The following is a 57,671-nucleotide window of genomic DNA, read 5'->3' as shown; positions in this document are numbered from 1 at the left end:
GGTATCAAACAGCAGGGAAACTTCAGCCGGATCCGTGAGCTCCATCAGCCGGTCGATTTCCGCAGCCGTCTGCACACCAGTGCCCATATGGTGATGATAGACGATTGCCATCCCTTTTTCGGCGGCCAGGCGGCCCAGCTTGCCCAAGCCTTCGGCCAGCAGCGCCCACTCGCCCTCTGTAAAGACAGGCTTGGCATCAAACAGCGGCGTATCCATCTGCCCCTGAATGCTCCGGCCCTGTTCGGAGACGACAATGACCTTGGCTCCCATGGCATGCAGAAAATCGCGGTGCGCCACAAAGGCTTCGGCCGTCTCCTCGTACGGCCGCACCGTCAGATGCGCGCTGAACCAGGCGCTGGCAATCTGCAGGCCGCGCAGCCCGAGCGCCCGGTGCAGCACCTCTGGAGAACGCGGATACTTGTTGCCGACCTCGCTGCCCTGAAACCCGGCCAGTGCCATCTCGCTGATGCACTGCTCGAAGGTGTTGTTCCCGCCCAGCTCAGGCATATCATCATTGGTCCAGGCAATGGGTGCAATCGCCAGCCGGACCGCCTCTTCTTTGAACATCAATGTTCTTCCCCTTCCATTTATGACAGGTATGTCCGGCTCGGCCGGCCGTTGCAGCCCGTTGCAGTTCCGGCAGCCTCAGTAGCTGCGCGCTTTATCGAGACCGATCAATCGCTGACTATATGCCGCCTGCACGCTCTCCTTGCCGGATACTTCCGCCACACCGACATGCCACCAGGCACCGTAGCCGTGGGTCATCGTCTTCGGCAGCACCTTGATGTCGATCAGCGTGGATTTCTCACTCTTCTTCGCCGCCTCCAGCGCGCTGCGCAGCTGCTCGGCTGTCGCCGCCCGGAAGGTCTCCACCCCATAACCGGCTGCGCTCGCTGCATAGTCGATCAGCATCAGCTCGCCGCTCAGCTGGCCGTCTGCTCCCCGGCGGCGGAATTCCGTCGCCATGCTGTCCAGGCCCTGCTCCATCTGCAGATTGTTGATGCAGCCGAAGCCTGCATTATCCAGCAGAAGGACGTTGATCTTCTTGTTCTCCTGCAGGCTGGTCACCAGCTCGGAATGCATCATCTGATAGCTCCCGTCTCCGACAAGGGCGTATACCTCGCGCTCCGGCTCAGCCAGCTTGATGCCGAGTGCACCGGCGATTTCATAACCCATGCAGGAAAAGCCGTATTCCATATGGTAAGTATCCGGCACGGAAGATTCCCACATCCGCTGCATATCTCCCGGCAGACTGCCTGCCGCTCCAATAGCAATGGCATCCTGCGGAATAAGCTCATTGATAATGGCAAGCACCTGCGTCTGTGTAAGCGAGGTGTTCAGCACCCCGGCATACTCAGGCAGCTTGTCGTCAAGGTGACCGGCAATTTCAGGCACAAACGGTGCCGGTTCATCTCCCTGCACAGCTTCAGCCGCACCGGAAGCACCGGGCCCTCCGGCTACACCCGCAGCCGCATCGCCTGCCAGGTATTCAACACTCGCCAGCCGCGCTCTTTCCGCAGCCCAGGCCTGCTTCGCTTCCGTGATCTCATCCGTATAGGCGGAACGATAGCCGCGTTCCTCCAGCGCATCGGATAACGCTTTCAGCCCTTCGGCAGCATCGCACACCACCGCCAGCGCATCCAGCTTGGCCGCATGGTAAGGCGACGCGTTAAGGGTCACAAACTGCACGCCGGGATGGGCGAACAGGCTCTTTGAGCCTGTGGTGAAATCGGTGAACCGGGTGCCGGCGCCGATAACCAGATCGGCTTCCGCAGCCAGCGTATTGGCGCAGCCGTTGCCGGTAACGCCCAGGCCGCCCAGGTTATAGGCGAAGTCGCTGGCGACAGCGCTTTTGCCGGCTTGCGTTTCGCCGAACGGAATGGCGAATTTCTCCGCGAAATCGCGAAGCGCAGCTCCGGCATCGCTGTAGCGCACACCGCCGCCGCACACCAATAGCGGACGCTGCTTACCGGCAATCAGCTCGGCTGCCGCCGCAATCTCCTCCGGATGCGGCAGTCGGCGGGCAATCTTATGAACGCGTCTGCGGAAGAAGTCAGCCGGATAATCCCAGGCCTCACCCTGAATATCCTGCGGCAGCGCGATCGTCACCGCCCCGGTGTCAGCCTGATCGGTGAGCACCCGCATCGCGTTCAGCAAGGCCGACATCAGCTGCTCCGGCCGGTAGATCCGGTCCCAGTACTTGCTTACTGCCTTGAAGGCATCGTTGACTGTAATCGACAGATTATACGTATGCTCCATCTGCTGCAGCACCGGATCGGGCTGGCGGGTAGCGAAGGTATCTCCCGGCAGCAGCAGGACGGGAATCTGATTCGCCGTCGCTGTCGCGGCAGCCGTCAGCATATTGGCCGACCCCGGACCAACGGAGGCCGTACAGGCCATAATCCGCCGCCGCCGGCTCTGTTTGGCAAAGGCAGTCGCCGCATGCACCATCCCCTGCTCATTACGGCCCTGATACACCTTCAATTCACCCGGGTTCTCCTGAAGCGCCTGCCCAAGACCAAGCACGTTGCCGTGGCCGAAAACAGTAAACACACCCTCTACAAAGCGCTCCGGCCCGTCGCCGAAATCGACATACTGCTCATTCAGAAACTTCACCAGCGCCTGCGCCGTTGTTAATCTGATCCGTTCCACTTGAGTTCCACCCTCCTGTATCGTTACTGCCAGCGGGCAGTGACAACCTTTTTACGCGTATAGAATTCAACTCCGTCAGTGCCGTTTGCATGCAGATCGCCGTAGAAGGAATCCTTCCAGCCGGAGAACGGGAAGAAGGCCATCGGAGCCGGTACGCCTACATTGACACCCAGCATGCCTGACTCGATATGTTCACGGAAATAGCGGACTTTTCCACCGTCATTTGTAAAGATACAAGCCCCGTTTGCAAAACGCGAAGCGTTGGCCAGCTCGACTGCATCCTCCACACCCTTGACCCGGACAACCGAGAGGACAGGCGCGAAGATTTCTTCCTGCCAGATCTTCATCTCCTTAGTCACTCCGTCAAATACCGTAGGTCCGACAAAATAGCCCTGACCCGCAGCCGCAGCATCCTCCCGTCCGTCCCTGAGCAGCTTCGCGCCTTCGGCAACGCCCTGCTCGATGTAAGCAACCGTTTTGTCCTTATGCCCCTGACGGATAACCGGTCCCAGGAAGGTGTCTTCCTCCAGCCCATTGCCGATCGTCATCTTTCCACATTCGCGCAGCAGGATGGAGATCAGCTCGTCAGCTACATCTTCTTGTACAGTGACTACGGAACAGGCCATGCAGCGCTCTCCGGCAGAGCCGAAGGCAGCGTTGATAATCTGTGTAGCGGAAGCCTCAAGGTCGGCATCTGCCAGTACGATGGAGTGGTTTTTGGCCCCGGCCAGCGCCTGAACCCGTTTCAGGTGCTCCGTACCTTTTTTATAGACATATTCAGCAACAGGCTGTGATCCGACAAAAGAAATCGCCTTAACGCCAGGGTGCTCCAGCAGGCCGTTAACGACATCATGCGCACCGTTGACCACATTAAGCACACCTTTAGGCAGCCCGGCTTGCTCCATCAGCTCCACTAGACGTGCAGCCAGCAGCGGTGTACGCTCGGACGGCTTCAGCACAAAGGTATTGCCGCAGGCAATCGCCAGCGGGAACATCCAGCAGGGAACCATCATCGGAAAATTAAACGGAGTGATTCCGCCGATGACTCCGATCGGATAGCGGTACATTCCCGATTCAATCCCGGTCGCAATATCCGGCAGCTGCCGGCCCATCATCAGCGTCGGAGCGCCGGCTGCAAATTCGACACACTCGATGCCGCGCTGTACCTCGCCGTAGGCTTCTTTATAGCTTTTTCCGTTCTCAAGCGTAATGGTTCTCGCAAGGTCCTCCCAATTTTCAACCAGCAGCTGCTGATATTTAAAAAGAATCCGGGCCCGCCGCGGCACCGGGGTCTTCGACCAGCCGGCAAAAGCCTCCTCGGCCGCAGCCACAGCCCGGTCAACATCCTCTCTGCCGGACAGCGGAACTCTGGCCAGCTCTTCGCCTGAGGCCGGATTGAACACCGGTTCTGTCTGCTCGCTTTTTGCCTCAACCCACTCTCCGCCAATATAGTTTTTCAGCACTTCTACGTTTTGCTGTGCCATTACTGTCCACTCCTTCATCTCTGTTGATGTTTGATACTAATCAAATACTATATAAAAACCGCTGCATATCTCCTTTTAAGGCTGACTAAGCACCGGAGACCACTTCTTCATTGGACTGCAGGAAGGCTTCCAGCTCTTCCAGGGTCGGCATGGCATCCGAACAGCTGTGCCGCGAGATTACAATCGAAGCCGATGCGCTGCCGCGCCGCATAGCTTCACTGACACTGTCGCCCTGCATCAGACTGTGGATGAAGGCCGAGGCGTAGGAGTCGCCTGCACCGAAGGTCTTCAGCACCTTGGCCGGGAAAATCCCGCTCCGGTGATTCAATCCGTCTGCCGTATAGGCAATCGAGCCGCTTCCGCCGTGCTTGATTACAACCAGCTTCGCCTGCTGCGAGAACCAGCGGGCTGCCGTCGCTTCGTCATCCGCATCTGTCACATTGTACAGATTCTCCATCATGTTGAATTCCTCGCGGGTGCCGATGATGCAGTCACATTTCTCAGCGGCCAGGTTATAGTAGACAGCCGTTTCAGCGGCAGATTTCCAGGTATAAGGGCGGTAATCGAGATCAAAAAATACAGTCACATCATGTCTGCGGGCAAATTCCAGCGCCAGAAACACCGCTTCGCGGGAAGGGCTCTGTGCCAGTGCGGTGCCGGAGATCAATAGCGCTTTGGACTGGCGAATGTAATCCTCCGAAATTTCGTCTGTATTCAGCAGCAGGTCAGCCACGTTATCGCGGTACATCAGAATGCTGCATTCCTGCGGACTTTTAATTTCTGTAAAAGCAAGACCCGTCACAGCACCGGTATGATCAACGCACACCTGGCTGTCATCAATGCCGTCCTTCTGCAGATAGCTCCGGATAAACCGGCCCATCTGATCATCGGCCAGCTTACCGATGAAGCCGGTGCGCATGCCCAGCCGCGCCGTTCCGATTATGATATTGGCCGGAGAGCCGCCGACATACTTGGTGAATGTCATGGTCTCCTCCATAGGTCTTCCGGTTTCATTGGCATTGAGGTCAATACAGAGCCGGCCGACGGCGACTAAATCGAGCGGACGGGCGGGATCGAACTGCAGATCGTTCATAGTGATGCCTCCTTGAAAAAGCTTGAGAAGAAATGAATGATAATTGCCGGGATACAACGGGAGCAGGGTGAGCGGAACAGAATGTTATGGGTTCATTAGGAACGTTGGTGTTCTTAAAATACCGGTCTGACAGGGAGGGAAAGGGTAAGCGCTTAACCTAATTTTATAAATAGTATAGGCGAGAATATCCGGTTTGGCAATCCTAAATTTGAAAGCGATCTCAAATTTTCTGTTACCTCACGCAAAAGACATGGATCAATAACGTTTTCGCATTAAAAAAAGACCCGTCTCCACCGTCTTGGGGGACCGGGTCCTGAAGTTTTTGGTCTTGGATCATTTGCTCTCGAAAAACGGAGCTGGCTGCAGCAATCTAGCGCAGATCTCTAGCGCAGGTCTCCGAGCAATCCACTGGCACTGGGCTCTGGAAGGTTGTTCCGCCAACCGTACCTGACAAATCCGGCTTTACTCCGGTGCCGGCCCGGTTGAATGGCGGATGACCAGCTCCGGCATCAGCATGATTTTGCGTCTGGGGCTGTCCGGATTATCTATGGATTCGTTCAGCAGAATCATCGCCTGCTCGGTCATCTCACGCAGCGGCTGGGCGATGCTGGTCAGCGTAGGGTGGCAGATTTCTGCCAGCACCGTATTATCGAAGCCCACAACAGACAAGTCGCGGGGAATGGACAGGCCTGCGCTGCGCGCTTCCTTCAGGACACCGATCGCCAGCAGGTCGTTACAGGCGAATATAGCTGTCGGCCGCTGCTCCTCTGCCTGCCCAAGCATAGCCGCAGCTGCCCGACGTCCATTTTCCAGGGTAGCTGACGTATGCGTAATATTGGCCGGATTGTCAAACGGGACACCCGCATCCTTCAGGGCATCAAGAAAACCTTCGGCCCGCAGCTTGCTCCCCGGCAGATTGTCGGAGATGATGCCCAGCTTCCGGTGGCCCAGGGACAAGAGGTACTCCGTCGCCTGATACCCGCCCTTGTAATCATCCACGGTAACGCTGCTGCTCTCCAGACTGCGGATTTCCGCCGAGAAAAGCACCAGCGGTACCCGGTCTGCCAGCAGGCGGCGGATCATATCCGTTTTGCCCGTGTGGGAGGCGATGATCAGGCCGTCCACTCTTTTGCGCAGCAGCAGCGAGGTGTATCTGGCCGCTTTTTCATCATCACGGTCTGTACTGCAGACAATCAGGTCACTGCCCTGCTGCTGGGCATAATCTTCGATCCCACGCGCCGTCTCTGCAAAAAAGGGGTTAGCAATATCGGGAATCATCAGCCCGATCGTCCCCGTCCGGCGGCTCGTCAACGCAGAAGCTACCAGACTCGGCTGGTAATTAAGCTCCTCCATGACCTGATTTACCTTATCCCGTGTCTTGTCGCTGATCCTGCCGTTATTATTGAGCACCTTGGACACCGTAGCAATAGAGACTCCGGCTTCCCGCGCCACATCATAAATTGTAGGTTTCATTGTTTTGAAAACCGCCTTTACGTTCTTGCCGTCTTATACCTCGATTATAGGGAACTCGTCCTGAAGTGTCTATTCGCTGGTATTGTCGTTTCACCCGCTGCTGCTGCGGCACCGGCCCGCCGGCCGCTTCGATGCCACTCAGCAATGCTTCGCCTTGCCAGCATCATCAGATGCAAAAAGGGAGCCTCCGCCTTGCGGAAGCCCCTTGAAACCAACTCTATACTGTGGGCCTATTCCTCCTGGCCTCCGGGAGTATGCCCGGCCGGTCTGAACAGCCATTCGTGATCGGGGTCGTTATGGAATACCCAGGTACGGACCGGTCCTGCCATCACATTGAGATAATAGGAATCATAGCCCGGCGGTGCTGATACCGGATGGTAGCCTTCCGGAACAAGCACCACGCTGCGGTCCGGCACGGCCATCGTCTCATCGAGGCTGCGGTCGTCGTTGTACACCCGCTGCACCACGAAGCCGTGCGCCGGGTTTACCCGGTGGTAATACGTCTCCTCCAGGTAAGACTCTGCCGGCAGGTTATCCTGGTCGTGCTTATGCGGCGGATAGCTGGACCAGTTGCCGCCGTCCGTGCGCACCTCCACCACCAGCAGGCTCTCAGCCTCACTGCTCTCCGGCAGGATATTGACTACGCGGCGCGACATGCTGCCGTAACCGCGGGCTTCAGCTGCCATATCGGACGGCGCAATCAGCCGGGGCGGATATTTACCGGAACCCGGGGCGAGACAGACAGCGAGCTCTAATTCCGTCAGGGCCGTCACCTCATAGCGTCCTCCTGCAGGAACATAGACCGCATACGGCGGCAGATCTTCAAAGACCGACATGCGTTCTCCTATACCCGTAAACAGCTGGTCGTCCGCCTTCACATCCGCCTTGCCCGAGAGCAGTACCAGGCAGATCTCATTGTCTCCGGTATCGCGGCTCAGTGTATCGCCCTTCTGCAGCTGGTACACTTCAAACCCGACATACTGCCAGCCGGCGCTCTCCTTGCTGACTGCTGCAACAAGCCCGTCCTTGCCGGGCGCGCCAGCCTTGATCAAATAATCAGACATTCTCACAGCTCCCTCCGTGTTCAAGATAAGCCTCTGCTTACATGGCTTCTATCTCCGGGCGTTCCTCGCCGGCACAGACCTTCAGCTTAACCGGAAGCCCGGTCCGGTGCGATTCCAGAGCCGCCTCAGCAATGAGCTGGGCCTGCTGTCCGTCATAACCGCTGCAGACAGCCGGTTCCTGCAAAATGATAGACTGGGCGAATGCGGCAACCTCATCGGTGAACGCCTGGTTGTAACGCTCCAGGAAAAAGTGCAACGGCTGATCACGGGTAACCGCCGTGGCTGTAGACACCTCGACTGTGGTCTGGCGGCAGTTATCGGCCACTGCCGCTCCCTGTGAGCCGAATACCTCAACCCGCTGGTCATAGCCGTAGACGGCCTGCCGGCTGTTATCAATCACACAGATAGCGCCGCTGGTGAAGGTCAGCGTAATGACTGCTGTATCCACATCGCTGCAGCGTCCGAACATCGGGTCAATCAGATTGGCACCCCTGGTATAGACCTCTGCCACTTCCTCGCCCATCAGATAACGGGCCATATCAAAATCGTGAATGGTCATATCCATAAACATTCCGCCGGAGGAGAGAACATAGGCTTCGCCGGGCGGCTGCGGATCACGCGAGGTAATCTTCACAATATGCGGTCTGCCCAGCTCACCCGCCTGTACCAGCTGCTTGAGCTTGCGGAAATTAGGGTCCATGCGGCGGTTGAAGCCAACCTGGAGCAGCACGCCGGCTTCTTTGGCAATCTGCAGGGCCCGGCTTGTTTCGGCCGAGGACATGCTGATCGGCTTCTCGCAGAAAATATGCTTTCCGGCCCGCGCCGCCCGCTCAATCCACGAGGCATGAGTGTCTGTCGGTGTGCAGATGAACACGGCGTCGATCTCCGGATCATTCAGAATGGCTTCCCCATCCGTAAAAACAGCTCCGAGCCCCCGGCTCTCCGCCCAGGCAACCAGTTCCTCGGTCATATAAGCCTCTGAAATAGATTTCAATTTATAAGACGGCATCACACGCAGATTATCGGCATGCAGACGTCCGATTCTTCCGGCGCCGATAATGCCTACTGTTACTTGATTGACCATACTCGCTTATCCTCCCTCAAGGTAAGCGCTTAACCTTTCCGAGATCAGTATACTTCAAGCCGCCGCAAGCTACAAGTATTTTTTGATTTTGATTCTTATCCGGCCTTTGCATTTGCTCTAACGGATCGCGGTACTGATTTCACTCTAAAGATCCGTTCCACCGGGCTAACGTAAGGCTATTATTTCCCCAAAAGAACCCCCCCCCAGCTAACGGACCGTAGCGCCGTTATTCATCAAAAAAGGCATCCTAATCCTGGCTAACGGACCACAGCGCCCTTATTCCTTTACCGGCAGCCGCAAACAGGAATAAAATCCGATAATAACGCCTCTGGAGTCCGTTAGATTATGGATAGGGTCCCTTTTGCCGAAATAAGGGCTCCTCGGTCGTTACCAGCCGACGCATCTTAAAATTCCAGTCAAGGCGAGTTGATACGGCAACAGAAGGTTTGCCTGTCATTACTGGCCATCCTTTCTTAAGAACGCACAGTAAAGACCCATAGCCGCCGAGCTTCCCCGGCGGCTGACGTCTGCTTTAAATCCTCTTGCATTACCTCCTACTACCGCCACGCTAAATCCGCGGACGATAACAGAAGCCTGTCTGGTCACGGCCGCACGTTAGCAATAATGCAGCGCTTCCCCGAGCGCAACCAGCGTCATCGCCTGGCCATAAGCCATCGGGGCAATAATAATCCCCTTGTAATCGTCCCTGGTTTTGCCGATCGGCGTACCGCCGGATACACCAAGCACCGTTCCTTCAGCGTCGATCCGGTCCAGCACCGCCTGAATCGCCTTCAGTGCCGGCTGCGCATACTCCCCGGGCAGCAGCCCTCTGCGCACGCCATGCAGAATACCTGCAGCGATGGCTGCCGAGCCGGAAGTCTCGGTGTAGCTGTCTGGATCATCCAGCAGCGTATGCCATAGCCCGTCTGCGCTCTGGCAGTCCAGCAGCGCTTCGGCCTGTGCCTGCAGCACCTGCTGTAGATACGTGAACACGCCGTCCTCCAGATACGGGCGCATCAGCTCCAGATATTCCGGCAGCCCCAGGCTGAACCAGCCGTTGCCGCGGCACCAGAAGGCTTCGCTGAAATTATGGCGGCCGGTGAAATGCCAGCCGTGATAGAACAGCCCGGTCTTTTTGTCATACAGATATTTGATATGCAGCAGCAGCTGATGCAGCGAAGTCTGCCGCCACTCAGGCTTATCGTACTTCACACCCATCTTGGCCGTGAACAGAATGGCCATGAACAGCGTATCGATCCAGATTTCATTCTGATTGAGTGTAACCTCACTCTTGTCGGCTCCGGTTGTGACATGCTGGTAACCCTGCTCTACAGTGCGCGGCAGCCCGTTCATCAGCCATTCCACCCACTCCAGGCTCAGCTCCTCCGCCTCATCCAGCTCCATCAGCGACAACAGCGGGGCGGTCGTATTGATATTCCGGCTAGGCAGCCCCTTGTCCATCTGCCGGGCCATCCACGGCTTGGCGTAGGCAGAATAACGCCCGTCGGCAAAATGCCGGTCCAGCTTCTGCAGGCCGTACAGCCCGACGCCCTGCGGCCAGTCCCACTCCTCCATCCCGAAATCACGGGCAAAATAGCCCCGCCGCCCGGCATCCTCGCCTAAGGTTTGCAGCTCTGCTTCGTTATCCGGCCGGTCCAGATTCAGCAGCTTATCTGATACCTTGTTCAGCTTGCTGATGATTTCCGCCTGATCCAGCTGTGTTTCTTTTACATTCATCATTAGTTCCCCTCTCCTGTCTGCTCCAGGCCCAGCCTGATTCTGAACGTTCTGATTTCATAAGGTCTGATCTGAAAATTCAGTTCTCCTGCCTGCCACTCGCCTTCCGGCACCTCCATCAGATTGCACTCCTGCCAGGCAGTAATAACGTATCCGCTTTCAATCCGCACCTGACTGCGCGCACCGGCATACTCATGCAGACGCAGCACTACATCAGCGCCTTCTTCGGAACGCTTTACCGCATCAAGCAGCACATATCCCCCGTCAATGGAGAAAAGCGGTTTAAGTGGCAGCCGGCCCGGCACGGCACGCAGCGGATTGTTCAGCTCCCAGGCTTCCCGGACCACTCCGCCCAGGACAAAATCACCCTCATGCGGATACAGCGCATACGTAAAAGCATGATGCCCCTGATCCTGCTCCGGATTCGGATGAACAGCTGATTTCAGCAGCGTCAGCCGCAGCACGCTGTCCTTGATGTCGTAGCCGTATTTACAGTCGTTGAGCAGCGCCACGCCGTACCCCTGCTCGCTGACATCCGCCCACTGGTGGCCCACGGTTTCAAACCGGCATAATCCCAGCTTGTATTCCAGTGGGTCGGCCGTCTGACATTGCCGAACTGGATGTCATAGGTTGCTTCAGTGGCATGAACATCAACGGGGAAGGCCACCTTAAGCAGCTGGTTATGCCCGTGCCAGTCCATTTCTGTGCGGAAATCAATCCGCGCTGTATCCCGGTAGAAGATAATGTCCTGGGTAATGGTTGTACGGTTATACGTCCAGCCCATGCGCAGCACCGCCCGCAGCGGGCCATTCTCGGTGAGTCTGCATTCTGTAAGCTGCGAGATTTCGGTCATTTTTTCCTGATAAAAAATATCAATATCCCATGCCTCGAAATCCAGCGGCTTATCTTCAAACACCTGAAGCACATTGCCGCGCTGGCCCGGCGCCAGAATCTCCCGGCCGCTGCGGCGGTCGCGCAGCGAGGTGAAGTGCCCCTGCTTGTTCCAGACCGCTTCAATCAGCGGAGTGGTTAGCCGGCCTTCAGCAGCATCAGCAAGCAGCTGTTCTCCCTCCGGTGAGCTTTCAGCCTGTTGAGCCACCGCTTCCAGGACCTCTGTACCCAGAGCCGGCATGGAAGAGATATGCACCAGCCAGCCGCCGTCCGCAGTGCGCTGCTGTACCGGCTGCCTGCCGTCAGAAAACTGAATAACAGCAGCATCCGAAATATCGCCCGGCAGCTCCAGATAACGCGGGCCCTCCCAATTCGAGCTTCCAAGCACAGTAAGGAACCGTCGCCCGTCTGAGTCTTTTTCATCTCCGCCAGCCGGTTCCCCTGCACCGTTGATCAGAGCAAGTGAACGGGCTTCCCCTTCGGCATATTCCAGGTCACTGTCCTGATAGACCTCTTTGATTGAGGAGCCCGGGATAATGTCGTGGAACTGGTTGCGCAGCAGAATCTCCCAGATGCCGCGCAGCTCCTCGGCAGGGTAAGACTCTGCCAGATCGCCGCGGCTCACGCCGGCAAGCGTATACAGCCATTCCGCATCGCGCAGCAGGAGCTCAAGACGGCGGTTATATTTTTTATTGCTGGCCTGTGAAGTATAGGTTCCCCGGTGGCACTCGAAGTACAGCTCGCCGTTCCAGGTATGCACGTATCCGTCCGTTTTTTCAATCCGTTCATGCAGCCCTTTGAAGTAGCCCCCCGCACTGCCTGGTTTAATCCTGGGCATACCCGGAAGCTTGTCGAACCGCCGCCGCAGCTCCAGCATGTCCCGTGTCGGCCCGCCGCCCCCGTCGCCCCAGCCGTAGGCAAACATCAGGTGGTCATTAATTTCCTTATCCTGATATGAATTCCAGATGCCGCGCAGCAGCCCTGCGGTCATCCGGCCGTTGTAGGTGTAGGCATCGCCGTCTTTTTCCGAGGTAGTAATAAAATGAGTCAATATTTCTGAGCCGTCCATCCCGCGCCACCAGAACGTATCATGCGGCATCCGGTTGAACTGGTTCCAGCTGATCTTGGTCGTCATAAAAGTATCAATACCTGACTTGCGCAAAATCTGCGGCAGCGCCCAGCTGTAGCCGAACACATCAGGCAGCCACAGATACTTGCTATCGATGCCGAACTGTTCGCGGAAATATCGCTTGCCCGCCAGAATCTGGCGCACCAGCGACTCACCGGACGGAATATTGCAGTCCGATTCCAGCCACATGGCTCCTTCCGGCTCCCAGCGCCCTTCCTTAATACGCTCCTTGATCTGCCCGAACAGCTCGGGGTAATCCTGCTCCAGATAGGCATACAGCTGCGGCTGCGACTGCATGAACTGGTATTCGGGGTATTCCTGCATCAGCCGCAGGACGGTCGAGAAGGAACGGGCCGCTTTTTCCCGGGTATGCTTCAGCTGCCAGAGCCAGGCGACATCAATATGGGTATGTCCCAGTGCCGTAAGCGTGACATCAAAGGTCTGGGGCATCGCCTCCACCGCCCCGTTCAGGCTGGCGCCTGCCCGGTACATGGAGCTGACGTGCTCTTCAGAGCCCGGCTCGGACCAGTCAATCTCGCGGAACGCAGCGTCCAGCGCCTGCTTCAGCCACTGCTTCTCCGGCTGGTCCCGGCCCAGGTAACGGAAGGTGTCCAGCGCTGCCTGGGACATATAGAACAGATCATCGATCCGCTCATCCAGATATCCGATCATCGCCTCGCTGATCTTGTGCTCCTGCACCCTCGGCGCTCCGCCGCCCTCAAGACCGGACCACAGCCGGAAGACAAGCTCGACCGCCCTGCCGCCAAGCTTATCATCGAAAATAACTTCCCTGTGGTTGTTATCAACCCCCTGATAAGGCGAACCGTTCACAAACAGCAGCGATTCAAACCCGGAGTTATTGAAGCTCCCCGACTTGCCGAAATCAAACAGGCCTGCGATCTTAAAGCCTTCCTTCTTCTCAGGCAGCACTGCCACTGCACGCAGCCAGACATAGCGGTCCCGCCCGCTCCACTGCTCATTCAGCCGGATTGTCCCGTTAAAGGAGACCTCCTCCGGATAAACACCATTTCTGCCGTCCTCATCCTCCGCGAACTCCAGCTCGGCAAGCTCACTCACTCTGACATATCTGTATTTGCCGACCTCGGCCTGCCGCCGGATCAGCTTTTCCTCCGTCAAAAACATTCTCTCACTCCTTGTATCCGTTTTCATACCGCCAATATAACAAATCCTCCAGCTCAAAAACTATGCTTTATTTGCGGGAATGGGGAGTATTTATTGCATATTTTGCTTTTTCAAACCTATAATGGAGAAAATAACGGAGTAAGGCGGTGAGAGGATATGCTTGAAAACGGCTTATTATATGAGCAGGGATATAGCGTTAACATTAACACGCCAGGCGATCCGCTTTTTTATTATTTTGACTACGATGAACGTTCGCACAATATCAATATGGAGTTCCAGCATGAGCATGATTTTTATGAGATTCATATTCTGATGGATTCCCGGGCCACCCACGTCATTGACGGTAAAATCCACGCTCTGCGCAAGTACGACATCGTCCTGCTCCGTCCTTATCTGCTGCATATGACCCAGTATCCGGAAGGCCCTCCGCATAAGCGGCTGATCATCAACTTCGCCATACCTGCCGGCATACCCGGTTTGGAGAACGCTTACAAAAACATGCTGCTTCCCTTTTCGGAAGAGGTGCCGATCTACCGGCTGACGGGTGAGCCGCGCAGTACCGTATTCGATCCGCTTAACGCCATTTTCACCCTGTCACACAGTGATTCTCCGCTGAACCCGGTACTGGTTCATACACTGTTCCAGCAGTTTTTGTGCGCCTTATGCCAGCAGCAGGATAAGAACAGCTATGTGCTGGAGGAAGCCGGTAGTAGCGCAGCGCAGAAAATATACTCCATCACCGCCTACATTAACAGCAATTACAGCAGCGAGCTGTCGCTGGATTCTATTGCTACGGAGTTCTACACCAGTCCTTATTATTTATCGCATCAGTTCAAAAGAGTTACCGGCTCCACTCTGACCGAGTACATCCAGACCACCCGGGTCCGCAAAGCCCAGCATCTGCTGATCCATAGCCGTCTCAAAATATCCGGCATTGCCGAGCAGTGCGGATTCACCAGCTTCTCGCAGTTCAACCGGATCTTCAACAAGCTGGCCGGCATGTCGCCGTCTGCCTTCCGCAAGCAGCAGCAGGCGGCACCGGGAGCCGGCTCGGCCTTGTTGTCCTATTGATGGGAGAGTGAAGCTAAGCGACGGCTAGGTGGCGAGGGCTGTTGTGGGGCTGGCATATGCGCCTGCTGGGCGGGCGCGGCTGTTTCGAGGTGACGCATGCTGATTGGGCGGGGCAGCTCCGGGCTGACGTAGGCTAGTTAGACGGGCTCGGCTCCGGGCTGACTATGGACCAGCTGGATGGCAGCGACTAACTATTTCTACGCTGCCTGATGCGGAGGCTGGGGAGTTCGGCTGTCCGCTCCACACACCCCGCCCTTTCTGCGCTAACGGACTCAGATGACGTTAATTAAGCCAAAGTCGCTTTTGGGACATGCTAACGGACTCCAGTAACCTTATCTACCAATTCTAGCCTCAGCAACCGCAGTTTGAGGGTAAATAAAATCATTACGGTCCGTTAGCCGAGCGGAAGGTGCTTTTCCGGGAAAATAAGACCTCTGGTGTCCGTTAGCCCAAGTTTCAGCTACCACCAGCTCGCGACACTCAGCACTAGCACTCGGCAGTCCACACTCCAAACTCCGAACCCTGTAACCTAAACTATGTACCGACACCACAGCCTCACTCGCCATGCATCCAAACCGATATAATGAAAAAAGCTTCCGCACTGCCCAAGGGCAATTCGGAAGCTTCTTTGCTGTTATGCGGTCGAGAGGACTCGAACCTCCACGGTATTGCTACCACACGGACCTGAACCGTGCGCGTCTGCCAATTCCGCCACGACCGCAAATCATTTATCGCGGCACAAGAATGAATATACCATGGATTTCAGAATCGCGCAAGCTATTTTTTAAATTTCATAAAAAAACTCCAATGCTTCTTCCTGCGGCCTGCTATATATTGAGAGTGAGGTGATGAATATGAATAGACCGTATGTAACAGTAACCAGCCCAAATCTGCTTGCCGGCATGCTGAAGGAGCTGGATGAACGGCTGCCCGGTTTTACTGCCCTGGAGGGAGTCTGCGGAATAACCCTGAACGGCGGATGCTCACGGGGATATGCCGATGAGTTATCGGAGATTGATCTGGTTTTTTATCTGGAGGCAAGGCAGTATGCACTGTGGACCGGCGGGTGTTCCCCGCTGCCGCTCGGCATAACCAGAATTGGCGGCTACCTCTATGATATCAAGGCTGTAAGCCTGGAAGAAGAGCTGGAGAAGATTTGGGACAGTACAGCCCTGTGGGATCTGTCCTATGCAGGGATACTGCATGATCCCGAGGGGCATATCGCCGGACTCATCCGCACGAAGCTGGCCGAACGTCCGGGGCGGCTGCAGGCTGAAGGCGTGATGTTCAACTGCTGGTGGCATTACCGGCTGGCCGGCGATATCTGGCTGCACCGGGGAGACACCGTGCAGGGGCATGCCATGCTGAATACAGCAGCCGCTCAGCTAATCGAAGCCTTATTCACCGCCAACGGTGAGTATGTGCCGCATCCGAAATGGCTGTTTCATCTGAGCCGCACACTTCCGTGGACACCGGCAGGCTGGGGAACAGGCCTGATGCGGATTATGGATACCGGTGACTTTTCTCCGGAAAGCCTGAAGAACCGGCAGGCGGCCATAGACCATTACTGGCACGAAATCGATACTTATCTCATCAGTCTGGAATGTCCGGGATATCCGCTTAATGTGATGCACAAAACCTTTTATGATCTGCTGAAGCTCCTGCTGTCACATGACACCCTCCCTGTAGAAGATTGGACGGTCAGGGCGGGCATGTCTCTGCTGTCGGCAGAGCCTTTTATCCGTTTTACCTCGGTTGCCGGAGACCGGATCACAGTGGATAAACTCAAATTCTTCTCTATTTCCCCCGGCGAGCTGTATCCCTGGCATGCCTCTATCCTTAATCAGCTTCAAGGCGAGCTGAAGTCCACCTAGCGGTCAACCGGCAGTTGATTTTCTGCGGCGCTCCCCCTGCTCTAATCGCTGTTCATTACACCGGATGGAATTATAATGGAAGTACGACGTCGAATTTGAATCCGGGAGAAAAAATAATGATCAATAGTGAACAGGTCGGCAGACGAATCGCCATACTGCGGAGAGAAAAACAGCTGTCCCAGGAGCAGCTGGCTGAACAGCTGCATGTCAGCGCCCAGGCCGTATCCAAATGGGAGACCGGCAGATCCCTGCCTGACACCTCTACCCTTCCGCTCCTTTCTGCTGTTCTGGGGCATTCCATTGACAGCCTTCTGCTGCCGCAGGAGCTTGCTGTGCTCTCCGCCGTCTATACCGACGGTAATGAACAGCAGAACGTCACTCATTGGGTAAACCAGCTCATAACCGGAAATACGCTCACATTAAGTCTCGGTGACCAGTTTTTCCAGGGATTACTGCACAGTGACCGGGCTAAGCTGCTCCTTGTCAAATACGGGACCCCCTCCGGGATTTATTTAACGTTTGTACTCAAGGGGCAGCTTTTGCAGATTGATGTACATTCACAAGATTATCCTTTGGGCAAAAGCGGTCTTACCTTTGTTCATGCCGCATACGGCAATGAACGGTCCGGGCGGGATGTATTGCAAAAGATGAAGCACTATGCTTATTTTGAATGGACGCAATTTACTGTCGATCAGGAGCTTTTTCCAAGCACAATGGGACATGAGGGCAGTGAATATCTGCTGCTCGTCTATCTGAATGCGGACGGGATTCATGCAGTAAGCTGCGCCGAGGGGGAACGGATTCATTACACCCCTGACCGGTCCCGGCTGTTTGCAGCGGAATCAGGCCGCCGGCATCGCATTATCGAAAAGGTAAACCAGCTCGGCTTCGGCAGAGGAATGGACTGCTCATGGGCGGGGGCGCTCTACACCTCCTTGTCTGTCATGGGAATCGAAACCAGCTACGAAGCAGTGATGGGCGTTTCCGGGGCTTGCTGGAGAGCCGCTTTTGCCCCGGTATGGGATTATAGCGCAGCCGACGCCCTCGCCGCCTATGACTTTACCACGCCAGTCATCCAGGCATACGGCCTCAAAGCCAGCTGGGCAAACCGGCTGACATCCGAGGAACGGAAACAGGAAAAGCTCACCATCATGGAGAGCCTCCATCATCAGCGCCTGCCGGTGGCCCTAAACCTGAGGGTAGCTCCCGAGTGGGGAGTCATTACCGGCTATCTAGATAACGGAAACACGCTGCTGTGCCGCAGCTATTTCGATGAGGAGACCTTTACGGAGCTGAAGGATGATCCCGAGTTTCAGGAGGCCATGAAGAGCAGCAAGGGTTATCTGTACGTAGACCACTGGCCGTATAAGCTGCTCTATCTGGAAAGGCATGGTGATATTCCGCAAGCACTGGACAGCCTGTACGCTTCACTCCGGATCAAGCTCGAGGCGATGCAGACGAACGATCAGCCGGGCTATCATACGGGATATAAGGCGCTGGCTTCCTGGCAGGAAGGCCTGCTTGATGAGGAGTGGTATACAGCTGCAGATGCCAGAACCTTCATTCGCCGGTATAGTGTCAATCATTTCTGCATGATGGCGCTGGCTGATGCCCGGAGAAGTGCAGCCGTCTATCTGAAGGCCTCACTGGGTCTGATGCAGCACCCCTCAGCATCTGCGCTTATGAGCGAGATGGCCGCCGATTATGAACAGATGGATACACTGCTCAGCTCTTATTACAACAATATGCCTTTGCCGGCCGTCCTTGAAGCGCAGGCCTCCCCTAAGCAGCTCTGGAACCGGGAGAGCCGCAGGCGGCAGGCAGAGCTGCTGCAAACAATCGCCGGGCTTGACCAGCGCGGCGATGAGCTGGCAGCAGCGATACTGGAGCAGGCCCAGTTACAGTAGGCTGCTGCTAATGGTTAAAGGAGCGGTACTGGGCCTAATGGTCTTGGCCCGTCCGCCCACTTTCGGCGAAATGAGAGGCATTTTTGCCTCTCATTTCATCTATCCGCCTGCTTTCGGCGGATTCAGAGGCATTTTTGCCTCTCATTTCATCTATCCGCCCACTTTCGGCGGAATCAGAGGCATTTTTGCCTCTCATTTCGTCCATCCGCCGTTCCAGCACCCGGAAGCCAACAACAAAAAGCCGCCCAGACAGGCGGCTTCATTCTTCATTTCATATATCCGTTCTTACTCCGAGCCGGCCTTCTTCACCGGCCGCAGCACGGCGTAGCCGTAACCCTCCGGAAAATGGCGCTGGTAATCCTGCTTCACTTCCTCGTCCCAGACGTAGCCCATCTGTGAAGGATCATAATTCCAGGCCACTTCCTCCACTGTGCGCATTACCGCCCCGTTATCCTGAAGGTAATCAAACGGCGGATGAAAAAAGACCAGGTACTCCGAAGCCGGGATGTCCCGGCACTCCATTCCCTCCGGAATCTCCCCGGTATAATCAGCCGGCACCGGGATTCCGTACAGATAGCCCTTGTGCCCGTTCACGTAGAACCATCCGGCCGTCTGGCCCAGCTGCCCCTCCAGCGTATGATGGGACATGCTCTCCAGTGTTCCTGACACCTCGTCACAGTTATGACCGTTGTTCCAAAATCCGCCGTAGTTGACCGAATCCGGGTCCCAGATCCCGATAAATTTATGGGCCGGTATGAACTCCAGCTTAATCTCCGCTGCCTGCAGATGAACCTCCCGCATTTTTTCCCGCTCCTTCATCAAGTAGTGATAAGGGGAGAATACCTCGGCACGAATGGCCAGCGGAATGGGGCTGCGGGCTGTACGGTACGCTCCGGGCGTCAGCTTAAAAGCCTTCACAAACGCCCGCGAGAACGCCTCCTGCGATGAAAATCCGTACTTTACGGCTATATCCAGAATACGGTCATCCGTATCGCGGAGCTCCAGGGCGGCACGGCTGATCCGCCGCAGCCGGATATAGTCCCGCACCGTCATTCCGGTCAGGGCATGAAACTGCCTGGTGCAGTAGTACGGCGAGTAGCCAAGCTGCTCTGACATCCGCAGCAGGGTTGGCGCGTCCGTAAGATCACCGTCAATCCAGTCAATCATCCGCTGGACCATCTCATTCCATTCGTACATTGAAGCCTCTCTCCTTTCACTATGGATCATAGCAAAAAAGGAAATTGCCGATTTGATCTCATTTGCAGTGCCCTACAGTAGGTTTACGGAGGACTCCCTTGTGGAGGCAGCAGAGGCATAGCCTGAAATAAACTCCTTCAAAGCCGAAGCAGGCAGCGGTCTGCTGATGAAATAACCCTGAAGCTGATCGCTTCCAAGAGCACGCAGCAGGTCAAACTGCTCTCTCAGCTCCACCCCTTCGGAAACGACCCGCAGGCCAAGATTGTGGCTGAGTTCAATGATTGCGCGGACGAGTGTATCGTCGGAAGCCCCCGGCTGAATGCCGGAAACAAAAGACCGGTCAATCTTGATAAGATCTACCGGGAAGGTCCGCAGATAGCTCAGTGACGAGAAGCCTGTGCCAAAGTCGTCAAGCGAGATGCAAAATCCCATGCTGCGAAGATTTATGAGCGAGGAGATAATGTCCTCGTCCGACATCAGCACCGTCTCTGTGATTTCCAGCTCCAGACTATCCGCCGTAAGCCCGTTGTCTGCCAGCGCCTCCGTCAGCTGCTCCGGCAGACCGGGCTGCATGAGCTGCACCCCCGAGATATTGACAGCGGCCTTTAGCCGGATGCCTTGGTCCCGGAAGCTGCGGAGGTCCGCACAGACCTTGCGGAGCACCCAGTTACCGATACCGGAAATGGAGCCGCCGGCTTCCGCCAGCGGAATGAACTCGGCAGGTGACACCGGCCCGAATGTCGGACTTGTCCAGCGCAGCAGCGCTTCAACCTTGACGACATCAAGATTTGATGCCGAGAGAATCGGCTGGTAATGCAGCTCCAGCTCGCCATTATCCACAGCGGAAAGAAGCTGTCTGCCGATTACCTTTTTGCGGCTGAAGGCCTCTTCAAGCTTCTCCGAATAACGGCAGATGTTGTTCCGTCCGTTCTCCTTGACCTGAAACATCGCCAGGTCGGCAGCCTTGACAAGAAGCTCAGCGTCCTCTCCGTTCTGCGGATAGATGCTGACCCCGATACTTGCCGTGCTATGAAACAACTGGCCGTTCAGTGTGTGCGGTTCAGCCAGCGCCCGCTGAATTGTAGAAATCCGGGCCTGAATATCCTCCACACCGGAAAAACGGGAGAGGAGAATGGTAAATTCATCCCCGCCGAGCCGGGACACCAGATCATCCGGCCCGACAGCGCCGGTGAGACGGTCCGCGATCTGTTTGAGGACTGCATCCCCGAAGTCATGCCCCCAGGTGTCGTTGACCGCCTTGAAATGGTCGAGGTCGATGAACAGCAGCACAATCTGCAGGCCCTGCCGGTCGGCTCTGCGGATGGTCCGGTTTAGCGTCTGAAAAAAAAGGGCGCGGTTCGGCAGCTGGGTCAACGGGTCGACCATAGCCTGCCGGTGCAGCTCTTCCTGCGCGGTTTCAAGCGAGGAAATCATCCGGTTGAACTCCCCCTCTACCTCACTCAGTTCATCCTGGCCCTTGATGTCGAGGCGGATCGACAGGTCCCGGCTTTTGCCGATAATCCGGATACTGCGGACCAGCGCTGTCATCCGGGACAGAATGGTATGTTTAACGAACAGCAGGCTGAGCAAGCATATACCAAAGGTAGAGATAATGAAGAACAGCGTGAAATTGGCCATCGCATTTTTGCCGATTTCATAAATATGGCGGGGCTGCTCCATGGAAATTACGATTCCCGGATTGCCGAACAGATCGTCGATTACGGCATGACCCGCCAGCCGGTCTCCCGGCAATTGGCTCACCCATATCTTCTGTCCCCTGCTCTCCTTCAGCAGGCTGTCAGAGACTTTCTGCACGGTTATTCCGGACGGGCTCAGCACCCCGATCCGGGCTATTTCCGTATCATCCAGCATCCGGCCGGCCACCGCCATCCCGGCGACGGACCTGTCATGTCGTTGTGAATAACCGGCTGAAAAGTCATCAGCATAGGACCGTTATCGAGGATGACAAGTCCGGTGTAGGAATTCTCCGATTCGGTAAAAATGTCCAGCCTCTCCCGGATATCCCCAAAAAGATTGACGATTTCCGGCGTCACAGGTGTTACAGTCTCCTCACTGGAATCATATAAGCCGCTATAGACCAGATTCCCTCTCCCGTTGGTCAATGCCATGAGATCAAACCGGTTGCCCTTAAAGGTCTCCTCGTCATAGTTACTAAGGATGTAAGGGTTCTGCAGATCCTCGAACGTTTGGGAGGAGACATATTCATAAGTCTCGTCCCAAACTGAGTAATTAAGCATCGTCTCGTGCATACCCTGAAGCTCCAGATCGTAGGTCTGGATGATATCCGACATGCGGCCTTCCAGCGCTTCCTGGTCCAGCTCTGTGAACTGGTCGAGAAAAATCTCCTGTGAAGTCAGATAGGTAGAGGCCAAGGTGAGCAGAGAAACGGTTATAATAAACAATGTAATCTTGGTACGCAGCTTCATGATAATCTCCCCGGAAGTCGTATTCTAAACAGCTACGTTAAAATGTCAGAAAGTGATAAGTCCAGTATGTATAATAACACGGCTAACCAAGCAGGTCTGCGCGTCTTCTCATATCCTTAAAGGCTTAACATTCAGGGGTTTTCACTTCGTGTAAACCTGACACTCAACGTAATAGCTCTCCTTATTAATATCGACGATACCGCCAGGATTTCATAGGCTATACCAAAATAAAGCTGAGGAAGACTTGTACCTTACCCTTCCAGATCAAACACCAGCACATTGACCGAGTTAGCCTGCAGATTCAGCACCAGCGGGCCACTGTCCACCGTAATCTGCTGCTCCAGCGGTACGATCCGCTCGTTCAGCTTCTGGTTCACATTAGGCACATGAACCAGCGAAGCATCGCCGCTGAGGGTAATCAGCTTCGCAGTACCGGAAACGTTCAAATCCAGCAGCTTCAGCTCGGTCGCTTTTGCCACATCATCGGGATTAACCAGCTTCACATACACATGCTCTGCGTCTCTGGTTACCGAGTTAAACACCTCGCTGTTGTAAGCCTCCAGCTTATAATCCAGCACCCTGCCGGCCGTCTGCCCGTCTGCGTAAGAACAGAGCAGCCTGCTGCCGTCCGCGCCGCCATAGTTAACCGTAATGGTATAATCGGTATTATCCTCTATCCCCTCATAGCATGCCGCCCGCAGATTGCCGGCCGCTGTGCTGGAGGAATAATCCCCGAGTGTGTATGCCTCCACGCCCTGCTTGAACACCTTCAGGCCCGTGGCATTTCCACCGTAGCCTACAGCATATTCGAGAACATTTTTGTTCTCTGCAGCAATCTCTGTTAATCCCACGCCGACATAGAAGCCGTCCGCGCCCTGTCTCCGGGAGGCCAACACCTCCACGGTATAATCAGACCAGCTGTCGTTAAGGAAATAGAGCCCGCTGCGGCCGCTGCTCTGCCCTTTAAGCACTATGCCTTCGCTGTCCCGCACGAAGGACTCCGCCGAGCCCGGGATAACCTGCCAGCCGGGATGAAGCTCCCCGGTGAAGTCCTGATCCAGCAGCACACTGCCGTCCTTATTCGAGGTAACGGTGACCCGCTTTACCAGGAGATCCGCGCTGCCTGCGGCAATCTCAATCCCGCCATGCGGAACGATTGCAGCCGGTTTGCCTTTGGCATAGGCCGAGAAGGAGGTGGCGAGCACCTTGTTGCCCAGATACTTGGCATACAGCTGCTGCACATAATAGTTGGGCGTGAACCAGACAGTCTCGTCGTCAAACCAGATGCAATCCGGGGTCCAGCGGTAGGTTCCGTCGGTCAGCACTTTGTTGAACAGCGGCGCATAGGCGGCCAGCCGCACAACGTCAGCGTTATTTTCAAACCCGGTCATTATTGCGGCTTCGGCGACTGCACCGGCCAGTGTATTTTTATCCGTGGATGCATATTCCCCGACAAATACCTTGGAGGTTGCCCTCCAGTCTAAGCTTCCGTCCGCCTGATACGCCCGGTGGTAGTAATTGTAACGGTCCGCGTTCTTGAGCAGATATTCATTGGAGCGGTAGTAATGCTCATCGGCAATGGTGTCCATGTAGTCCGGCTGATTCCGGTACCAGGTCACTGTTTCTTCTATAACATTATGGCCGTCGGCAAAAGCCACCTCTGCCGTTCCCTGCAGATTTCCGCTCAGGACTTCCAGCCCTGCTGGTAGGCATCATCATCCGCCTGTGCGCCGACCGTGGAGATAATGTGCAGTTCATACCCTGGATAATGGTGCTCCATATACTCATCAATCGCTGCCTTGAATACTTCAAAGTTGGCAAAAAACTCCGTGCCCCAGTTCTCATTACCGACGCCCAAATAACGCAGGTCGAACGGCTCTTCGTGGCCCATTGTTTTGCGCATCGCAGCCCATTCATTGCTCTCAAAATCAGTGCTGAGCGCAAAGTCGATCAGATCGGTAAAGTTTTTTATAAAATAGTCCCGCAGCGCCCCGCCTGCCGGATGGGCATAGTCCGAACGGGCCTGGCACAGCACACCGCAGGCCATTACCGGAAGCGGGGTTGCATTCAGGTCCTCTGCCAGCTGGAAATACTCCATATAGCCAAGGCCCATAGTCATCATGTAGCCCCAGACGTTAAAATTCTCCTTCCGCAGCTCCACGGCACCGACCGAATCCTTCCAGTCGTAGACATTCTCCCAGATGAAGGAGCCTTCGGAGATACAGCCGCCCGGGAAACGCAGGAATTTAGGATGCATATCGGCGAGCGCCTGCACCAGATCTTTTCTCAGCCGGTAGTTAGGGTTGCCGAGATAATTGGCATGGGCGGTCTGCGAGCCCGCCTCCTCACCTGCTCCCCACACATCGCGCGGCATAAGTGACACCATATCAATAGAGATTTCACCTTTAAAAGCGAGCACAAGCTGACCGAGCACTTTAGACGTACCTGTCAATGTAATTTCCTTCTCCGGCAACACGCCGTATTTCTTCCAATTGTCCCCGCCCTCCACTTTTACAATAGCCTCGTCACTGACAGCCGTACCGTCAGCATCCTGCAGCTGCAGCGTAATCGTCCCGCCGGTCACTGCCTTGGCCCAGATTGTGAAATCGTATTTGGCCCCCTTAACGACTGACATTGCACAGTGTCCGTTCGAATCCGCGAACCCGCGGTTTCGGATCGTTGCTCCGTCCGCCACCGTTACATAAACGGCATTGACCTCCTTATCCTCAATTCCAAAAAAATCATTCAGGCCGCCGTGATGCTGCGGACTCATCAGCTCCGTATCTCCCGACCAGGCAAACAGCGGCTCCCGGTTTCGTCCGGTAGAGCAGCCGCATTCGCCGGAGACCTGCGAGTATGTATCAAAGGCAAAGGACTCAAACGAACGGTTCTGCACCAGCTCGGCATAAATCCCCCCGTCAGCCGCATTGTTAATATCCTCATAGAATAAGCCGTACATCACTTCACTGACATCCAGCACCTCACGGTCCCCGTGTACCGTCAGTGTGTAGGGCGGCAAGTGTGCGGGAAGCACGGAGAGGCTGAAGCTTTTCTCAGCAGAAACAGCGCCCCTGCTCAGCACCGCAGTAAGGGTCAGCGCCTCGGCTCCGCTAATCTGCTGAATGACTCCGTGATCCGATAGCACAGCTGGCTGGCTTGATGTCCAGGCTACCTGTACTTTTCCGCCCATCAGCGACGACGGCAGGGACAAATTGCTGGTTACAATCGAATTCAGGACAGGCAGATACTTGTCCCTGGCCAGCTTCACAATCTCCTGGTCGCTCAGCGACTCGCACATCACCTCAATGACCTCGTCCTCCGACAATCCGGCCTTGTAAATCCGCAGATCCGACAATGCCCCGGCAAAATCAGCATCCACCTCATACTGCGAACGCCCGATAAAATTGCGGCTGTAGTTATCCGGGTCGGCGAAAGTAGCAAACCATCTGCGCAGCTGGGCATAATTGCCGCTTGAAGTCTGGCTGATGGAGCCGTCGGCCGCTGCCTCACCATTGATATAGACCACCGGACCGGCGCTGCTCAGCGTTCCGCCCTGCGTCCCCGTGACAGACAGCGCAAAATGAATCCACTCCCCCGTAGCATAACCACGTCCCGGATCAGCCGACAGGTCGCCTCCCGCCGTCAGCGTACCGCGCAGCCCGCGGGTCAGGAACAGATAGGGTCCGGCTTCGCTTTTGCCGAAATCAAAAATGCGCTCCCAGACATTCGTACCCTTGCTGAAGTTGACCCAGGCAGCCACCGTTAAGCCATTGTTGTCGCTTACATTTGTAAGCAGGCCGGCAGGCAGCTGAATATAGGAAGTGCCGCTGGGTCCTCCTGCGAACCTGGCAGCCGTTCTCCCGCCTATCTCGGTTACCACTGGTACTGTTGTGCCGGATACCGTGCCGTCCTGTCCCTGTCCCGAGCTGTCTTTGCCGGCATTTGCGGCGTCATCGAACTTGTAATGGGCAATAAGCTGATCACGAAAATTTGTCATTATGGACTCTCCCAATCTTTTATTTAATATAAATATAAATTAATTCATATAAATAAATATGATACTGCTATACTACTCTATCCGGCGCCCATTTCTCAACTGTTATTTACGCTTAAGGTCATATGCCCCATTACCATCTCCCTGTAAAAAAGCTTGCAGGCACATACACATCAGCACAAGCCGTATCCGCATCCCTGTGTACTATAAAGTAAATAGGAAGCGAGGTGATCCTTGATGGGAAATTCAGCAAAAGTCCGCAGTCAGGCCAAGCAGCTGAAGGGCCGCAAGGTCTGCGTTACGCTGCATGACGGACGGACGTATGTGGGATGGATAACCGGCTGTGAAAAAGAGGCGGTGGTCCTCTCCGCCCAACCGCGCGCCCGCAAAAAAGCGGGAAGAGCCTCCACGGACCGCGCCAAGCAGGCGGAGGTGTCCGCTTTTATGCCGCTCCTGGGGCCGCTGCTCGGCGGCCTGGGCGGAGCGGGCGGCGCCGGAGCCGGACTCGGCGGGCTGGGCGGGCTGATGGGCGGCGGGCTGCGCTTCTTCGGACTGATCCGCCGGCGATACCGGTCATGAAGATGGGCTATGGCATGATTAAGCAGATCCGGCCGTTTATGACCGGGCTGAAGGGACTTATGAATAAGGAATAGCAGTCTTAGCTTGTAAAACGGTAAAAAGGCCGGACAGCGGTCTCCTGGAATCAGGAAAACCACTGCCCGGCCTTAAAGTGCCCGGCAGGCTTATTTCATGTACATATTCACAAGCTCATAGCTTCTCTCTTTCGTGGTGCTTGCCAGCACAGACACATATTCCAGCGGCTGCATCGTGCCGCCTTCATATTTAGCTGCCGCTTCCTCCGCTGTTTTATCCCGGTAGGTGATCCACTCCAGCTGCTTCTCCTTGAGCTCAGCCATTTCACTCTCGGAGAGCAGGCTCTTGAGCGCAGTGTATACTTCGTTCAGAGCCTTATCCCAGCGCTCATATTCCTTGGTTGCAGCCTCGGTCATGGAGGCGGTTACCCCGGAATCATATTGCTCCTGCAGATCGCTGAGCCCGGCTTCCACAGCATCCAGCTTATCCAGGTACTTCTGCTTGACGGCGGAAGCTGCCGGCGTCTGCTCAGTAGCCGCTGTTGCCGCCGGGGCCGTTGTTGCCGTTGCCGCGGCTGCCGTTTCTTCCGGCGCAGCGGTAGCCGGAGCCGTTGCTGCCGGCGCAGCCGTCTCCTGTACGGCCGGGTCTGATCCGGCCGAATTGGTATTCTGCTGAGCGTTATTCCCGCAGCCGGCCAAGGCCAGGCTGCACATTATCGTTGTTAGCAGTATAGCTTTTTTCATGTCGCACTCATCTCCCTTGAAGTAGTAGTCAGGTTGTCAAATCCTAAGCGGCTGTATCTTTAAGACGGAACCGGGAGCCGGATAGTTGCTTACCTGTTATATAACCAAAAAAAGCAAAAGGCACTCGGCCGGGGCCGGAGTGCCTTTTGCTTCAGGGTTGGAAACGGCGCTTAGAGCCTTATCCTACACCAGTTTAAATTCGATAGCTTCCACCTGCATTCCAGGCTTCACATGCTCCAGGGTCAGCTCATACAGGCCGGCTTCCAGCTGTGCCTTCACCAGCTTCAGCTGAATCCAGCGGCCTTCAGTACCGTTCGTCTGAACGGTTGTCACCGTCCGGCCGTTCAGGTTCAGGTTGCATGCGCTCTGCGCCAGCTCGGTATCCGGGGACATGACGCGGGCAAACAGCCGGTATACTCCGGCCTGCTCCACCTTCAGGACGGCCGTGCCTTCTGCAGTCAGTGTAACCTGTCCCTGGGCGGACAGCGTCTGTGCCTGTTCTGCCGCCAAGGCCGGCGCAGCTGTAAAGGACTCAACCGTCTCTTCGATCACTTGCTCTCTGGAGGAGACCGGCGCCTGAAGGATGAACTCCAGAATGTTAACCGCGCTGCGCTGCAGCTCTCCGCGGGTCAGCGTACCATTCGCCAGCGCCTCAATGGTGTTATCGCCGTAAGCGTTGGTTTCCGCACCGTAGTTGCTGACAACCATATACAGGTCATTCTGGGCACGGACCATCCAGTTTGTGTACTTCCGGTCAGCCGGGCCTCCCTCGGCACAGTCGTTCATTACTGCCCACCAGTCGGTCATCACGATACCCTTGAAGCCCCATTCGCCGCGGAGAATGGTTGTATTAAGGTCGTAGTTGGATGCCGCCCAGTGTCCGTTAACCGGATTATAAGAGGTCATGATTGAATTTGCTCCGCCCTCTTTAACCGCAATCTCAAAGCCCTTCAGGTAAAGCTCGCGCAGGGCGCGTTCCGATACAACAGCATCCACCTTACTGCGGTATTTCTCCTGATTGTTGCAGGCGAAGTGCTTCAGCGTTGCACTTGATCCGCCTTTGCGGATCCCGCGGGTGCAGGCTGCGGCGAATACGCCGGAGACCAGCGGATCCTCGGAGAAATATTCGAAGTTGCGCCCGTTCAGCGGGCTGCGGCGGATGTTAAGTCCAGGTCCGAGCAGCGTGTCAATGTTGTTGCGCAGCAGCTCCTGTCCCTCCATCACATACAGCTCTTCGACCAGATCCGCGTTCCACGTTGCCGCAAGCAGCGTCCCGATCGAGACCTGGGTCGCCTTCTGTCCGCTGTCCATCCGGATACCGGACGGGCCGTCAGATGTACAGGCCACCGGGATGCCATAGCTGTACAGCGAATCGGTTACGCCTCCGAAGGCTGAAGCTGTTCCCGGTGTAACCAGCGGGCTGCTCATGCCTTCGCCTCTGACCAGCGCAGCCAGGTCCTCATCGCTCAGCTGGGCAACGAACGCTGCCAGGCTGACCTTGCCCTCCTGCACATCGCGCAGCTTGTAGCCCTGGTCACCGGTCTGCTCCAGACTCTGCGGCAGGTTACGCTCAATGCGCTCGGCCAGCGAAATCTTCTGCTTGGGCGCTTCCACATAGACAAGCTCATAGGAGCCGTCCGCCCGGCGGGCACCCGGCATCATTCTGGTGAAGCTCTCCGAAGGCGCCAGCGCCTCCTGCAGCTGCTCCACTACCTCGAGTTCCTCCTGCACATATCCCTCTTTGCCTTCAAAGCCGACAGGCACAGCCTGCTTTACACTTGTCCCTGCGTACAGCCGGTAGGTTCCGGCTTCCAGCACAAAGGCCGAAGGATGGCCTGTCACTCCGGCATCATCATAGGACGCCATAGTCCGTAGCTCGAAGCTGAGAGCAATCGTCTCGGATTCACCCGGATACAGCACCCCGGTCTTGCCGAAGGCCGCCAGAACCCTTGCCGGTTTACCCAGCTTGCCCTGCGGGGCTTCGTAGTAAGCCTGTACGACTTCTTTTCCGGCATAAGTACTGCCAGTATTGGTTACGGTTACGTCGATCCATGCATAGGTTTTCTCATCCTTGGTGAACAGCTTGGCTTCTTTCGGTTCTACACTGAATGTGGTATAGGAGAGCCCGTAGCCGAATTCAAACTGGACCTTATCCGGACAAAACGTCTCAAAATACCGGTAGCCCACATAAATATCTTCCTGGTACAGGTTCTTGAATTCGTTGCCGTAATTGACCGTCGACGGATAATCATTGATTGAATAAGCAATGGTGTCCGTCAGCTTGCCGCTTGGCGTAACGTCTCCGGCCAGCACGTCGGCAATCGCATTGCCGCCTTCCATTCCGCCCTGCCAGGAGTAGATCACTGAAGAGATCGGATTGGTATAGCTTTCATCGTTCAGCCAGCTCATATCAATAATGTTCGATACGTTCAGCACGACGATGGTTTGCTCGAAATAGGCCGTCACCTGCTTCAGCATCGTCTTCTCATCCACAGTCAGCTGGTAGCTTCCCGCCGCATCGGCATTATCCTGGTCTTCGCCGGCAGTGCGTCCGATGACGATGATCGCCTTATCCGACACGCTTCTGGCCTGCTTCACCAGTTCATCCGTCAGCGGCATTTCCTTCTGGTGCCACGGTTCAGCAGCCCAGCCGCCGCCGCCGTTGTCAAACGGATGCTCCTGAATCCATTCCTCATAGACTGCAGCCAGCTCTTCATTGACCTTAATATTCTCCTTGCTGCGCAGCCCGTCCAGCAGGTTCGTTGTATATGCTACATTCACGCTTCCGCCCGATCCTGTACCGCTGCGGTAGTAATTCACTTGGATTCTGCCGAAAACTGAAGCGGTTTCGTTATCACGAAGCGGCAGTACATTTCCTTCATTACGCAGCAGGACGGCGCCCTCTGCAGCTACTATTCTGCTGAATTCAGCAAAGCCTTCCAACGGAATTCCGATTTTATCAGTGCTCAATTTGTTTCCTCCCGGTTGTAAGATCCCTATCCTTTGCAGGTTCTCCCCTTACTATAAAGAATACCCTTACAAGAATCAAAGGTTTGATTGGATTTACAGCCATTTTTCTGAAAAAGAGGGCCGAAGCCCTCTTGTTTCAGGTATGCCGGGACCAGCAGCTGACCCCGCTGACCGTGTTATAACCGCCGCTGTCAGACTGCTGATCCTGCAGCTGCAGCGAAAGAGAGCTTTGTTCCAGCTTCACCTGAAACAGCTGCTCCAGATGATGAATCCCCGGCTTGTTATTCCCTTCCTGATAGATCGTTCCGGCCACAATTGCAGCCACCCGGGCAGTGATTTCTGCTTCCTTCAATCCGTGAATTACATATTCGGAGCGGGCCGGAGCCCCGTTCTTCAAGCCGGAGCCCTCTACCTTGACGGCATATTGCTCACTGCCCCAGCGGACGCGGCCAAAACCGGCTACAGCCGCCCGCCGCAGCCATCTGCCCTTCAGGAGCCGGAGCAGCCCGAGCTTCTGCAGCAGCGCAATGCCTGCCGTGGCCGTCCTTGAATCAAAGCACAGTCTGGTTGATACCGTCGGGACGCGCAGTGTCCGGGCCAGCGTCCGCTGGTCTGCGAACGGAAAGCGGTAGGCCCGGCGTCTGCCGAGTCCTGTCCCCCAGTCTGTCAGCAGGCCGTCCGTAAAGCTGTTTACCCGCACCCTGCTGCCCTCCTGCAACACCTCAAACTGTGCCGACAGGTTATCTACAGTCCATTCAATTGCCGCCTGGCCATGGCTGTCGCCGAGTCCCAGCAGAATGCCGATGTCCAGCTGCCGCACCTCATCTAATGAGCGGACGGCTTCACCCGCCAGCAGGTTGGTCAGCCCGGGAGCCAGCCCGACGCTTAGCACTGCAGCCGCTGTATAATCATGTCCGGAGCTGGCCAGCTGCTCCATCCGGCTAAAGAATTCGAGGCTTGCCGTGACATCTATATAATGAATTCCCTCTCTCAGACAAGCCTCTGCAAAGGAGGTGTCCTGCTGATCCAGACACATCACGACCAGCTTCACCTTCTGCAGCTGCTGCGCAGGGAAGGCCTCAGCCGCGTCAATCCGCATGGGCCTGATCCGGCCTCCGGTGCTTCTGCTGAACCTTTCTGCACGCTCTGAATTGCGGCCTGCGGCATAGACAACACCCGGAAATCTGCTATCCAGCAGCGTACAGATTTGCCCGCCCACATGTCCGTATCCGCCTATTACAACAATTTCTGTCCTCATTGCATTTGCTCCTTAGCTTATCTGGTAATGGATTGTTGATGGGTTTGCCCTATTCATTCTGCAGCTGTTCTTCCGGAAGCTTACCGCTTGAGCGCCATCCATCCGTCGATCAGATAGGAGCCGAAATATTTCGTTAAAAGCATGAATCCGGCCTGCTCCAGCAGCAGCTCCATTTCCTCCGCCGGAAGCGGATGGGAAGTCACTCCGAAGGAAGAAGCGAAGGCCTCCCATTGCTCATGCCCTACCCCGTTACGCAGCATATGCAGCCTCCAGCCAGCCATCTGCACACGCCAGGCCTCTGAAGCGGGGTCGCCGTTTATGGCCGAGATAAACAGCGGCGCATTCGTTTTCAGCCGGGCTGAAATGGCTTGCAGCAATGCCAGCTTGTTCTCCCGCCCCTGTACAAAATGCAGCACCAGCATGCAGGTTGCAGCATCATACTCTCCGCCGCCGCTCCAAGAGCGGAGATCGCCCTGATGCAGCTCCGCCTGATCGGCCAGCCCGGCTGCAGCAATCCGCTGCCGGGCCGTCTCCAGCATGGAAGCTGAAAGATCCAGACCGCAGAAATGCCAGTCCGGATGGCTCCGTCCGAGCGTAACAATCTCCTGGCCGCCGCCTGCACCCGCGACCAGCAGCCCGGGCTGCTCCCGCTGGTCCAGCTGCGCCGTCAGCAGAGTATCCATCAGCTCATACTGCAGCTGATAGCCTGGTATTTTGCGGCTGATATTGCTTGTATACCGATCGCCATCCGCCTGTTCCCAGGGGTTAGCTGTCCCATTCGTAGCCTTGTTCATAGAATCCCTCCGTTTGATGATCTGCTGCGGTAAGCTATAATAATAACTACTAATAATTATCAGAGCTGTACCGGCTGCGCACCATCCCACATAACTGGGATTTATCACAGCCCCCGGGCAGACACAACCAATCCATGTACCGCGAAAGGGCCGGAGTATGAAAGAAGCAACTGCCGCAATGGCTAGACTTTTGCAGGAGCTGGATCAGCAGCAGCAGCTGTCCTCCCTGATGTACAGGGAGATTATGCTGACCCGGATCAGAACAGGCCTTAGCTTTGACGCAGCCTGCTGTACGACCGTCGATCCGCAGACTCTGCTTACTACAGGCGCTATTACCGAGCAGGGACTTGAACGCATCCATGGCGCCCTGCTGACAATGAATACTTGCATGACGACTATAATAAGTTCACAGAGCTGGCCCGCTCTAACGCAGCAGTTTCCTCGCTATGGGAAGCCACAGGCGGCCGGCCGAAGCTAAGCCGGCGTTACCGTGAGGTGCTGCAGCCCGCGGGCTTCGCGGACGAGCTCAGGGCTGCGCTCAGGATAGGCGAAGCCTGCTGGGGATTCCTGATCCTGTTCCGCAAAGAGGAACAGGGACCGTTTCAGCAGGAGGAGCTGCAGTTCATCCGTGATATTGCCCCGCTGATTGCGGGCCGCCTGAAGGCCAAGGCGCTGAGCCAGGCCGCTCCTGCTGATTCCGGCGGGCAGCCGGAGGAAGGGATTATCATTCTGGATGACGGGCTGGAGCCGGTGAGCCTCAACCCGGGAGGGAGCTATTGCTGGAGCAGCTGCAGCGCATGGAGCAGCAGTCCCGGCCCGCGCTGCCCGGGCCGGTCAGGGTCGTCAGCCTGCGGGCGCTGACGGCGGACGGGCGGGGTCGGAGCGGAGTGCCCGCTTCCGGCGAATCCGCAGCGGCAAGGGTTTGCCTCCGCGTCCCTAACGGGCGCTTCATCAACATCACCGCCAGCAGGCTGGACGGCCCATCCGGTCTTGTCCAGCTGGCCGTTTCCTTCACAGCGGCCAAGTCTGGCGACCTGCTGCCTATGATTACCGAAGCCTTTGGCTTCACGGAACGGGAAAAAGAAATCGTCCATCATCTGTCCAGGGGACACTCAACCAAGGAGCTGGCCCAGCTCCTTCACATCTCTGCCTATACCGTGCAGGATCATCTGAAATCGGTCTTCAGCAAGGCCGGGGTCAGCAGCCGCCGGGAGCTCATCTGGCTGCTCTACTCCAGGTATCAGTAATCCGCATGACCCGCTGCACAGCAAAAAGGACGCCCTCAAGCCAGTCTTAAGACGGCTGCTTGGGGCGCCCTTTTTTTATTCTATTAAGACTAAAGCCCTTATCTGCTCTTTACGTGTCCGGCCACCAGACAAAAATGCAAAAAAAAGAAACCCCTCTTTGGCAACCCGGAAGCCGGCCAGTCTGCCGCCAGTCTTTTGTAAGGAGAGGTTTACTTGCCGATGATCCTTGATAAGTTCGTTCATCCGCCTTGTTCGGATGTGTGAAATAACCTGCCTGTTAACCTGAAATACTGCAGGGCTTATTTTCGCCTGGTCGTTTTCATCATCCGGTTATACATAATCAGTGCAGCAATAACCATCCCGATCATAGCGATGCTGCTGGCTGACTCCTCTGACATGCCGAACAGCAGACAGATTGTCGTTACCAGCGATCTCGTCACCAGGACAACCAGAATCAGCATGATCGGCCGCCAAATATTATACTTCCTCATTCCCGCAACACTCCCATTGTAATTTTGGCAAAGCTCTTTCTATCTCTGTTAGTTGCTATTATAGCATAAGCAGGAATGCGGTTACATTTCTTCCCTCCGCTCTATGTGCAGAATTAGCCCTGAAATAGAACATATTGATGCAATCTGCAGCAATTGTTTCGGTTAATTCAAAAGTTATGTTCCATATTCTCCTTGTTTTTGTTCCTTCAGGCGTTTTTGCCGATCTGGTATTCTTGAAATGCAAACATAATATTAGGGTTTACACAGGGAGGTTGTCGCTTTTGAAAAAGAAAAGATGGCTCACCGGATTCACATCGCTTGTTCTGACTGCAGGGCTGCTTGCGGGATGCTCAGGTAACGGCAATAATTCAACGGCTGCAACTGAAAGCGCTGGCACCAGCAATACACCCGCCCAGTCATCAGCTCCGGTTACACTTAAAATGTGGGGCGGAGTGCCGCCGGAGTCCGGCCCGCAGCAGGTCATCGACCAATGGAACAAGGAGCATCCGGAGATTCAGGTGGAATACGTCCGCTTTGTCAATGATGATGACGGAAACCTCAAGCTTGATACGGCGATGATTACCGGCCAGGATGTCGATCTTTTCGTCAGCTATACGGTTTCCCATGCCGCCAAACGGGTCGAATCGGGTCTGGCACTCGATCTCAGCCCGTTCACTGACTACAATATTGATGAAAAGATGGGCGCAGATGCGGCCAGCTGGAAAATCGACGGCAAATATTACGGTGTCCCGACTACCAAAAGCCCGTTCTTCATCGCCCTGAATAAGGATGCTCTGGATGCTGCCGGACTGCCGGTTCCGAAGGAATGGACCTGGGATGAGCTGCGCGAATATGCGAAAAAGCTCAAAACAGGCTCCGGCTACGGATTCATCCAGAATATGGAGCCTTTTGTCGATCCGATTGACTCGGTGCTGTCACAGGAGGGCTATACCAAAGCGGACGGCAGCTCTAATCTCGATCATCCGCTCGTTACCAAATGGCTGGAAACACTAAACACCATGATGAAAGAGGATAAAACCACGCCGCCGCTCGGTGAGCAGCTGACCTCCAAAATGCCGGTGGAACAGGTCTTTCTCAGCGGAGAGGTTCCTATGCTCAACATCGGGGCCTGGCTGCTGCGCAGCTCCAACAATTTTACCGACTTCCCGCGTGATTTCAAAATCGCCTTCGCGCCTGTCCCCCGCCTCGCCGATAGCGCTGACAGCTATGTGACCCGCGGAGGTCTGGGTGACTATATATCGATCAATGCCAAGTCCAAAAAGCAGGAAGCCGCATGGGAATTCCTGAAATGGTACTCCGACGGCGGCATGGCGCCTATGGCCGCAGGCGGAAGACTTCCGGCATCCAGGGATGCCAACCAGGATGACGCGCTCAAAAGCCTGCTCGGCGATAAAAGTGACACTTACGATCTCGACTCCCTGATGTACGTTATGTTCGACAATACTACCCCGACCTATGTGCGCAGTCTGGCACAGGAGGTTATGGATATGCGTTCCCAGGAGTATGAGAAATATTTCCTCGGCTCGCAGACCATTGATCAGACTATCAGTGCAATGGTGAAGCGGCACAATGAATATCTGAAGCAGAATAAATAAAGGACTTTCCTCAGACGGGAAGAGGAGGATTGCCATGAAAGCTGCAGTCCTCCTCTTTTTGCTGCCAGGAAGAGCTGTTCAGACAGCCCAAGGAGGAATGAAATGATTTACGGCCAGATCGAGCTGCACAATGTAGAGGAGCTGGTAAGCGTAGCAGGCCGGCCTGGCCTGCTGCTGCAGCGCGTGCCGGAAACGGTCCGGACCGGCCTGACGGAGAAGGGGCAGGCCCAGATCCGCCGGGCTGCCGCTATCGAGCTCCGTTTCGCCTCAGAGGGAGACAGGGACTCTGTCACCCTGGCCAGCTACGGCGGCCCAAGCAAAGTCCAGGTGTTCTACGGGGACTATTGGATGGAGGATTATGAGATTCACGAAACGCCCCAGAGAATCTGCATTACCCGGCCGGAGCCGATGTTCCAGTTCGCTGCGCCCTGGAGCGGACAGGTTCCTAGAAGCGTTTTCGGCCCCGTCTGGCGGATAGTAGTCCAGGGGCATGAGGTGCATCTGGTGGAGGCAGACCTGGATTGCCCCCGACTTCCGCTGAAGCATGAGAAGCCGCAGGGCCGGTATTTGGCTTACGGTACCTCCATTACCTTCGGCATCTCCTCTTCCTCCCCGGACCTCTCCTATACCAGCCAGGCCGCCTGGAGGCTGGGACTGGATGTGCTGAATCTCGGAATGCCCGGCACCGCCTATTGCGAGCAGGCCATTGCCGGCCACATTGCAGCCCGCAGCGACTGGGATATCGCTTCGTTATGCCTGTCCATCAATATGCTTAATCAGGGTGTTCCCGCCGGAGCATTCGCCGCCAAGGCGGGGTCCATGCTCCGGACCATCGCCTCTGCCCGGCCGGATAAACCGCTCGTCTGCATCAGCCTGTTCCCTAGCTTCGCCGACCTCGGCTGGTCCTGGCCGGATCGTGAGGTGCAGGCAGCAAGCCATGAATACAGGCAAGCACTGGAGGAAGCGGCAAACGAATCCGGCTTTCCGAATGTCCATTATATAGACGGCCGGGAGCTGCTCGATGACTGGCGGGGCTTGTCGCACGACCTGCTGCATCCGGCTAATCACGGCATGATTCAGATCGGTGAACGGCTGGCCGCCTTCATGCGCCCCCTGTTAGCTGATCACGGGCACGGAAACAACTAGCTGCAGAGCGTTAGAGAGGATAGAGCGGGCCCTGCCCGCTCTATTTTTACGCTGTCAACTGCCTGCGATAGAACAAATCTATGCTTTTTCCGGGCGGGACCGCGCATTTCTGCAACAAAACCCTGCAATTCCGGCGGAGCCGTATACGGACTTGCGGATATGCTATAATCTAAAGCAAAGGTTATAATTAAAGCGCTTACTATCAACAGTGTTCGGGGAGGGCATCCGGGTGCTTATGCTAATCCGCTATCTGGTTCCGCAGAAATTGAAGTACCGTCTGTTTACCGCCTTTGTATGCCTGATTCTTCTGCCCTTCTGTGCCCTCAACCTGTATAATTACCAGCGTATCGAAACGCTGGTCCAGAAAAAAATCAGCCAGCAGAGCCACTACCAGCTGGAGCAGATGTACCGTACGCTGGAGGATCAGATCAGCATCGCCTTCAAAACTCTGATTTTTCTGCAGCAGGATGATACCGTGAGATCGGTGCTGCTTCATCCGGAGCAGCGCAATGAGCTGGAGAATAAACGGCTGATGGAGAATATTTTCAAGAATCTGAACAACAGCTTTTTCCTGTATAATCCTTCGGTTTATTTTATGATTCTGGATTTAACTGAAAGCGCATACACCTCTTATCCGCCTAAAAAACCGCTTGTCTATAGTGAGCTCCGCAGCAATTCCGGATTCGACCGGATGCTAATGAATAACAGCTCATACCGCTGGGTACCGAATGACAGCAATTATGTACTTAGGGACATCTCTACCAGCGCATATCTGCTGTCCCTGTATGCCTATCTGGAGGATACGCAGAATACAGCCTACGGAATGGCACGCATCAGCATTGACTATTCCTATTGGCTCCGCTCCATTCATAAGCAGTCCGATCTGCAGCAGCAGTATTTCCTGATTACCCGCTCAGGAGAGAATATTTCCCAGTCTGATCCCGACAGCGAGCTTCCGGAGGAGGTCAGGGCAGGAATTGCCGGACATCCCGGGCAGCAGTATTTTATCGACAAATCCTCTAATTCGCTCATTAATTATATTTATGTAGAATCTCTGGACTGGTATATCGTCAACCGTATTCCCTTATCGGTACTGTTTGTTGAGATTGAGGGGCTGAAGCAGCAGTATTTTATTACGTTTTTTGCGCTGATGGGTATTTTTCTGATGATGACCTTTGTGATCTCCACTACTATTACCCGGCCCTTGTCCCATCTGCAGAACAAGATGAAGGCGGCAGTACACAAAAACCTGAAGATCCGCCTGCCGGAGCATAAATTCAGCGGTGAAATTCTTGATCTGACCCGGACCTTCAACACCATGCTGGACGATACCCATCTTCTGATACAGAAGCTCAAAGCGGAGGAGCGCCAGAAGGAGGCGGTGCATTTTCAGATGCTGCTGGCCCAGACGAACCCGCACTTTCTGCTCAACACGCTGAATACGATCAAATGGATGGCAATCCGTGAAAACAATGAAGAGATCACGAACATGACCCTTTCCCTCGGCAGGCTGCTGGAGGCCAGTCTGAACACCGACAATGATCTGATTCATCTAAAAGACGAAATCGAGCTGGTGCAGGCCTATGTGCATATCCAGCAGTTCAGGTACCGTCACAAATTCGAGGTCACTTATGCGTATGACGACGATATTCTGTTTGCGCTTGTACCCAAGCTGAGCCTCCAGCCGCTGGTGGAGAATGCCATTGTCCACGGAATTACCGCGCTGCCTGGCAGCGGGTTAATCGGGATCTTCATAAGCCGCGAAGGACACCGGCTGATTGTGGAGATCAGGGACAACGGTGTCGGCATGGAGCAGGCCGCGGTGAACAGGCAGCCGCGCAAACGGCCGGGCATCGGATTAAGCAATATAAGAGACCGGCTGCGGCTGCTGTTCCGGGAAGAAGGTACGCTTGAGGTCCTCTCCTCCCCCGCAGGCGTGATTGTCCGGTTCACCATTCCGTTTCTGTTGTCTACCCCATATGAGCATAGACAGCCGGTTTAGCACCCACTACCATCAGGGGAGGTTATCAAGGATGTGGAAAGTATTGCTTGTTGAGGATGAGGTGTTCGTGCGGGAGTCTGTACGGGAGATCATCGCCTGGGAGGAGCTCGGCTTCACCGTGAGCGGAGAAGCGGGCAACGGCGCAGAGGCGCTGGACATGATCCGGCGAGAGGTGCCTGATCTGGTCATCAGCGACATTATTATGCCGGAGATGGACGGTGTCGAGCTGCTTAGAAGAGCCCGGGAAGAGGGCTTCACCTCACGTTTTGTAATGCTGACCTGCATGAATGAATTCGAGTATGTCCGCCAGGCGATGGAATACGGCGCCTCCAATTATATCCTCAAGCTGTCGATGAGCGTCAACTCGCTGCGCGAGACGCTGCAGAAGATCAGCCAGGAGCTGGTGAAGCATGATGAGGCTGCCCGCCGGAGCCATGCATCAACAGCCGTAGAACAGGTGCCAGCTCACGAAGAGCTGACCACCCATCCGGAAATTCAAAAGATTCTGCAGTATCTGCATGCCCATTACAGCCAGGACATTACCGTTAAATCGATGTCGCAGTATGTCATGATGGCCGAGAATTATGTCAGCACGCTCTTCAAAAAGAAGACCGGGCAGACGCTGATCCATTACCTGCATCAGGTCCGCGTAACTCAGGCTATCGAATATCTGATCCACTCCGACCTGCCTGTCTATGAGATTGGAAACCGGGTCGGGTTCGTGAACGACAATTATTTCATCAAAATCTTCAAGCGCCTGACGGCCCAAACCCCCAGCCAATACAGGCAGAGTAACAAGGAGAAGCCGCAGCCGCTCAGCATATAACTGAATATTTTACCGTTTGAAGGGAATGTCCCACAGGCCGCCGCGGCCGTTGGGGCATTTCTTTTTTGTATAGAACAAAACTAAGGAATCCCCGCCTCTTCCCCCGGTGAAATGTATATTTCTGTAGCATGAACTCGTTGGTTTTGTTCCTTAATGGTTCCCCCGCTGCTTGTTATGCTTGAGGTGCAAATAAAAGACTCGAAGGAGTGGGGCTATTGTGAAGGCATCCTGGATGAAAAGACAGTCGTTTCTGGGCTATCTGTTTATCGGGCCGAATATGGTTGGCGTGATTCTGTTTTTTATCATACCTGCTGTCTATTCGTTCTATCTGATGTTCACCGATTACAAATTTATGAGTCCGGACACCCGGTTTATCGGACTCGCCAATATTCAGAGAATGCTGGGTGATGAAATCTTCTATACGGCGATCAAGAACACGCTGCTGTTCCTGCTCTCTGTGCCGATTTCCATTGGGCTTGCTTTCATTGTCGCCGTTGTCCTGAACCGTTCGGTGTATCTAAAAAAGCTGCTCCGCGCCCTCTATTTCATGCCTTATATCACAAGCGGGGTCGCTGTAGCATTCGTCTGGATGCTGCTGTTCCAGCCCAACAACGGGCCGATTAACGGCATCCTGCGCTCTGTCGGTATTGCGAACCCGCCCGGCTGGCTGTCCACCATGGAGTCCTCAATCTATGCCATTGATATCATCTGGGTCTGGTTCATGCTCGGCTATAACATGATCATCTATCTCGCTGCGCTGCAGGAGGTATCCTCGGAGCTGCTGGAAGCCGCCCGGATTGACGGGGCACGCACCTGGCAGACGGTCCGCAGCATTCTGTGGCCGCTGGTCAGTCCGACGACCTTCCTGCTGCTGATTACCGGACTCATTATGTCCATCAAGCAGTTCGGTATCATTCAGGCGATCACCCAGGGAGGGCCGGGCAACAGTACAACAGTATTGTCGCTGTTCATTTATCAGAATGCCTTCCGCTATTACGAGATGGGCTATGCGTCCGCAATCTCCTGGGCCCTGTTCCTGATTATTATGATCTTCACTGTCATTCAATGGCTGGGCCAGAAACGCTGGGTTCACTACTAAGGAGCTGAGAACATTGAACAAAGCCGCCGTTAACAAAAGCATTGCCACACTGATCATGCTGTTTTTCAGCATCGTGATGATTGTCCCCTTTATCTGGATGATCAGCACCTCCTTCAAAACACCGGCTGAGGTCTTTGAGTATCCGGTGCAGTGGATTCCAGGCCATTTTAACTGGAGCCATCATGTAAAGGTCTGGACGGGGGAAAACAGCTTTGTGCTGTATTATCTGAACTCACTTAAAGTAGCTGTGCTGAGTACGGCAGGCGCAGTCTGCCTGTCCGCCCTGGCCGCCTACGGCTTTGCCCGGATTGAATTCAAGGGCCGGAACACAATGTTTATGATCTACCTGTCCATGATGATGATTCCGCCGCAGGTGCTGTTCGTGCCCAAATTCATCATGTTTGACTGGGCCGGCATCTACAATACGCATTGGGCGCTGATTCTGCCCGGAATGTTCACAATCTTCGGAGTATTCATGATGCGGCAGTTTTTCCTCTCGGTGCCCCATGAAATTTCGGAGGCGGCGTTTATCGACGGGGCAGGGCATTTCCGCATCTTCACGCGCATTATCCTGCCGATGGCTAAGCCGTCGCTGGCAACGCTGGCGATCATCGACTTCTCCTGGCACTGGAATGATTATGAGAATGCGCTGGTTTTTCTGATCGACCATGATCTGTTCACCGTGCCGCTTGGCCTGCAGAATTTCATTCTTGAGAATACCGTGGACTATAACGGCATGATGGCGGCTGCGACCGCCGGCATTATCCCGATGATTGCCGTATTCCTGATCGGCCAGAAATATATCATTGAAGGTGTCGCCAGCTCTGCCGTGAAGGGCTGACCCCTACGGATGAAAGGAGTAATGAAGCTTTATGAAAATGGAGCATGTAAAAAGTGATGTTACTGTCGTCGGCGGGGGACTGGCCGGGGTATGCGCTGCGGTTGCAGCCGCACGTTTAGGAAGGAAGGTGGCGCTGGTCCAGAACCGCCCGGTACTGGGCGGCAACTCCAGCAGCGAGGTGCGCGTATGGGTGTGCGGCGCAACCGCCCACGGTACGAACCGCTATGCCCGGGAGACCGGGATTATGGGCGAGCTGTTCGTGGAGAACCAGTACCGCAATCCGGATGGCAATCCTTATTTATGGGATCTGGTTATTCTTGAGACTGTTCTTGCCGAGCCGAACATCACACTGTATCTGAATACCGATGTGCATGAGGTCGATGCCTCCGGCGAAGAGGATGCCCGTCAGATCACATCGGTTACCGGCTGGATGATGGGCTCCGAGCGCAGAATCGTCTTTGAAAGCCCGGTCTATCTTGATTGTACCGGAGACGGTCTGATCGGCTTCCTGGCCGGAGCCAAATTCCGGATCGGCCGGGAAGCGCGGCATGAGTATAACGAAGAATGGGCGCCTGAGATCGCCGACGATGTTACACTCGGCAGCACGCTGCTCTTTTATACTAAAGATGCCGGTCATCCTGTCAGATTCATCCCGCCTTCCTTCGCCAAGGATATCTCGCAGACCAGCATTCCGCTGAAGCGGGTGATCCGCAGCGGCGATTCCGGCTGCCATTACTGGTGGATTGAGTGGGGCGGAGAACTGGATATCGTGCATGACAATGAACGAATCCGTGATGAGCTCTGGGCGGTCATCTATGGAATCTGGGATTATATTAAAAATTCCGGAAAGTTTGATGCGGACAGCATGACGCTGGAATGGGTCGGCTCCCAGCCGGGCAAGCGTGAATACCGCCGATTTATCGGTGATTACACGCTGAACCAGAACGATATTATCAGCCAGGAGCCGTTCGCTGACCGGGTTGCCTTCGGCGGCTGGTCCATTGATCTGCATCCGCCGCAGGGTATGTATGCTGAGGCCAGCGGGTCAAAGCATATGCATGCCGACGGCAATTACCACATACCTTACCGCAGCCTGTACTCGGCCAACGTGTCCAATCTGCTCTTTGCCGGGCGGAATATCAGCGCGACCCATGTGGCCTTCGGGACTACAAGAGTCATGGCGACCTGCGCCATCATGGGTGAGGCTGCGGGAACAGCTGCCGCCCTCTGCGCAGAGCAGGGCATCACTCCCCGTGAGCTGTCACGGGAGCACACGCCGCTGCTGCAGCAGACGCTCCTGAAGCAGGATGCCTCTGTTCTCGGCGTGGCCAATACCGATGCTGCCGATCTGGCCCGTCAGGCTAAGGTTAGCGCCTCCTCATACCTATCCCGGATCGCTGTGGAAGCGGCCGGGGAAGGGTACGAGCTGGACCGTGACATTGCCGTGCTGCTCCCTGCAGATCCGGAAATCAGCGGTACGATCGAGTGGCTGCTGGATGCGGCGCAGCACACGGAGCTGAAGGTGGAGATCTGGAGCACCGGCCGGGCCGAGAATTACGTGCCGGCTGCGCTGGAATACGAGACCACCGTTTCAGTCGAAGCCGGCGGCAGGCAATGGGTGCCTGTCCCGGTGGACTGGGCTCCCGCGCAAGCCCAGAACGCCTTTATCATCGTGCGGCGTAATCCTTCGATCAAGCTGTATTTAGCAGATCGCCCGCTGAGCGGAATGCTTGCCCTGGAGCGGGGGGCGGCGCCAGCAGTCTCCGCCAATCTGGAGGATCACGACAGCAGCCAGCCTGTTGTCGAGTGGAGCACCAAGCGTCTGAACCGTAAAGTCTTCTGCCTGCGCACTTCATTCTCTACAAGCGCCTACATGCCCGGTCATGTTATAGACGGATTCCGCAGGCCGTATGGCGGCCCGCATCTCTGGCTCTCGCAAGCCCTTGAGCAGGACGCGGAGCCATGGCTGGCCCTGGAGTGGACCGGGAAGCAGAAGATCCGCGAGATTCAGCTTATTTTTAATGATGATGTCCAGGAGGATCTGATCAATCTGCATCATCACCGCACTCCATTCGAGGTGATTCCTGAGCTGGTACGAAGCTACCGGCTTGAGTATATGGACGATGGAGGGAACTGGGCGAGTATACTTAGTGAGCTCGATAACAGGAAGCGCAAGCGGATTCATTTGCTCGAGGCTGCGCTTGAAACCCGGGCCATCAGGATAACAGTGACAGCTACTAACGGGTCTCCGTTTGCAGAGATTATTGAAGTACGCGTGTACGGCTGATTGTCTGGCTGAATATCCGGTATGTCCGAAGATATCAGAAGGCAGCAGTTCTCCTTTGGGGGGACTGCTGCCTTCTTTTGGCTGGGCATAATTTGCTATCTGAATTTTGACAGGAACATTTGTTCGGTATATAATTTTGCTGATGAGGAGTGTGTAACGATGGATATGATGGAGAAGCTAGAAATTTTGACGGAATCGGCCAAGTATGATGTCGCCTGCACCTCAAGCGGTTCACAGCGCTCCGGCCAGGCCGGAAGCCTGGGCAACGCAGTCAGCTTTGGAATCTGCCACAGCTTTGCCGCAGACGGACGCTGCATTTCGCTGCTCAAGGTGCTGATGACCAACGGCTGCATCTATGACTGTGCTTATTGCATCAACCGCAAGTCCAATCCGGTACGCCGGGCCGCGTTTACCCCGCAGGAGATTGCTGACATTACGATGCAATTCTACCGCCGTAACTATATAGAGGGGCTGTTCCTCAGCTCCGGCATTATGCGCAGTCCCGATTATACAACCGAGCAGCTGATTGCCGCCCTTGAGCTGCTTCGCAACGAATATCACTTCCGCGGCTACATTCATGTAAAAGCTATTCCCGGCGCAGACGATGCCCTGCTGTCCCGGCTGGGGATGCTGGCTGACCGGATGAGCGTCAACATCGAGCTGCCCTCCCAGGATAGCCTGCGCAAGCTGGCTCCGGACAAGAGCAAGCAGTCCATTCTTCAGCCGATGGGCCTTATTACGAACAAGATTACCGAGAACAGTACGGAACTCGTTAAATATAAGCATGCGCCCCGCTTCGCACCGGCGGGACAGAGCACCCAGATGATCGTCGGCGCCACACCGGATACCGACTACCAGATTATGAACCTAACAGAGGGATTGTATAAGAAATATAAGCTCAAGCGGATCTTTTACTCCGCTTATACTCCGGTGGTCGAGGATTCGCTGCTCCCCTCCCTGGACACCAAGCCTCCGCTGCTGCGCGAGCACCGGCTGTATCAGGCCGACTGGCTGCTGCGCTTCTACGGCTTCGAGGCCAAGGAGCTGCTCGACGAGGCAGCGCCCAACTTCAACCCGCTGCTCGATCCGAAATGCAGCTGGGCCATCAATCACCGGGAGCAGTTCCCGGTGGAGGTGAACCGCGCACCGTATGAGATGCTGCTGCGAGTCCCAGGCATCGGCGTAAGAAGCGCCCAGCGGATCATCAAGGCCCGCCGGGCCGGAACGCTCGATTTCCATGCGCTGAAGAAGCTTGGCGTTGTGCTCAAGCGCGCCCAGTTCTTCATCACCTGCAAAGGCCGCCGCTGGAAGGCCTCAAGGTAGGCGAGCACACTCTGCTCCGCTCGCTGATGTCCGGGCAGGAGCTGGCCAAGTTCCAGCAGCCGGAAATTGAGCAGCTCTCCTTCTTCGACGACAGCTATTTAGCTGCCCTGCCGGAAGCGGGGCGGGCCGCGTCTTTCCGTTACGGGGGTTAGGCCATGTTTGCAACCACCTCTTTAGCCTACTCCTATGACGGCAGCTTTGAGGGCCTGCTATGCTGTGTGTTCGAGAGCTACCAGTGGAAGGAAACGCCGCTGGCCATCCATTCAGAGGGCAGCGGACAAGGACTGCTGCTGGAGGCCAAATGGATCGAGACCGACAAGATTAAGGCAGACCGCGTACTGCGCTCTATTCCGCTGAAGATTTCCCGCGAAGCGCAGGAGCTTGTCCAGCTCGGCTTCTGGTCTGCCGTACCGGACAAGGAGATACTGCTGCTGAATTTTCTGTATCTTGGCTTTACTCACGGCCCTGCGGTAATGAACATGCTGACCGACGATACGGTCTGCGCCCTGAACAAGGCCGTCCGTCTGCTCCGGCGGGAGAGCCATCACTATCTGGGCTTCGTCCGGTTCACCGTATACGGACCTGTCATGGCAGCGGTTATTGAACCTCAGGGCTACGTTCTGCCTGTTATTGAGGACCATTTCTGCGACCGGTTCCAGAGTGAGAGCTTCATGATCTACGACCGCACCCACAGGGTAGCGCTGATCCATCAGCCGGGCCGGCGGGCCATTATTCCGCTTGAGGAATGGATTCCGCCGCAGCCGGATGAGACAGAAGCTGCTTACCGCAGCCTGTGGCAGAGCTTTTATCACGCTATCGGTATCAAAGAGCGCAAGAACGACCGGCAGCGCGCCTCCATGATGCCGAAGCGCTACTGGAAGCATCTCCCGGAGATGACCGGCAAGCAGGCAGACCGGCCGGTGCGTACCGCCCGGAAGCAGCCGCCTTCGCGGCGGCCGCGTGAGCTGCAGTAAAAAGTGCCTGATTGCATAAATTTGCTGTTTTATTGTATTAGTACGCCCGGCAACAAAAAGAGCACCCCACGGGTGCCCTGATTCAACTATGATGCAGCATTTACATTTCTTCATACTCCGCCGGGTTCTGCTCCCAGAGCCGTCCGTCCGGTTGGCTCATACCTGAAATAATCTTCATTTCATCCTCCGACAGCTCAAAGTCAAAGATTTCAAGATTCTCCTTCTGATGCTCCACAGAGCTGGTCCGCGGAATCGGAACCGCTCCCAGCTGAATGTGCCAGCGCAAAATAGCCTGGGTCGGTGTTTTGCCGTGGGCAGCCGCAATAGCTGCAATCTGCTCATTCTTCAGCATGCTGTGGCCGCGTCCAAGCGGACTCCAAGACTCTGTTACAATGCCATGCTCGGCATCCTTCGTGCGCTGGCGCTCCTGATTAAACAGCGGATGCAGCTCCACCTGGTTGATGCTCGGCGCTACACCGGTCTCTTTTATGATACGCTCGTTATGCTCCGGCAGGAAATTGCAGACCCCGATGGAACGGACGTAGCCGCGCTTCTTCGCCTCAATCATCGCCTGCCAGGCTTCCACATATTTATCGGTCTTCGGATTAGGCCAGTGGATCAGATACAGATCGTAATAATCAAGGCCCGCTCTATATAATGATTCCTCAATCGTCTCCAATGCCTCTTTATAGGCATGGTGTCGCCCCGGAAGCTTCGAAGTAATCCGCAGCTCTTCTCTCGGTAATCCGCTTTTGCGGACTGCTTCTCCGACCGCCCCTTCATTCTCATAATTAAAGGCCGAGTCAATCAGCCGGTATCCGGCTTCAATGGCTCCTGTAATTGCTTTCGCTCCATCTGCGCCTTTCAGAAAGGCTGTACCAAAGCCTATAGCTGGAATTTTCAGACCGTCGTTCAAAACTTTCTCCGAAATATGCTGGTTCACTTTGTGTTACCTCCTTGGCTGGACTGGTTTAACTTTACCACTCAACCTCTTCCTAAACCAAAATCCGGGAGGTGAAACCTGAATTACCCTGTTCGTTACTCAACCATCCCCCTACTAGCCTCATACATCTTCGCCGTATACTCGTCCACCTGATCGCGGGACATGCGCAGGCGGTCTATCGAGGTTCCGTAGCCGATCTCTGCTTTTCCTTCTTCCAACCCTTTGAAAATCCCGTCCGCAAAAGCCTCCAGCGGCTCCCCGTGCACATGCAGTCCGGAACCTCCCAGATCTGTGTTCACAGCCGGGGGCGCTACCTCGATAACCTCAACAGAGGTCGCGGACAGCTGGTGCCGCAGGCTGACTGTGAACGAATGCAGCGCCGCCTTGGTGGCGGAGTAGATCGGAGCAATCGCAAACGGGGTAAAAGCGAGCCCGGAGGTCACGTTGATAATCGCTGCTGCTTCTTTTTGCGCAAAAAATGGGGCAAACAGCAGAGAGAGCTGAAAAGGCGCATCCAGATTCGTATTAATTTCCTGATTAAAGTAGCTCCAGTTGTCCCTGGCATCTGCTTTAAGAACATTGAACCGCTGCTGGGTTCCGGCGTTGTTGACCAGCACGTTAACCTCCGGATAGCTCTCAGTTACCCAATCGTATAAAGCTACACGCTCCGCTTCCAGATTCAGATCACAGACACGGGTAATCAGGCCGGGCAGCTTGTCCTGAGCACTCTGAAGCACTTCCTCCCGCCGTCCGCAGACAATCACCCGGTTATCCGCCGCAATAAACCGCTCTGCAAAAGCCAGCCCGATTCCAGTGCTTCCGCCAGTAATAAGTATGGTGTTTCCTGATAGCTTCACAGGTTCTCCTCTTTTCCTTGTTCTGTTTTTTTACGCAAACGTTCTGTATACCGGTTAATCTTGATATCAATTCCTCTGAGAGCTTCCTCCATGACCGCCATTTCATTAAGCACTGTCTGCTTATGCCTGGTCATCATTTCAAGCCGCAGCTCCGTTGTACTCTCCCCTTCAATGACCCAGGCGATATACTGCCTGATATCTTGAATAGGCATATGGGTATGCTTCAACCGGAGTGTTGTTTCCAGCAGCTCCATCTGATGTTCCGAAAATAGCCGTCTGCCCGCCCCGTCACGTTCTATTAGCGGGAGCAGCCCCTGTCTTTCATAATATCGTAACGTGGATTCCGGAATATGAAGCGCAGCCGCAGCCTCACCGATCGAGATTGTTTTCATATTGAAGGCCTCCAAATGTGATCTTTCCCTGTCGACACCCCTAGCATACGACTTAAACCATGGTTTAAGTCAATGGGTCACCTGAGGAAATAGAAAAAGCGGCCCCAAAGGGCCGCCCGTCTGCTCTACTCCAGCTTCATATAATACAAATTCGCCGTACTATCCTTCGTAATCGTATGCACCCCTGCCGCAAGCGGAATCGTTGCAATCCGGTTCGTGATCGGATAGCTTGTTCCGTCCACCTTAATCTGCGTTCCTTCGGCGTTGAACACCAGGGTTAACGTCGTGGCTTGGGCCGCTGTGAACTGGATGCTGGTCGAGCTCTCGATTTTCAGGCATTGGGTCAGGGTCAGGCCATTGTAAACTACCGTCCCCTTGCTGGTAGAGAGATTGCCCTGGATGTTAAAAAAGCTGCTTGTTTTCCCGGATGCCGTAAAGTCGTGGACATACACACCCGTAGCCGGGGTGGCTGTCGGTACCGGAGTCGCTGTTGGCACAGGCGTGGCGGTTGGCACAGGCGTTGCCGTTGGCACAGGCGTTGCCGTTGGCACTGGAGTCGCAGTTGGTGCAGGTGTAGCCGTTGCTGTCGGCGTCGGTGTTGGAGTGGCACCGGAATTGCCACCTACAGAGACAAGCTGGGTAGTATAACCCCGGATCGCCGACATCAGCGCGGTATTGAGCGCATACGACGCGTCATCCACAGCATTGTTGAAGGTCCAGCTAAAGTCGCCGCCTCCCAGGCGTCCGGCTTTTGCTTTTACATTCTGCTCAACCGAACTGACGGCATCAACCGCAGAGGCGCTTACCCCTGTATTAACGGTCGTATCAAAGTTATTGTAGGCCGTTCCGCCTACTAAAGCCTTAAACGAGCTTGGGACGGTCTCACTTCTTGAGGATGCAAGATAAGCGTCAAAAGAGGTTGCATTAGCCGCAGCCGTCCCCGTGCCGGAGTTGGCATAGATCAGGCTGGCTGCATCTGTCACCTGATTGTTGTACGCCTTGATCATCCCGCCGTTTTCGCCGGAGAAGGTGCCTTCCCCGAGTGCATCCGTGCCCTGCAGAGAGATCATCATCGGATATTTGGCATTGCGGAAGACGTTTGATTCTACAAAAGCGGACCCTCCGCTTGTCATCCCCACACCATATTTGGAGATCCCGTCAAAATAGTTGTTATAAATATGAACCGACGCTACGCGGATCCGCGGATGGCGGGAATCCGAGTGGTCGAACCAGTTATGATGGAAGGTAGCATAGAACTCCGACGGTTCGGTCAGGCCGACCAGCGAAGATTTTCCCGAATCCCAGTAATGATTATAGGAGATGGTGATGTAGGATGAACCGTTCTTGAGGTCGGTTGAGCCGTCACCCTTGGCCTGATCCGCATCCCCGCCTGCCGCCCCGTAGAAAAGATCATTATTATGCACCCACACATTCGCGTTGCCGCTATCCATCGAGACGCCGTCGTCCGGGAACAGCATTAGCCCCAGGTTTCTTACTTCCACGTTACCTACATAGCGGAGGAGCAGTCCCCAGCCGTACGCATAGGCATCCTGGCCGATCCCTTCGATGGTGATGTTCATTTCCGAGTAGTTATTTTTGCCTTTGACCTGCAGGTAGCCGCTGCTGTTGAGCTGCCCGCTCAGATCGGAAGCCGTTACCTTGCCGATAATCCGGATAGCCAGCGGGGTCGTATCATAACCCTTTTGTCTCAGATTCAAAATCTCGCCCAGGCCAACGCCGGTCTGCACTGCACCCGAGCTGCTGGTTTTGACAGGGAGGGTTACCGTTTGAGCCGTTTGTGAGGTAATATAAAGGACTTGAGCGCCGGTTTTTAGCGTACCGTTGGCATTATAAGCACCGGAACCCGTGCCGAATGGAGAGCTTGGTGAAAAAGCAAACCCAGACCGGTCATGCGCCGCCACATTCAGCGTACCTGTTATGCTGCTCGCGGTTCCTCCTCCTGACAGTACAGCCTCTACCTTCATTACATAGCTCCCGGCAGCCAGCCCGACTGCATCCGCTCTCCAGTAGGAGGGATACTTGCGGATTAACTGATTATCCAGCTGCTGATACTGCGAGTCCGCTGCACTTGCCTGCTTCACATATACGTTATAACCCGTTGCACCGCTTACCGGCGACCACTCCGCATAAGACGTTTCATTCCAGCCCCCGCTTCCCGTAATTGACACTCCTGCTGCGTGCGCCGTAGGATTTACCCAGTTTCCCGCAACCAAAGATAATGCCATTGAGAATAAGAGCAAAATCCCCGTTACCCTTGCCGATCTCTTCTTCAATTCATTCCCTCCCATAAATTAGGTCCTGAAACAACCTCAGCATATCCCCGTGTAAGCGGTTGCGAAACAATCATTTACTCATATCGGAATCTGCTATGCAGAATTCTGGGTTAATGATTATTTGACAGGGGGATGATCGTTTCACCCTCCAGGGACGGGCTGCGGGCGGACGGGGGCCACAGCAGAATAAACCCACAAAGTGGATCCTCTACAAAAAAAAGCAGCCGGTTAGGGCTGCTTTCAACTCTTTTCTCAATAGCTCCGCGAGTATTCTGCTTTCTCTTTTAAATGAACAATATCATGGCCGCTCGGATTCTGGAACACCCGCAGCCCGAAGGTAGGGATAACCGCAAAAATATGATCAAATATATCCGCCTGCACTGACTCATACACGCCCCAGGTGGTGTCATTGCTGAATGCGTAGATCTCCAGGGGCAGCCCGTTATCTCCCGGCGCCAGCTGGCGGACGAGCAGGGTCATATCCTTATGAATTTTCGGATGATTCCGCAGGTATTCCTGAATGTAAGCCCTGAATACGCCGATATTTGTGAGCTGCCTTCCGTTCACATTGCTCTCCATATTGACCTGATGTTCAATATTATAGGCCTTGATCTCGCTTAATTTCGCTGTTACATAATCACTGAGATAATGGATTTTCTGAAACTCATCAATCATTTCCCTTGTGCAAAAGCACACACTGCTCGTATCAATATACACGCTCCGTTTGATCCGTCTCCCGCCGGACACCTGCATGCCTCTCCAGTTCCTGAACGAGTCCGAAATGAGCGCATAGCTGGGAATCATCGTAATCGTTTTATCAAAATTCATGACCTTTACGGTGTTCAGGGTAATGTCGATGACCTCACCGTCCGCATTATATTTGGGCATTTCAATCCAGTCGCCTACCCGCACCATATCATTGGAGGACAGCTGGACACCTGCCACCAGGCCCAGTATGGAGTCTTTAAAGATCAGCATCAGCACTGCAGATAAAGCCCCCAGCCCGCTGAGAATGATCAACGGATTCTGCCCAATCAGATTTGCGATTACCACAATGGCGCCAATGATGAACAGAATGATTTTGGCAACCTGGATGTAGCCCTTTATCGGTCTGATCCTGGAAACATCAAAGGTACGGTAAATCGCATCAACCGCATCCAGCAGCGCATTCAGCACTGTGATTGTTACGATAATCAGATAGGTCATTGCCGCTTTTTCAATCAAAGACTGATATAACGGAAAAATAGAAGCCGAGTAGTAGATAATGAAGGCCGGCGCAAGATGGGACAGCTTGTGGAACACCTTTTTCTCCAAAATAATGTTATCCCACGTATACCGGTTGTTATTGATGATATGAATGATGACCCGCAGCACAAGCTTTTTGACTACAAAGTTAGCCAGTACACAGAGCAGCGCTATAAAAGCAACCATGATTATATTCGAAAGATAATCCAGCATCACCCCGCCCACACCAAACTCCGCCAGCTTGTTTTTAATAAAATTCATAGCTTCCTCCTGTCTTCGAGCACTGGCCTATCATTATAAAGGAGTATTTGGGGTTACGCAAAACTCGGGATTTAACTTTCAGATTTGTACAATGTAAAACTATGCGTTCCAAGCCGCCACATTGCTCCGCTGTCTGACTGGGTTTCTTTGAAGATGAATTCAAGAGTACTGCCCTTCATTTCTACAGTTCCTTCCCCGCTGTTCCCCCAGCCGTCATCCGTATAGGAGAAACTTCCCTTGCCGTTCTTGATTCTTATTTTAATGTCAATATCAGCTATACGATTGGATGGGGGAGCACTAACGGCAAAAAAATGTCCGGTCAGCACATTATTATCGAAACCCTTAAGTTTAAAATAAACGGCACCCTCTGTTAACAGCTGCTCTTTTGGCTTTTTAATATTTTTCTTTTCCACCCACAGCCCTGTAGTGAATTCTACCGCACTTGAATCCACCTTGATTACTGCATATGTACTTTTTCCGCCGGAGCTGGCATATATAATGGCTTTCCCCGGGCTGACAGCCGTTACAAGACCGCTCTTATTTACTGTCGCTACCTGAGTATTGGCCGAGGAGTATGAAATCTTTACATTACTGTCTTGTGGTACGGTGACTACGTCCGGCTTTAACTGATAGGTCTGTTTCGGTTTTAATGCTTTTGCCGGACCTGCTACTGATATTGAAATTACTTTTGAAGCCTGATCTGCATAGATTACGGGAGTTGAATGGGGAACAAGGACTACAAAAAATAAGGATAAGATGGCTGTCAGCAGAGTCTTTTTATGCAATATCATAGTAAAGCTCCTCTCCGTTCTTATTTGAATTAACTAAGAAAATGACTGCAACTCCACTATATGAGCAACGTTGCCTATATATCTACGAATGAGGTCACAGTTTAGATATCCCGTTATTTTAGTTATCCTGGATAAGCAAAAAAGGGAGCACCGCTTATCGGTGCCCCCTCATTTCTGCTGTCAACGCTTCAGTTCACCTGACACAAACAGCATATAAAGTGGAGATTCTAAAATCAGCTATCCTACAGCTCCAGACCCAGATCAAGCACAATATTTAGCATCCGCATGATAATCGTTGCCGACTGATCACGGGTAGCTGTATCGTTCGGGGCAAACTTACCGTTGCCCATACCGGATACGATACCTGCTCTGCTTAGTTGCTCGATGCTGTCTGCAGCCCAATGATTGCTAAGATCCGAGAATTGCGCTGCGCTGGCAGGCGGGCTCATATCCAGAACACGGGCCAGGATGGCAGACATCTCGGCGCGGGTGATCTGCTGATTGGGAATGAAATTACCATTACCTGCGCCGTTTACAATCCCCGCGCGATGCAACGCTCTGATATAGGCATCTGCCCAATGACCATTAGTGTCGGAGAAGTAGCCTGCTGCTCCTGTCGTATCAATGCCCAACGTCCGGACGATCATTGCAGCAAATTCAGCCCGGGTTACATGATTTGAACCCTTGAACTCGCCGTTAAGTGTACCTTCGACGATGCCAAGCTGTGAAGCTAACCGGATTGCTTTTGCAGCCCAATGCGTTTGTGGTACGTCAGAGAAGCTGACCGGCTGGTTCGCTTGCAGTGCTTGCTGCAACTTATCCTTAATTTGCTCTGCGTTTACAAGGGTGCTCTTTAAAATCGGCTTCTCCGGAGTTGGTGTCTGCACTGCAGAACCGGAACCTGTTCCGGAGCCCGCTGTAGGACCCGGGGTTGGCGTCGGAGTAACCGGGTTTGAACCCGGATTTGATCCCGGAATAGAGACCTCTTGTATCGTCACCGAAATCTTCAGCTTCGCAGACTTCCCTGCACTGAACACGAAGCTCAGGACATCACCATTAGACAGTGTTGCCAAATAGCTTCGCTTGATTGTAACCGTCTGCCTGCCATCCGGCGTTACAGCACCCAGGCTGTAATCGGTGTCAGCAAGTGCAATATCCCCTTTTTTGATCCCAATAAGCGTGTTGCCGTTTAATGTTACCGTTACCGTGAGGTCAGCCCCCGCGTTCGTATAGTACGTTGCCTCTGTTACAGAGAGAACCGAATTCTCCGCCGGGGTAACGTCAACTTCTGCAGTGTAGTAGATGTTAGACACCGGAAGCTGCATGTTCTGAACTTCATCACGGATGTCTTCACCCAGGTAATAGCTCAAATGCGCCGGCTGGTTGTACATAGCGTTCTGAGAGTTAGCAGCCAGGCGGTACTGCGGATCATGCATCAGCGTGTAAATGACATTATCCGTCGGAATATCCGTCGTATAGATTCTCAGCGCATTATTATCATCGGTGCGGACAAGAACCTCATCACGCCAGTCACCGAAAATATCGGCAATCAGGCTTGGATTGGCCTTGGTTCCGTTGTTGGAATAGGTTCCGGTCAAGGTCTGTAGCGTTATAAGCTCACTTTGCTCCGTTGCTACATCATAATTAAACTTCGTGATCGATGGAGCGGCTGTTGAGTTGTTGTTATCAGGCCCGTCAAAGAATTCGCTCAGCAGATCTCCATCCCAATACAGGATGAAGTTAACAGGTGCCTTGTTGGCAACGCCGATTCCGCCGACATCAGCAGTAATAACTTTGCCGTTCATAATATTGTACATAGGCGTCCCTATCGCCCACACCTCAAAGCCCGGTAAAGGAGTTACATTGGCTGCAACGCCGCGTCCAACATCGCCTAAGTTCGCTGAATAGGTCCACACTGCCTCCCCTGTGGAACCGCGAACCAGAGTTACATTGTTTGGCGGACTGGCTTCATGCGGCTGGAAAACATAGATTTCATTGCTGTTAGGTACCATTGCGGCTACATGCAGCGCGTCACCGTGACCTCCGGCTACTGTACCTCTCGTTCCGTTGGTGCTCCACACAATCGTTCCGTCCTGATCGATCGTGATGCCGCCAAGCACAACCTCGTTATAGCCGTCAAAATCCACATCGGCAACCTTAACATTGTGATTACCCTGATTGCTGCCGGCGTTCCAGTCAGCCAGTGTAAACGTCCAGATTTCCACAATTTTTCCGTCAATAAACTGATAAGCTGCTACATACTGCGGGCCGTAGTGAGCGCGTACCTCAATAACGGTAGGATAAGGCTCTGCGCCATATTCGCCATTCTTCGGCATATAGGCAACGGCTCCGTTGAAGCGGTCGCTGCGGTTATTGTTGTTATCGCCCCAGTTCGGGCTAATGCTGTACGGTGCAAAATAATCAACCGTATCAACCGGTCTGCCGGTTTCCCCGTTGAATACCGTAAAGGTTTCCGGCCCGGAGGCAACTCTGCCCAGCGCCGTATTGTTGACCTGGTTATCTTTTGCCGGGTTCTGCAGACCGCCTACCCATACCGCTTCAGGATCGCCCAATACCCAAGCCGGAGTATCGGTCAGATCATTGATCGTACCGTCCTCTTTAGGAAGATACCCCCTGGTTCCGTCGGCTGTCTTAACTGTAAACTCCGCTTTTCCGTCCTGATCCAGATCATAGAAGTTAAACGCGCTGTGATGGGCACTGGACACGATATTGATACCCAGATTGATTCTCCACAGCAGCTTGCCTTCCAGCGTATAAGCATCAAATATCGTTTCCCCGGTATGTCTGTTGGCAAGCCCCGGGTCTGTAGCCCCGGACGGATACCATTTTACAAGAATCTCATATTGCCCATCACCGTTAATGTCAGCTACTGAGGTATCGTTAGCCGTGTAGGTAATCGGATCAGCATTGGTCGTCGCGCCATAAGCAAGTGCCGGGTTTGGACGATCTGCCGGTCTCTGCAGCGGAATATCAACATAATTATTGGCCCATGCCGTTGCAGGCTTGCTCATCGCGCCAGTGTTTATAGTCTCTACTTCGTATCTGTCTCCGGTTTTGCCGCCTGCATCCACATAATCCAGCACAGTAACCGGTGACGTGTTAATCTTGTCGCCATTTCTGTAGACATTAAAGGTTAGGCCTTTATTGTATTCTGAAGACAGCAGACGCCATGTTACAAGCACACCATCGCCGCTGTTCACCGGAACGGCTACCACGCCTCTGTCGAGCCACTCCATTGAGATCGGCTCCGCAGTAACCTTGTCTTTATGCCGGTTCTCGATGTACAGCTTCGCCTTTAACCCCATTCTGTTAACTGCTACGTCAGGAATACTAGTAAGCGTCCCGGCATAGGAAAATACACCCTGCTTATCTGCTTTATATACCAGATCTGCAGCTGCTGTAGACCATGGGGCTTCTGTTAAAGCCCAGGTTACGCCTACCTCGGCAATAGTACCGTCCGCAAGCTTAACCTTAACCGTTGCCGGCAGATCAAGCCCTGCCTCGTCAGGCACATCCCCGATGTATACGGTCTTGAACCAGCTCTGCAATGTATTGCTGTCCGCTGTTTCCGGAAGTTCAAGCAAAAATTCATACGGCAGCACTTCGACTATCGTGTCCGCTGAAAGCTGCTTAGTAAAGAAATACAAATTATCTACGCCATTATCAACTACACCTACGTTATTACCGCCGGCGCGCTCACCTGTAAGAACGAACGAGCTGATCTGGCTACCCTCAAAAGGAATCGTAAGTACAGACGGCACAGCGCCGGCAGTATCTCTTGGTACAAGGGAAACCGTAGCAAGCATCGTATCAAAATCAAACTCTACGCCTACCTTATACCATGTATTCACGTCGTTATAAGTAAACGCATGATAACGGTCACTGCTCCAGAAATTAGCAGGGTTAGGTCCGGTTGGCCCCGGTAATGCCCCTGCAAACGCGCCTATGGTTCTTGATCCGTTATAAGTGCCTGTTCTTAAACTAAGCAGAACGTTAGACCCGTCCTGGAAGCTCAGGTTAAACGTATTCTGCAGTGTGGTAACTGCCGGAACCTTCCAGTCCAGGTTAACATATACCTTGCTTCCGGAAACGGCGTGAGGTAAGTCTCCCTTACCACCCCGATTACCTGAACCGGAGGCGTCAAACCGGAAATAATTGTTAACCTGAGGTGTTTCTTCTCTGGCAAGCGTATGGTAAGAGCCGCCGGCAAAGATCCATAGCGGAGCTGCCCCGCCGCTGGCAAAATTGCTCCCGAACTCCTGTGTATACCCTTCTGCTAGCAGGGCAGAAAAGTCCGGTGCCGGTTCAGTTACCGAAGGAACATATTTTACTTTGATTGGCACGCTGTTCCTAATCGAACTGTCCATAGTAGATACAGCTGTAAGGGTTGCCTCGCCTGCACCGACCGCGGTTACC

Annotated in this window: 42 protein-coding genes, 1 tRNA gene and 2 pseudogenes (2 of these 45 cut by a window edge); 18 read left to right on the top strand and 27 right to left on the bottom strand. The window is 54.5% G+C overall.

Translation table 11 applies throughout. From position 1 onward, the window contains the following. The 9 genes and pseudogenes from iolE to AWJ19_RS08645 form a co-directional block, all read right to left on the bottom strand. On the bottom strand, positions 1-567 hold the 5' portion of the coding sequence (iolE, locus tag AWJ19_RS08685) for a myo-inosose-2 dehydratase (RefSeq protein WP_068722930.1). 330 nt of this gene lie to the left of the window's left edge; 567 of the gene's 897 nt are visible here — the first part of the coding sequence; it begins with the start codon at positions 565-567; its stop codon lies beyond the left edge, outside the window. Positions 568-645: 78 nt separating this feature from the next. Then, positions 646-2,652: a 3D-(3,5/4)-trihydroxycyclohexane-1,2-dione acylhydrolase (decyclizing) gene (gene iolD / locus AWJ19_RS08680; protein ID WP_068722928.1), complete on the bottom strand. Its 2,007-nt coding sequence runs from the start codon at positions 2,650-2,652 to the stop codon at positions 646-648. Between the two features lie 23 nt (positions 2,653-2,675). After that, complete coding sequence (locus AWJ19_RS08675) at positions 2,676-4,136, bottom strand: CoA-acylating methylmalonate-semialdehyde dehydrogenase (protein ID WP_068722926.1); 1,461 nt, start codon at positions 4,134-4,136, stop codon at positions 2,676-2,678. Between the two features lie 85 nt (positions 4,137-4,221). Then, positions 4,222-5,229: a 5-dehydro-2-deoxygluconokinase gene (gene iolC, locus AWJ19_RS08670; protein ID WP_068722924.1), complete on the bottom strand. Its 1,008-nt coding sequence runs from the start codon at positions 5,227-5,229 to the stop codon at positions 4,222-4,224. Between the two features lie 462 nt (positions 5,230-5,691). After that, positions 5,692-6,702 (bottom strand): LacI family DNA-binding transcriptional regulator, encoded by a 1,011-nt coding sequence (locus tag AWJ19_RS08665; protein ID WP_068722922.1) that lies wholly within the window; start codon positions 6,700-6,702, stop codon positions 5,692-5,694. A 230-nt stretch (positions 6,703-6,932) separates the two neighbouring features. After that, complete coding sequence (gene iolB / locus AWJ19_RS08660; RefSeq protein WP_068722920.1) at positions 6,933-7,766, bottom strand: 5-deoxy-glucuronate isomerase; 834 nt, start codon at positions 7,764-7,766, stop codon at positions 6,933-6,935. Between the two features lie 37 nt (positions 7,767-7,803). Continuing rightward, a complete protein-coding gene (gene iolG / locus AWJ19_RS08655; RefSeq protein WP_068722919.1) occupies positions 7,804-8,850 on the bottom strand; it encodes an inositol 2-dehydrogenase in 1,047 nt (348 codons plus the stop codon). A 615-nt stretch (positions 8,851-9,465) separates the two neighbouring features. Further along, positions 9,466-10,590, bottom strand: coding sequence for a glycoside hydrolase family 88 protein (locus AWJ19_RS08650; RefSeq protein ID WP_068722917.1), 1,125 nt, complete (start codon positions 10,588-10,590; stop codon positions 9,466-9,468). Then, positions 10,590-13,750: pseudogene (locus AWJ19_RS08645) on the bottom strand (alpha-mannosidase). Before AWJ19_RS08645 ends, AWJ19_RS08650 begins: the two are co-directional and overlap by 1 nt. A 156-nt stretch (positions 13,751-13,906) precedes the next feature. On the opposite strand from AWJ19_RS08645, the gene AWJ19_RS08640 reads away from it, so the two are divergent. After that, entirely contained in the window at positions 13,907-14,821 is a 915-nt protein-coding gene (locus AWJ19_RS08640; RefSeq protein ID WP_068722915.1) for an AraC family transcriptional regulator, read from the top strand. 637 nt (positions 14,822-15,458) lie between these two features. On the opposite strand, the gene AWJ19_RS08635 is transcribed toward AWJ19_RS08640, so the two are convergent. Next, positions 15,459-15,542, bottom strand: a tRNA-Leu gene (locus AWJ19_RS08635). Between the two features lie 133 nt (positions 15,543-15,675). On the opposite strand from AWJ19_RS08635, the gene AWJ19_RS08630 reads away from it, so the two are divergent. The 3 genes from AWJ19_RS08630 (at position 15,676) to AWJ19_RS08620 (ending at position 18,930) form a co-directional block, all read left to right on the top strand. Further along, positions 15,676-16,695 (top strand): DUF4037 domain-containing protein, encoded by a 1,020-nt coding sequence (locus AWJ19_RS08630; RefSeq protein WP_068722914.1) that lies wholly within the window; start codon positions 15,676-15,678, stop codon positions 16,693-16,695. Positions 16,696-16,811: 116 nt separating this feature from the next. Then, complete coding sequence (locus AWJ19_RS08625) at positions 16,812-18,602, top strand: helix-turn-helix transcriptional regulator (protein WP_068722913.1); 1,791 nt, start codon at positions 16,812-16,814, stop codon at positions 18,600-18,602. A gap of 10 nt (positions 18,603-18,612) precedes the next feature. Next, positions 18,613-18,930 (top strand): hypothetical protein, encoded by a 318-nt coding sequence (locus tag AWJ19_RS08620; RefSeq protein WP_128083544.1) that lies wholly within the window; start codon positions 18,613-18,615, stop codon positions 18,928-18,930. Here the strand turns inward: AWJ19_RS08620 and AWJ19_RS08615 are convergent. The 4 genes and pseudogenes from AWJ19_RS08615 to AWJ19_RS08600 all read right to left on the bottom strand — a co-directional run bounded on the left by AWJ19_RS08615 (position 18,888) and on the right by AWJ19_RS08600 (position 26,243). Then, a complete protein-coding gene (locus AWJ19_RS08615) occupies positions 18,888-19,799 on the bottom strand; it encodes an AraC family transcriptional regulator (protein ID WP_068722911.1) in 912 nt (303 codons plus the stop codon). The two genes, AWJ19_RS08620 and AWJ19_RS08615, sit on opposite strands and share 43 nt — an antisense overlap. Before the next feature lie 72 nt (positions 19,800-19,871). Next, the gene (locus AWJ19_RS08610) at positions 19,872-21,671 is read right to left on the bottom strand and encodes an EAL domain-containing protein (RefSeq protein ID WP_068722910.1); all 1,800 of its coding nucleotides are present in this window, start codon (positions 21,669-21,671) and stop codon (positions 19,872-19,874) included. Next, a complete protein-coding gene (locus AWJ19_RS08605; RefSeq protein WP_068722908.1) occupies positions 21,650-22,246 on the bottom strand; it encodes a CHASE4 domain-containing protein in 597 nt (198 codons plus the stop codon). The genes AWJ19_RS08610 and AWJ19_RS08605 overlap by 22 nt, the downstream gene beginning before the upstream one ends. 251 nt (positions 22,247-22,497) lie before the next feature. Further along, positions 22,498-26,243: pseudogene (locus AWJ19_RS08600) on the bottom strand (alpha-L-arabinofuranosidase C-terminal domain-containing protein). 234 nt (positions 26,244-26,477) lie between these two features. On the opposite strand from AWJ19_RS08600, the gene AWJ19_RS08595 reads away from it, so the two are divergent. Then, on the top strand, positions 26,478-26,819 hold the full coding sequence (locus AWJ19_RS08595) for an LSm family protein (RefSeq protein WP_347231092.1): 342 nt from the start codon (positions 26,478-26,480) through the stop codon (positions 26,817-26,819). A 164-nt stretch (positions 26,820-26,983) separates the two neighbouring features. Here the strand turns inward: AWJ19_RS08595 and AWJ19_RS08590 are convergent, their stop codons facing one another. The 4 genes from AWJ19_RS08590 to AWJ19_RS08575 form a co-directional block, all read right to left on the bottom strand. Beyond that, positions 26,984-27,577, bottom strand: a complete 594-nt coding sequence (locus tag AWJ19_RS08590; RefSeq protein ID WP_068722906.1) for a lysozyme inhibitor LprI family protein — start codon at positions 27,575-27,577, stop codon at positions 26,984-26,986. 183 nt (positions 27,578-27,760) lie between these two features. Continuing rightward, positions 27,761-30,547: a glycoside hydrolase family 3 protein gene (locus AWJ19_RS08585; protein WP_068722904.1), complete on the bottom strand. Its 2,787-nt coding sequence runs from the start codon at positions 30,545-30,547 to the stop codon at positions 27,761-27,763. A gap of 136 nt (positions 30,548-30,683) precedes the next feature. After that, positions 30,684-31,805 carry a saccharopine dehydrogenase NADP-binding domain-containing protein gene (locus AWJ19_RS08580; protein ID WP_068722902.1) on the bottom strand — a complete coding sequence of 374 codons (1,122 nt, stop codon included), beginning with the start codon at positions 31,803-31,805 and terminating at the stop codon, positions 30,684-30,686. An 80-nt stretch (positions 31,806-31,885) separates the two neighbouring features. Further along, positions 31,886-32,599: a class I SAM-dependent methyltransferase gene (locus AWJ19_RS08575; protein ID WP_082707779.1), complete on the bottom strand. Its 714-nt coding sequence runs from the start codon at positions 32,597-32,599 to the stop codon at positions 31,886-31,888. Between the two features lie 178 nt (positions 32,600-32,777). Between AWJ19_RS08575 and AWJ19_RS35735 the strand changes: the two genes are divergently transcribed. The 3 genes from AWJ19_RS35735 to AWJ19_RS36405 are packed head-to-tail and all read left to right on the top strand — an operon-like array spanning position 32,778 to position 33,846. Further along, positions 32,778-33,077 carry a hypothetical protein gene (locus AWJ19_RS35735; protein ID WP_198536523.1) on the top strand — a complete coding sequence of 100 codons (300 nt, stop codon included), beginning with the start codon at positions 32,778-32,780 and terminating at the stop codon, positions 33,075-33,077. A 17-nt stretch (positions 33,078-33,094) separates the two neighbouring features. Beyond that, on the top strand, positions 33,095-33,460 hold the full coding sequence (locus AWJ19_RS33950; RefSeq protein ID WP_082707777.1) for a GAF domain-containing protein: 366 nt from the start codon (positions 33,095-33,097) through the stop codon (positions 33,458-33,460). Further along, a complete protein-coding gene (locus tag AWJ19_RS36405) occupies positions 33,376-33,846 on the top strand; it encodes a helix-turn-helix transcriptional regulator (protein ID WP_241781659.1) in 471 nt (156 codons plus the stop codon). Before AWJ19_RS33950 ends, AWJ19_RS36405 begins: the two co-directional genes overlap by 85 nt. Before the next feature lie 75 nt (positions 33,847-33,921). On the opposite strand, the gene AWJ19_RS35160 is transcribed toward AWJ19_RS36405, so the two are convergent. Together AWJ19_RS35160 and AWJ19_RS08565 are read right to left on the bottom strand one after the other, a co-directional pair. Beyond that, complete coding sequence (locus AWJ19_RS35160; protein WP_157889971.1) at positions 33,922-34,089, bottom strand: hypothetical protein; 168 nt, start codon at positions 34,087-34,089, stop codon at positions 33,922-33,924. A 56-nt stretch (positions 34,090-34,145) separates the two neighbouring features. After that, entirely contained in the window at positions 34,146-34,337 is a 192-nt protein-coding gene (locus AWJ19_RS08565) for a hypothetical protein (RefSeq protein ID WP_068722900.1), read from the bottom strand. A 281-nt stretch (positions 34,338-34,618) separates the two neighbouring features. Here AWJ19_RS08565 and AWJ19_RS08560 point away from each other — a divergent pair, with 281 nt between their 5' ends. From AWJ19_RS08560 to AWJ19_RS08520, 10 genes are all read left to right on the top strand, one after another. Beyond that, the gene (locus tag AWJ19_RS08560; protein ID WP_068722898.1) at positions 34,619-35,953 is read left to right on the top strand and encodes an extracellular solute-binding protein; all 1,335 of its coding nucleotides are present in this window, start codon (positions 34,619-34,621) and stop codon (positions 35,951-35,953) included. A 102-nt stretch (positions 35,954-36,055) separates the two neighbouring features. Next, positions 36,056-37,099, top strand: a complete 1,044-nt coding sequence (locus AWJ19_RS08555; RefSeq protein ID WP_068722896.1) for a GDSL-type esterase/lipase family protein — start codon at positions 36,056-36,058, stop codon at positions 37,097-37,099. Positions 37,100-37,334: 235 nt separating this feature from the next. Then, entirely contained in the window at positions 37,335-39,101 is a 1,767-nt protein-coding gene (locus AWJ19_RS08550) for a sensor histidine kinase (RefSeq protein ID WP_241781662.1), read from the top strand. A gap of 31 nt (positions 39,102-39,132) precedes the next feature. After that, the gene (locus AWJ19_RS08545) at positions 39,133-39,927 is read left to right on the top strand and encodes a response regulator (RefSeq protein WP_068722891.1); all 795 of its coding nucleotides are present in this window, start codon (positions 39,133-39,135) and stop codon (positions 39,925-39,927) included. Between the two features lie 217 nt (positions 39,928-40,144). Next, a complete protein-coding gene (locus AWJ19_RS08540) occupies positions 40,145-41,026 on the top strand; it encodes a sugar ABC transporter permease (RefSeq protein ID WP_068722889.1) in 882 nt (293 codons plus the stop codon). 55 nt (positions 41,027-41,081) lie between these two features. Beyond that, positions 41,082-41,867: a carbohydrate ABC transporter permease gene (locus AWJ19_RS08535; protein ID WP_068722975.1), complete on the top strand. Its 786-nt coding sequence runs from the start codon at positions 41,082-41,084 to the stop codon at positions 41,865-41,867. A 31-nt stretch (positions 41,868-41,898) separates the two neighbouring features. Beyond that, positions 41,899-44,154, top strand: a complete 2,256-nt coding sequence (locus tag AWJ19_RS08530; RefSeq protein ID WP_068722887.1) for an FAD-dependent oxidoreductase — start codon at positions 41,899-41,901, stop codon at positions 44,152-44,154. Positions 44,155-44,313: 159 nt separating this feature from the next. Then, positions 44,314-45,477 (top strand): putative DNA modification/repair radical SAM protein, encoded by a 1,164-nt coding sequence (locus AWJ19_RS08525; RefSeq protein WP_241781658.1) that lies wholly within the window; start codon positions 44,314-44,316, stop codon positions 45,475-45,477. 26 nt (positions 45,478-45,503) lie between these two features. After that, the gene (locus tag AWJ19_RS37250) at positions 45,504-45,629 is read left to right on the top strand and encodes a hypothetical protein (RefSeq protein WP_277815798.1); all 126 of its coding nucleotides are present in this window, start codon (positions 45,504-45,506) and stop codon (positions 45,627-45,629) included. Between the two features lie 3 nt (positions 45,630-45,632). Continuing rightward, positions 45,633-46,451, top strand: a complete 819-nt coding sequence (locus tag AWJ19_RS08520) for a TIGR03915 family putative DNA repair protein (RefSeq protein WP_068722885.1) — start codon at positions 45,633-45,635, stop codon at positions 46,449-46,451. A 100-nt stretch (positions 46,452-46,551) separates the two neighbouring features. On the opposite strand, the gene AWJ19_RS08515 is transcribed toward AWJ19_RS08520, so the two are convergent. The 7 genes from AWJ19_RS08515 to AWJ19_RS08485 all read right to left on the bottom strand — a co-directional run. After that, complete coding sequence (locus AWJ19_RS08515; RefSeq protein ID WP_068722883.1) at positions 46,552-47,394, bottom strand: aldo/keto reductase; 843 nt, start codon at positions 47,392-47,394, stop codon at positions 46,552-46,554. A gap of 95 nt (positions 47,395-47,489) precedes the next feature. Beyond that, the gene (locus AWJ19_RS08510) at positions 47,490-48,251 is read right to left on the bottom strand and encodes an SDR family NAD(P)-dependent oxidoreductase (RefSeq protein ID WP_068722881.1); all 762 of its coding nucleotides are present in this window, start codon (positions 48,249-48,251) and stop codon (positions 47,490-47,492) included. After that, positions 48,248-48,643, bottom strand: coding sequence for a MerR family transcriptional regulator (locus tag AWJ19_RS08505; protein ID WP_068722879.1), 396 nt, complete (start codon positions 48,641-48,643; stop codon positions 48,248-48,250). Before AWJ19_RS08505 ends, AWJ19_RS08510 begins: the two co-directional genes overlap by 4 nt. A 125-nt stretch (positions 48,644-48,768) precedes the next feature. After that, positions 48,769-50,937 (bottom strand): pectate lyase, encoded by a 2,169-nt coding sequence (locus tag AWJ19_RS08500; protein ID WP_068722877.1) that lies wholly within the window; start codon positions 50,935-50,937, stop codon positions 48,769-48,771. A 252-nt stretch (positions 50,938-51,189) separates the two neighbouring features. Next, positions 51,190-52,443, bottom strand: a complete 1,254-nt coding sequence (locus tag AWJ19_RS08495; RefSeq protein WP_068722875.1) for a mechanosensitive ion channel domain-containing protein — start codon at positions 52,441-52,443, stop codon at positions 51,190-51,192. 71 nt (positions 52,444-52,514) lie between these two features. Next, the gene (locus AWJ19_RS08490) at positions 52,515-53,234 is read right to left on the bottom strand and encodes an Ig-like domain-containing protein (protein WP_068722873.1); all 720 of its coding nucleotides are present in this window, start codon (positions 53,232-53,234) and stop codon (positions 52,515-52,517) included. Positions 53,235-53,476: 242 nt separating this feature from the next. Continuing rightward, positions 53,477-57,671, bottom strand: partial view of an S-layer homology domain-containing protein gene (locus AWJ19_RS08485; protein ID WP_068722871.1) — the 3' portion only. Its footprint extends 1,052 nt past the window's final position; 4,195 of the gene's 5,247 nt are visible here — the last part of the coding sequence; its start codon lies beyond the right edge, outside the window; it ends in the stop codon at positions 53,477-53,479.

Source organism: Paenibacillus sp. DMB5 (assembly GCF_001517085.1).
Lineage (GTDB): Bacteria > Bacillota > Bacilli > Paenibacillales > Paenibacillaceae > Paenibacillus_AQ.
This window is presented reverse-complemented; position numbering and strand designations above follow the sequence as displayed.

Bases quoted from the DNA above. Each gene is read 5' to 3' on its own strand.
- AWJ19_RS08675 (WP_068722926.1), bottom strand. From the start codon at position 4,136: ATGGCACAGCAAAACGTAGAAGTGCTGAAAAACTATATTGGCGGAGAG.
- iolC (WP_068722924.1), bottom strand. From the start codon at position 5,229: ATGAACGATCTGCAGTTCGATCCCGCCCGTCCGCTCGATTTAGTCGCC.
- AWJ19_RS08665 (WP_068722922.1), bottom strand. From the start codon at position 6,702: ATGAAACCTACAATTTATGATGTGGCGCGGGAAGCCGGAGTCTCTATT.
- iolB (WP_068722920.1), bottom strand. From the start codon at position 7,766: ATGTCTGATTATTTGATCAAGGCTGGCGCGCCCGGCAAGGACGGGCTT.
- iolG (WP_068722919.1), bottom strand. From the start codon at position 8,850: ATGGTCAATCAAGTAACAGTAGGCATTATCGGCGCCGGAAGAATCGGA.
- AWJ19_RS08650 (WP_068722917.1), bottom strand. From the start codon at position 10,590: ATGATGAATGTAAAAGAAACACAGCTGGATCAGGCGGAAATCATCAGC.
- AWJ19_RS08640 (WP_068722915.1), top strand. From the start codon at position 13,907: ATGCTTGAAAACGGCTTATTATATGAGCAGGGATATAGCGTTAACATT.
- AWJ19_RS08630 (WP_068722914.1), top strand. From the start codon at position 15,676: ATGAATAGACCGTATGTAACAGTAACCAGCCCAAATCTGCTTGCCGGC.
- AWJ19_RS08625 (WP_068722913.1), top strand. From the start codon at position 16,812: ATGATCAATAGTGAACAGGTCGGCAGACGAATCGCCATACTGCGGAGA.
- AWJ19_RS08620 (WP_128083544.1), top strand. From the start codon at position 18,613: ATGGTTAAAGGAGCGGTACTGGGCCTAATGGTCTTGGCCCGTCCGCCC.
- AWJ19_RS08615 (WP_068722911.1), bottom strand. From the start codon at position 19,799: ATGTACGAATGGAATGAGATGGTCCAGCGGATGATTGACTGGATTGAC.
- AWJ19_RS08610 (WP_068722910.1), bottom strand. From the start codon at position 21,671: ATGCTGGATGATACGGAAATAGCCCGGATCGGGGTGCTGAGCCCGTCC.
- AWJ19_RS08605 (WP_068722908.1), bottom strand. From the start codon at position 22,246: ATGAAGCTGCGTACCAAGATTACATTGTTTATTATAACCGTTTCTCTG.
- AWJ19_RS08595 (WP_347231092.1), top strand. From the start codon at position 26,478: ATGGGAAATTCAGCAAAAGTCCGCAGTCAGGCCAAGCAGCTGAAGGGC.
- AWJ19_RS08590 (WP_068722906.1), bottom strand. From the start codon at position 27,577: ATGAAAAAAGCTATACTGCTAACAACGATAATGTGCAGCCTGGCCTTG.
- AWJ19_RS08580 (WP_068722902.1), bottom strand. From the start codon at position 31,805: ATGAGGACAGAAATTGTTGTAATAGGCGGATACGGACATGTGGGCGGG.
- AWJ19_RS08575 (WP_082707779.1), bottom strand. From the start codon at position 32,599: ATGAACAAGGCTACGAATGGGACAGCTAACCCCTGGGAACAGGCGGAT.
- AWJ19_RS35735 (WP_198536523.1), top strand. From the start codon at position 32,778: ATGGCTAGACTTTTGCAGGAGCTGGATCAGCAGCAGCAGCTGTCCTCC.
- AWJ19_RS35160 (WP_157889971.1), bottom strand. From the start codon at position 34,089: ATGAACGAACTTATCAAGGATCATCGGCAAGTAAACCTCTCCTTACAA.
- AWJ19_RS08565 (WP_068722900.1), bottom strand. From the start codon at position 34,337: ATGAGGAAGTATAATATTTGGCGGCCGATCATGCTGATTCTGGTTGTC.
- AWJ19_RS08555 (WP_068722896.1), top strand. From the start codon at position 36,056: ATGATTTACGGCCAGATCGAGCTGCACAATGTAGAGGAGCTGGTAAGC.
- AWJ19_RS08550 (WP_241781662.1), top strand. From the start codon at position 37,335: ATGCTAATCCGCTATCTGGTTCCGCAGAAATTGAAGTACCGTCTGTTT.
- AWJ19_RS08545 (WP_068722891.1), top strand. From the start codon at position 39,133: ATGTGGAAAGTATTGCTTGTTGAGGATGAGGTGTTCGTGCGGGAGTCT.
- AWJ19_RS08535 (WP_068722975.1), top strand. From the start codon at position 41,082: ATGCTGTTTTTCAGCATCGTGATGATTGTCCCCTTTATCTGGATGATC.
- AWJ19_RS08530 (WP_068722887.1), top strand. From the start codon at position 41,899: ATGAAAATGGAGCATGTAAAAAGTGATGTTACTGTCGTCGGCGGGGGA.
- AWJ19_RS08525 (WP_241781658.1), top strand. From the start codon at position 44,314: ATGGATATGATGGAGAAGCTAGAAATTTTGACGGAATCGGCCAAGTAT.
- AWJ19_RS37250 (WP_277815798.1), top strand. From the start codon at position 45,504: ATGTCCGGGCAGGAGCTGGCCAAGTTCCAGCAGCCGGAAATTGAGCAG.
- AWJ19_RS08520 (WP_068722885.1), top strand. From the start codon at position 45,633: ATGTTTGCAACCACCTCTTTAGCCTACTCCTATGACGGCAGCTTTGAG.
- AWJ19_RS08505 (WP_068722879.1), bottom strand. From the start codon at position 48,643: ATGAAAACAATCTCGATCGGTGAGGCTGCGGCTGCGCTTCATATTCCG.
- AWJ19_RS08495 (WP_068722875.1), bottom strand. From the start codon at position 52,443: ATGAATTTTATTAAAAACAAGCTGGCGGAGTTTGGTGTGGGCGGGGTG.
- AWJ19_RS08490 (WP_068722873.1), bottom strand. From the start codon at position 53,234: ATGATATTGCATAAAAAGACTCTGCTGACAGCCATCTTATCCTTATTT.